This window comes from Desulfosporosinus burensis (assembly GCF_054657535.1).
The window spans coordinates 1-57671 of record NZ_BAAHYN010000019.1; the positions used below are offsets into that span (position 1 = coordinate 1).

51 protein-coding genes, 2 tRNA genes and 3 rRNA genes (1 of these 56 running past the window's edge) are annotated in these 57671 nt (G+C 44.5%); 53 read left to right on the plus strand and 3 right to left on the minus strand.

Annotated features, from left to right (window positions below; all coding sequences use genetic code 11):
* Nucleotides 1-182: 182 nt before the first annotated feature.
* The gene (locus tag ACYQ3Q_RS24840) at nucleotides 183-521 is read right to left on the minus strand and encodes a L,D-transpeptidase (RefSeq protein WP_459931131.1); all 339 of its coding nucleotides are present in this window, start codon (nucleotides 519-521) and stop codon (nucleotides 183-185) included.
* Between the two features lie 122 nt (nucleotides 522-643).
* Here ACYQ3Q_RS24840 and ACYQ3Q_RS24845 point away from each other — a divergent pair, with 122 nt between their 5' ends.
* From ACYQ3Q_RS24845 to spoVG, 6 genes are all read left to right on the plus strand, one after another.
* A complete protein-coding gene (locus ACYQ3Q_RS24845; RefSeq protein WP_459931132.1) occupies nucleotides 644-1444 on the plus strand; it encodes a cyanophycinase in 801 nt (266 codons plus the stop codon).
* A 92-nt stretch (nucleotides 1445-1536) separates the two neighbouring features.
* Nucleotides 1537-4194, plus strand: a complete 2658-nt coding sequence (gene cphA, locus ACYQ3Q_RS24850; protein WP_459931133.1) for a cyanophycin synthetase — start codon at nucleotides 1537-1539, stop codon at nucleotides 4192-4194.
* Nucleotides 4195-4503: 309 nt separating this feature from the next.
* Nucleotides 4504-5352 (plus strand): 4-(cytidine 5'-diphospho)-2-C-methyl-D-erythritol kinase, encoded by an 849-nt coding sequence (ispE, locus tag ACYQ3Q_RS24855; protein WP_459931191.1) that lies wholly within the window; start codon nucleotides 4504-4506, stop codon nucleotides 5350-5352.
* Nucleotides 5353-5381: 29 nt separating this feature from the next.
* A complete protein-coding gene (locus ACYQ3Q_RS24860) occupies nucleotides 5382-6074 on the plus strand; it encodes a GntR family transcriptional regulator (RefSeq protein ID WP_459931134.1) in 693 nt (230 codons plus the stop codon).
* A 5-nt stretch (nucleotides 6075-6079) separates the two neighbouring features.
* Nucleotides 6080-6898 (plus strand): pur operon repressor, encoded by an 819-nt coding sequence (gene purR / locus ACYQ3Q_RS24865; protein WP_459931135.1) that lies wholly within the window; start codon nucleotides 6080-6082, stop codon nucleotides 6896-6898.
* Between the two features lie 120 nt (nucleotides 6899-7018).
* The gene (spoVG, locus tag ACYQ3Q_RS24870; protein ID WP_007777981.1) at nucleotides 7019-7273 is read left to right on the plus strand and encodes a septation regulator SpoVG; all 255 of its coding nucleotides are present in this window, start codon (nucleotides 7019-7021) and stop codon (nucleotides 7271-7273) included.
* Between the two features lie 241 nt (nucleotides 7274-7514).
* Here the strand turns inward: spoVG and ACYQ3Q_RS24875 are convergent, their stop codons facing one another.
* Entirely contained in the window at nucleotides 7515-7724 is a 210-nt protein-coding gene (locus tag ACYQ3Q_RS24875) for a hypothetical protein (protein ID WP_459931136.1), read from the minus strand.
* Between the two features lie 87 nt (nucleotides 7725-7811).
* Here ACYQ3Q_RS24875 and glmU point away from each other — a divergent pair, with 87 nt between their 5' ends.
* Both glmU and ACYQ3Q_RS24885 read left to right on the plus strand, forming a co-directional pair.
* A complete protein-coding gene (gene glmU, locus ACYQ3Q_RS24880; RefSeq protein ID WP_459931137.1) occupies nucleotides 7812-9173 on the plus strand; it encodes a bifunctional UDP-N-acetylglucosamine diphosphorylase/glucosamine-1-phosphate N-acetyltransferase GlmU in 1362 nt (453 codons plus the stop codon).
* Nucleotides 9174-9188: 15 nt separating this feature from the next.
* Nucleotides 9189-10130, plus strand: a complete 942-nt coding sequence (locus tag ACYQ3Q_RS24885) for a ribose-phosphate diphosphokinase (protein ID WP_459931138.1) — start codon at nucleotides 9189-9191, stop codon at nucleotides 10128-10130.
* A 16-nt stretch (nucleotides 10131-10146) separates the two neighbouring features.
* On the opposite strand, the gene ACYQ3Q_RS24890 is transcribed toward ACYQ3Q_RS24885, so the two are convergent.
* Entirely contained in the window at nucleotides 10147-10872 is a 726-nt protein-coding gene (locus ACYQ3Q_RS24890; RefSeq protein WP_459931139.1) for a PRC-barrel domain-containing protein, read from the minus strand.
* A gap of 91 nt (nucleotides 10873-10963) precedes the next feature.
* Here ACYQ3Q_RS24890 and pth point away from each other — a divergent pair, with 91 nt between their 5' ends.
* The 45 genes from pth to ACYQ3Q_RS25115 form a co-directional block, all read left to right on the plus strand.
* Complete coding sequence (gene pth, locus ACYQ3Q_RS24895; protein WP_459931140.1) at nucleotides 10964-11563, plus strand: aminoacyl-tRNA hydrolase; 600 nt, start codon at nucleotides 10964-10966, stop codon at nucleotides 11561-11563.
* A gap of 58 nt (nucleotides 11564-11621) precedes the next feature.
* The gene (locus ACYQ3Q_RS24900; protein WP_459931141.1) at nucleotides 11622-11798 is read left to right on the plus strand and encodes a hypothetical protein; all 177 of its coding nucleotides are present in this window, start codon (nucleotides 11622-11624) and stop codon (nucleotides 11796-11798) included.
* 3 nt (nucleotides 11799-11801) lie between these two features.
* The gene (mfd, locus tag ACYQ3Q_RS24905) at nucleotides 11802-15347 is read left to right on the plus strand and encodes a transcription-repair coupling factor (RefSeq protein ID WP_459931142.1); all 3546 of its coding nucleotides are present in this window, start codon (nucleotides 11802-11804) and stop codon (nucleotides 15345-15347) included.
* Nucleotides 15348-15385: 38 nt separating this feature from the next.
* Nucleotides 15386-16327: a peptidylprolyl isomerase gene (locus tag ACYQ3Q_RS24910; RefSeq protein ID WP_459931143.1), complete on the plus strand. Its 942-nt coding sequence runs from the start codon at nucleotides 15386-15388 to the stop codon at nucleotides 16325-16327.
* A 161-nt stretch (nucleotides 16328-16488) separates the two neighbouring features.
* Nucleotides 16489-17052, plus strand: a complete 564-nt coding sequence (gene spoVT / locus ACYQ3Q_RS24915; RefSeq protein ID WP_459931144.1) for a stage V sporulation protein T — start codon at nucleotides 16489-16491, stop codon at nucleotides 17050-17052.
* 155 nt (nucleotides 17053-17207) lie between these two features.
* Nucleotides 17208-18659 (plus strand): bifunctional methyltransferase/pyrophosphohydrolase YabN, encoded by a 1452-nt coding sequence (yabN, locus tag ACYQ3Q_RS24920; RefSeq protein WP_459931145.1) that lies wholly within the window; start codon nucleotides 17208-17210, stop codon nucleotides 18657-18659.
* An 85-nt stretch (nucleotides 18660-18744) separates the two neighbouring features.
* Nucleotides 18745-19020 carry an HU family DNA-binding protein gene (locus tag ACYQ3Q_RS24925; RefSeq protein WP_034142963.1) on the plus strand — a complete coding sequence of 92 codons (276 nt, stop codon included), beginning with the start codon at nucleotides 18745-18747 and terminating at the stop codon, nucleotides 19018-19020.
* A 403-nt stretch (nucleotides 19021-19423) separates the two neighbouring features.
* The gene (locus ACYQ3Q_RS24930) at nucleotides 19424-19687 is read left to right on the plus strand and encodes an RNA-binding S4 domain-containing protein (RefSeq protein ID WP_459931146.1); all 264 of its coding nucleotides are present in this window, start codon (nucleotides 19424-19426) and stop codon (nucleotides 19685-19687) included.
* Between the two features lie 769 nt (nucleotides 19688-20456).
* Nucleotides 20457-20735, plus strand: a complete 279-nt coding sequence (gene yabP / locus ACYQ3Q_RS24935) for a sporulation protein YabP (RefSeq protein ID WP_459931147.1) — start codon at nucleotides 20457-20459, stop codon at nucleotides 20733-20735.
* A gap of 51 nt (nucleotides 20736-20786) precedes the next feature.
* The gene (gene yabQ / locus ACYQ3Q_RS24940; protein ID WP_459931148.1) at nucleotides 20787-21281 is read left to right on the plus strand and encodes a spore cortex biosynthesis protein YabQ; all 495 of its coding nucleotides are present in this window, start codon (nucleotides 20787-20789) and stop codon (nucleotides 21279-21281) included.
* Between the two features lie 147 nt (nucleotides 21282-21428).
* The gene (locus tag ACYQ3Q_RS24945; protein ID WP_034142959.1) at nucleotides 21429-21671 is read left to right on the plus strand and encodes a sigma factor-like helix-turn-helix DNA-binding protein; all 243 of its coding nucleotides are present in this window, start codon (nucleotides 21429-21431) and stop codon (nucleotides 21669-21671) included.
* The gene (locus ACYQ3Q_RS24950) at nucleotides 21646-21963 is read left to right on the plus strand and encodes an FtsB family cell division protein (RefSeq protein WP_459931149.1); all 318 of its coding nucleotides are present in this window, start codon (nucleotides 21646-21648) and stop codon (nucleotides 21961-21963) included. The genes ACYQ3Q_RS24945 and ACYQ3Q_RS24950 overlap by 26 nt, the downstream gene beginning before the upstream one ends.
* 100 nt (nucleotides 21964-22063) lie before the next feature.
* Nucleotides 22064-22453: a S1 RNA-binding domain-containing protein gene (locus tag ACYQ3Q_RS24955; RefSeq protein ID WP_014182659.1), complete on the plus strand. Its 390-nt coding sequence runs from the start codon at nucleotides 22064-22066 to the stop codon at nucleotides 22451-22453.
* Nucleotides 22454-22658: 205 nt separating this feature from the next.
* On the plus strand, nucleotides 22659-24749 hold the full coding sequence (locus tag ACYQ3Q_RS24960; RefSeq protein ID WP_459931150.1) for a SpoIIE family protein phosphatase: 2091 nt from the start codon (nucleotides 22659-22661) through the stop codon (nucleotides 24747-24749).
* Nucleotides 24750-25015: 266 nt separating this feature from the next.
* Complete coding sequence (locus tag ACYQ3Q_RS24965) at nucleotides 25016-26776, plus strand: formate--tetrahydrofolate ligase (RefSeq protein WP_459931151.1); 1761 nt, start codon at nucleotides 25016-25018, stop codon at nucleotides 26774-26776.
* 314 nt (nucleotides 26777-27090) lie between these two features.
* Nucleotides 27091-28515 carry a tRNA lysidine(34) synthetase TilS gene (tilS, locus tag ACYQ3Q_RS24970; RefSeq protein ID WP_459931152.1) on the plus strand — a complete coding sequence of 475 codons (1425 nt, stop codon included), beginning with the start codon at nucleotides 27091-27093 and terminating at the stop codon, nucleotides 28513-28515.
* Between the two features lie 77 nt (nucleotides 28516-28592).
* Nucleotides 28593-30533, plus strand: a complete 1941-nt coding sequence (ftsH, locus tag ACYQ3Q_RS24975; protein ID WP_459931153.1) for an ATP-dependent zinc metalloprotease FtsH — start codon at nucleotides 28593-28595, stop codon at nucleotides 30531-30533.
* 116 nt (nucleotides 30534-30649) lie between these two features.
* The gene (gene ndk / locus ACYQ3Q_RS24980; RefSeq protein ID WP_459931154.1) at nucleotides 30650-31099 is read left to right on the plus strand and encodes a nucleoside-diphosphate kinase; all 450 of its coding nucleotides are present in this window, start codon (nucleotides 30650-30652) and stop codon (nucleotides 31097-31099) included.
* A 183-nt stretch (nucleotides 31100-31282) separates the two neighbouring features.
* Nucleotides 31283-31993, plus strand: coding sequence for a DUF881 domain-containing protein (locus tag ACYQ3Q_RS24985; RefSeq protein ID WP_459931155.1), 711 nt, complete (start codon nucleotides 31283-31285; stop codon nucleotides 31991-31993).
* On the plus strand, nucleotides 31993-32703 hold the full coding sequence (locus ACYQ3Q_RS24990; RefSeq protein WP_459931156.1) for a DUF881 domain-containing protein: 711 nt from the start codon (nucleotides 31993-31995) through the stop codon (nucleotides 32701-32703). The genes ACYQ3Q_RS24985 and ACYQ3Q_RS24990 overlap by 1 nt, the downstream gene beginning before the upstream one ends.
* A 38-nt stretch (nucleotides 32704-32741) precedes the next feature.
* The gene (locus ACYQ3Q_RS24995; protein WP_459931192.1) at nucleotides 32742-33224 is read left to right on the plus strand and encodes an HD domain-containing protein; all 483 of its coding nucleotides are present in this window, start codon (nucleotides 32742-32744) and stop codon (nucleotides 33222-33224) included.
* Between the two features lie 14 nt (nucleotides 33225-33238).
* Complete coding sequence (gene folP / locus ACYQ3Q_RS25000; RefSeq protein WP_459931157.1) at nucleotides 33239-34453, plus strand: dihydropteroate synthase; 1215 nt, start codon at nucleotides 33239-33241, stop codon at nucleotides 34451-34453.
* Entirely contained in the window at nucleotides 34440-34817 is a 378-nt protein-coding gene (folB, locus tag ACYQ3Q_RS25005; RefSeq protein ID WP_459931158.1) for a dihydroneopterin aldolase, read from the plus strand. The genes folP and folB overlap by 14 nt, the downstream gene beginning before the upstream one ends.
* A complete protein-coding gene (gene folK, locus ACYQ3Q_RS25010) occupies nucleotides 34814-35287 on the plus strand; it encodes a 2-amino-4-hydroxy-6-hydroxymethyldihydropteridine diphosphokinase (protein WP_459931159.1) in 474 nt (157 codons plus the stop codon). The genes folB and folK overlap by 4 nt, the downstream gene beginning before the upstream one ends.
* A 585-nt stretch (nucleotides 35288-35872) precedes the next feature.
* Nucleotides 35873-36754, plus strand: coding sequence for a Rossmann-like and DUF2520 domain-containing protein (locus ACYQ3Q_RS25015; RefSeq protein ID WP_459931160.1), 882 nt, complete (start codon nucleotides 35873-35875; stop codon nucleotides 36752-36754).
* A gap of 16 nt (nucleotides 36755-36770) precedes the next feature.
* Complete coding sequence (gene panC, locus ACYQ3Q_RS25020; RefSeq protein ID WP_459931161.1) at nucleotides 36771-37628, plus strand: pantoate--beta-alanine ligase; 858 nt, start codon at nucleotides 36771-36773, stop codon at nucleotides 37626-37628.
* Entirely contained in the window at nucleotides 37621-38004 is a 384-nt protein-coding gene (gene panD, locus ACYQ3Q_RS25025) for an aspartate 1-decarboxylase (RefSeq protein ID WP_034140875.1), read from the plus strand. Before panC ends, panD begins: the two co-directional genes overlap by 8 nt.
* A 65-nt stretch (nucleotides 38005-38069) precedes the next feature.
* Nucleotides 38070-38996: a quinolinate synthase NadA gene (gene nadA, locus ACYQ3Q_RS25030; protein WP_459931162.1), complete on the plus strand. Its 927-nt coding sequence runs from the start codon at nucleotides 38070-38072 to the stop codon at nucleotides 38994-38996.
* A gap of 18 nt (nucleotides 38997-39014) precedes the next feature.
* Nucleotides 39015-40664 carry an L-aspartate oxidase gene (gene nadB, locus ACYQ3Q_RS25035; protein WP_459931163.1) on the plus strand — a complete coding sequence of 550 codons (1650 nt, stop codon included), beginning with the start codon at nucleotides 39015-39017 and terminating at the stop codon, nucleotides 40662-40664.
* Nucleotides 40630-41502 carry a carboxylating nicotinate-nucleotide diphosphorylase gene (nadC, locus tag ACYQ3Q_RS25040; RefSeq protein ID WP_459931164.1) on the plus strand — a complete coding sequence of 291 codons (873 nt, stop codon included), beginning with the start codon at nucleotides 40630-40632 and terminating at the stop codon, nucleotides 41500-41502. The genes nadB and nadC overlap by 35 nt, the downstream gene beginning before the upstream one ends.
* Nucleotides 41503-42483 carry a biotin--[acetyl-CoA-carboxylase] ligase gene (locus ACYQ3Q_RS25045; RefSeq protein WP_459931165.1) on the plus strand — a complete coding sequence of 327 codons (981 nt, stop codon included), beginning with the start codon at nucleotides 41503-41505 and terminating at the stop codon, nucleotides 42481-42483.
* Nucleotides 42484-42637: 154 nt separating this feature from the next.
* Complete coding sequence (locus ACYQ3Q_RS25050; protein WP_459931166.1) at nucleotides 42638-43183, plus strand: biotin transporter BioY; 546 nt, start codon at nucleotides 42638-42640, stop codon at nucleotides 43181-43183.
* A gap of 30 nt (nucleotides 43184-43213) precedes the next feature.
* On the plus strand, nucleotides 43214-43987 hold the full coding sequence (locus ACYQ3Q_RS25055; protein ID WP_459931167.1) for a type III pantothenate kinase: 774 nt from the start codon (nucleotides 43214-43216) through the stop codon (nucleotides 43985-43987).
* 60 nt (nucleotides 43988-44047) lie between these two features.
* On the plus strand, nucleotides 44048-45004 hold the full coding sequence (dusB, locus tag ACYQ3Q_RS25060; protein ID WP_459931168.1) for a tRNA dihydrouridine synthase DusB: 957 nt from the start codon (nucleotides 44048-44050) through the stop codon (nucleotides 45002-45004).
* Between the two features lie 231 nt (nucleotides 45005-45235).
* Entirely contained in the window at nucleotides 45236-45706 is a 471-nt protein-coding gene (greA, locus tag ACYQ3Q_RS25065; RefSeq protein ID WP_034140868.1) for a transcription elongation factor GreA, read from the plus strand.
* 238 nt (nucleotides 45707-45944) lie between these two features.
* The gene (lysS, locus tag ACYQ3Q_RS25070; protein ID WP_459931169.1) at nucleotides 45945-47435 is read left to right on the plus strand and encodes a lysine--tRNA ligase; all 1491 of its coding nucleotides are present in this window, start codon (nucleotides 45945-45947) and stop codon (nucleotides 47433-47435) included.
* Between the two features lie 656 nt (nucleotides 47436-48091).
* Nucleotides 48092-49706 (plus strand): 16S ribosomal RNA (locus tag ACYQ3Q_RS25075).
* Nucleotides 49707-49954: 248 nt separating this feature from the next.
* Nucleotides 49955-50031: transfer RNA gene (locus tag ACYQ3Q_RS25080), tRNA-Ile, on the plus strand.
* A 93-nt stretch (nucleotides 50032-50124) separates the two neighbouring features.
* Nucleotides 50125-50200, plus strand: a tRNA-Ala gene (locus ACYQ3Q_RS25085).
* A 280-nt stretch (nucleotides 50201-50480) separates the two neighbouring features.
* Nucleotides 50481-53813, plus strand: a 23S ribosomal RNA gene (locus ACYQ3Q_RS25090).
* A gap of 238 nt (nucleotides 53814-54051) precedes the next feature.
* Nucleotides 54052-54167, plus strand: a 5S ribosomal RNA gene (gene rrf, locus ACYQ3Q_RS25095).
* The 16S, 23S and 5S rRNA genes sit together here with 2 tRNA genes alongside, the layout of an rRNA operon.
* 484 nt (nucleotides 54168-54651) lie before the next feature.
* Nucleotides 54652-55320: a Crp/Fnr family transcriptional regulator gene (locus ACYQ3Q_RS25100; RefSeq protein ID WP_459931170.1), complete on the plus strand. Its 669-nt coding sequence runs from the start codon at nucleotides 54652-54654 to the stop codon at nucleotides 55318-55320.
* Nucleotides 55321-55638: 318 nt separating this feature from the next.
* Nucleotides 55639-56088, plus strand: coding sequence for a hypothetical protein (locus ACYQ3Q_RS25105; protein WP_459931171.1), 450 nt, complete (start codon nucleotides 55639-55641; stop codon nucleotides 56086-56088).
* Between the two features lie 20 nt (nucleotides 56089-56108).
* Nucleotides 56109-57047, plus strand: a complete 939-nt coding sequence (locus tag ACYQ3Q_RS25110) for a sulfite exporter TauE/SafE family protein (protein ID WP_034141657.1) — start codon at nucleotides 56109-56111, stop codon at nucleotides 57045-57047.
* 54 nt (nucleotides 57048-57101) lie between these two features.
* Nucleotides 57102-57671, plus strand: the 5' portion of a protein-coding gene (locus tag ACYQ3Q_RS25115; protein WP_459931172.1) for a DUF1847 domain-containing protein. It continues 24 nt past the right edge of the window; the window shows 570 of its 594 coding nt (coding positions 1-570); the start codon lies at nucleotides 57102-57104; its stop codon lies beyond the right edge, outside the window.

Here is a 57671-nt window from a genome sequence, read left to right on the forward strand (position 1 = left end):
AGAGACGGGGGTATCCTAGAAGTCCTTATAAAAGCAATTAGGGTAAAAAGCGGTTTTTAAAATGTTGGGGGAAATGTTGGGGGGACGGTCCTTCTAACACCGGTTATGGCGTGTTAGAAGGACCGTCCCCCCAACACAATTAGAAGGAACGTCCCCCCAACACAACACATGGGTCCATATAATTAGGGCATAATAGTAACAGGGGTACCGATTTCGACCAGTTGGAATAGGTTTTCGACGTCGTGGTTATGCATACGGATACAGCCTTTTGATACGGCCTGGCCAATGCTTGAGGGGTTATTAGTACCATGGATTCCGTAATAAGGAATTGAGAGCCCCAGCCAACGACTGCCAAAGACTCCGCCAGGATTAACTATTTTCGTGGCAATGGTATAGTGCCCTGGGGGGGTGGGGGTTGATCGTTTGCCTACTGCGATCCGATAATGACGAATTCGCTGAGTTCCTTTATATAGCTCAAGTAGTCGACGGGCGGGATAAACGACAATTCTGTAATTGAGCATACAGAAGCCTCCTATCTCTAAGGAATAAGATCTATCTCATGCTATGTTCAGGATTTCTGAATGTTCTTGCATAATTAAACCCTCTTTAGGTAGAGAATATAGCGGACAAGGAGGGATCAATTTTGACGGAACATGTAGAAGGAAAGCTTTTAATTATTGGCGGAGCGGAAGATAAAAAAGGAGAGTGCAAGATCCTAAAACGTTTTGTTCAAGAATCTGGTGGGAGGGAAAGCCGGATTACGGTTTTAACGGCTGCCACAGAATACCCACTCCAAGTAGGAGATGAGTATCATGCCCTATTTCTTAGTCTTGGGGCCCAAGAAGTACAGGTTCTGGACGTTTCAGACCGCACTCAGGCGAATAGAATAGGGATTGGCAAAGATTTTGAAAATTCAACGGGGATCTTCTTCACAGGGGGGGATCAATTACGGATTACGGGTTTGTTGGGGGGGACATTGCTCGGCCATATGCTGCAACAGTTGTACGAAAAGGGGATTATCATTGCGGGCACGAGTGCAGGGGCCTCCGTTATGTCTGATACGATGATTGTTGGAGGGGAAGCGGGAACGGCAAAGAAAAGTAATTTGTCAATGGCTCCGGGATTGGGCCTTTTACGTTCTGTGGTGATTGACCAGCATTTTGCCCAACGAGGTCGAATAGGCAGACTTTTATCGGCAATTTCTCAAAACCCCTATGTTCTTGGTGTAGGAATTGATGAAGACACCGCTATCTTAGTGCAGTCTGACGCGCGCGTTTTGGTAATTGGCAGCAATACGATCACTGTGGTAGATGCGTCTCCCTCTACTACAACGAACGTTTCAGAAACCACTCCAGGTCAACCTTTAGTGTTAAGCCCGATAATTTTGCATGTACTTTCCGATGGCTACAGTTTTGATCTAAAACGCAGGGTTTCTTTACTTTAGCCTCAGGATGGTATTTGAGGAATACCTATTGTAAAAAAGGTTTAAACTAATGGGGGAAATATCCATGCAGCTTAAGGAGGAACAACAACAAAATGGAGATTAGAGAAGTCCAAGCGATCGAGGGGGTCAATGTATATAGCCATCGCCCAATTATTCGAGCGATTGTGGATCTCCAAGAATGGACTGAGCGATTTAGTAATGAACTGGGGAACTTTCGTTTTCGGCTAGTAGAGACTCTACCCTCATTGGCAGAGCACTATTGTGCGCGAGGTAAAGTGGGTGGTTTCCTAGAACGTCTAGAAGAGGGGACCCTTATTGGGCATGTCATAGAACATGTGACTATAGAACTTTTGACGTTAGCAGGTCAAACTATTAAATACGGTAAGACTATGGCGATTTTGGAAAAACCGGGATGGTATGAAATTATCTTCAACTACGAAGCTAAAGAGGGTGCTATAGAGGGGTTTAAGCAGGGTTTTACCCTGGTTAAGAAGCTTCTAGATCAAGATTTATTTGATGTAGCACACGCGGTAGAGCAAATTAAGAAAGTGACGGCTGCCTATGAATTAGGAGTTTCAACGCAAGTCATTGTTGACGCATGTAAGGAGCGGGAAATTCCAGTCCATCGTCTCAACGAGGGAAGTCTGTTACAGTTGGGGTATGGACGTAATCAACGCCGTATTCAAGCAACGATTACAGACAAGACATCGTGCATTGCAGTGGATATTGCCTGTGATAAGGAAATGACCAAAAGGATACTGCACGAGGGCGGGGTACCTGTGCCCTTTGGGCATATTGTCAGGACGGAAGAGGAAGCTGTTCAGGCGTTCCTAGAAATGGAAACGTCCGTTGTAATCAAGCCTCTGAATGGGAACCAAGGTAAAGGGGTTACACTCCAGATCACGTGCACGGCGGAAGTAAGAGCTGCGTTTAAGGTTGCTCAGACTTACGGGGATTGGGTCGTCATTGAAGAGTACATAGAGGGGCAACATTATCGTTTGGTTGTGGTGGGAGACCGATTAATTGCCGCTGCAAAACGGATCCCAGCTCATGTGATAGGGAATGGCATATCCACGATTGCAGAATTAGTAGACCAAACTAATGCAGATCCTCAGCGTGGAGATGATCATGAGAAAGCCTTAACTAAAATTAAGATTGACTCGATAGTCCTTTTAACACTCACTCAAAAGAACTTAACCATATCCTCAGTTCCAGAGCCAGGTGAAGTGATTTATTTACGGGACAGTGCAAATATAAGTACAGGTGGAACTGCTGAGGACGTGACGGATCTCGTCCATTCAGATAATATTGATTTGGCAGTCTATGCGTCGAAACTGATTGGTTTAGACGTTATAGGTATTGACTTAGTCATTGAAGATATTGAGGCGTCCTATCGTGAAAGGGGCGGGCATATTATTGAAGTGAATGCCGCTCCGGGGATTCGCATGCACCATTTTCCAAGTGTAGGCAAAGCACGAGATGTGGGCAGAGCAATTGTCGAAAAAGTGATGCCATCGGGAAATGGACGAATCCCTATTGTTGCTATAAGTGGAACGAATGGAAAAACAACGACAACTCGCATGATTAATAAAATGCTGATAGATCAACAACTTATCGTTGGCATGGCTTCAACCGATGGGATTTACATTAATAAAAAACTGTGGACTAAAGGAGACATGACAGGACCGGAAAGCGCTAGGTCTGTTTTGAGACACCCAGATATACAAGTGGCGGTTCTAGAAACGGCTAGAGGTGGGATTCTAAGGGCTGGCTTAGGCTATGAATATGCTGATGTAGCAGTGATTACCAATGTTTCTAATGATCATTTGGGTCAGTATGGCATAGAGACCCTCGAAGATATTGCTCATGTCAAAAGTTTGGTTGCAGAGGCAGTCAGGCCTCATAGTTACGTGGTCCTAAATGCAGATGATCCTCATGTCGTACAAATGGCAGGGAGGACTAAGGGGAGAGTAATTTTTTTCAGTACTGAAAAAGAAAATATACAAATTATTAAACATTTAAGCAAAGGTGGGACCGCTGTTTTTCTGCGACGTGGCACAATTTTACTTTGCCAAGGCTCTCAAATCTTTCGAATCTGTTCAGTTAAACAGATTCCCGTGACTTGGGAAGGGAAAGCCAAGCATAATATCCATAATGCTTTAGCTGCAATCGCTGCGGGATGGGCTTTGGGATTGAGTGCGGTGGCTATTCGAAATTCTCTTCAAGAATTCTGTTCTGATGCTGAGCACAATCGGGGGCGCTTAAATCTCTATAAGTTACAAGGTGTCCAGGTATTTATTGATTATGGACATAATGCAGCAGGCATTCAAGAAGTTATTAAAACACTCGAGCATTTTAGAAAGAAATCACTGGTGGGCTGCATTACGGTCCCGGGAGATCGACCAGATGAGACAATCCGCGAAGTGGGTCGGGTAGCCGCAAGCGGTTTTCAACGCTTAATTATTCGAGAGGATGCCGATCTACGGGGGCGTAAACCCGGTGAAATTGCCCAATTGCTTTATGATGAGGCAATTCGAAGTGGTATGAATCCCCAAAAGATTAGTATTGTACTACCCGAAACAGAAGCATTTCGAATGGGATTAGATACTTGCATCCCAGGCGATGTCTTCGTGATGTTTTATGAGCACCTTGAGCCGATTGAAGAAGAAATTCGTATCAGAATGGAATTGCAAAAAGCATTATCCTATATTCCAGTAGAAAATGAATGGGTCGTTGGTGGTGAGTTTTAAAACTACGGCTATCAATCAATTGAAAATTGAGGAATTAAAGGGGCGAGGATTATCTTCGTCCCTATGTTTCTAATACATCAAAAAGTATAATTCGGGTAAGTATAAAGCAACTAAGGCTTCTGAGTGCGCCAAGGCTGACAGAATGACTAATACGTGCGAAGACAGTGTCTGCGAGAAGGCTAATTCGTGCGAAGACAGTGTCTTCGCGGGCGCCAGCCAAGTTTTCTTTAGATTTATGCTGGAACTCTAACCTAAAAATAAGTATAATGAAAGCAAATACCTTTGTAATGTTCGGAAAGGGTAATGCAAATGGAACAATCTTTTCTAACAACGTTCGCCTATGCTAAGATTAATTTAGCCTTAGCCATTCAGGGGATACGAGAAGATGGCTATCATGAACTTCAAAGCGTCATGCAATCCATCGCACTGCACGATATTGTTCGAATTCGGGAGCAAGGGAACAAGGTGGTATGCCGTTGTGGAGCATTAAGTGGTTCAGGAAATTTAGCCTATAAAGCAGCTGTGTTATTTCTAGAACGATGTGGGCAAACCGCAGGAATTGAGATTGAGATTGAGAAAAATATTCCAATCCAGGCTGGGTTAGCAGGGGGAAGCACTGATGCTGCAGCGACACTTCGATTATTGAATCAACTTTATGAAGAGCCTCTTGATAGTAATGAACTCCTAGAGCTTGCAGCTAGATGCGGTGCTGATGTCGCCTTCTGTTTACGTGGAGGTACAATGTGGGCGACTGGACGGGGTGAGCAACTCGAATTATTGCCCACAGCCCCTAAAATGGATTTTGTTTTGATTAAACCGTATGCAGGAGTGAACACTAAGGAGGCATACCATCGATTTGACTTAATTGGGCGGGGAGGACATTTAACCCGTGCAAGTTGGGAAAAGGCCTTGACTCAGGATTCGGAGCAGGTTGCAGAGTTGCTTTATAATGATTTAGAACCAGCATCCTCTCAAATAGTTCCTCAAATTTTAGACATTAAGCAGCATTTAATTGATGCGGAGTGCTACGGTGCTTTAATGTCAGGAAGCGGTTCTAGTGTGTTTGGAATTGCTAAGGGAAGACAACATGCTCTTGACGTTGCAAGACAGTTGAGAAAAAGTGGTTTTAATAATGTTTGGGTTACAACGACAGTCTGAGAAGAAATTGAATGAAAGAGGAGATAGTCATGGGAAAACGATTACTACCGGTAATACTTGATGGATATAAACCATTAAGGGAGATTGTCTTTGAGTCTATGCGTGAGGCGATTCTAAGTGGAATTCTTGAACCTGGGGAGCGATTGATGGAAATCCAGTTGGCGGAAGAAATGGGGGTTAGCCGAACCCCTGTACGTGAAGCAATCCGGAAGTTGGAACTTGAAAATTTTGTGGTTATGATTCCGCGTAAAGGGGCGTACGTAGCTGGTGTCTCGTTAAAAGATGTCGCTGATGTTTTTGAGATTCGTTCGGCGCTGGAGGGTTTAGCAGCAGGGCTTGCTGCGGAGCGCATCACGGAGGATGAATTGGAACAAATGGAACGAGCCTTATTGCATAAATCTGGTGAGGGAGAGTTGGATTTAGAGCAATTTGTGCAGTCGGATACGGATTTCCATGCCTTAGTCTATAAAGCGAGCCGCAATGAACGGTTGATTCAGATTTTAGCCAATTTACGAGAGCAGATACAGCGTTTCCGAGCGACTTCACTAGCGGTTCCCGGACGGAATAAACTTGCTGTTGAAGAACACCGAATGATTGTTGAAGCATTAAGGAGTCATAATAGCGAGGAAGCTCAATCCCTGGCGATGGCACATATTGTTACAGCCGAGAATATAATGTTTGACATTCTGAGCCTAAAGAGCGAATCGGATAAGGTGGATTAATAAGCGTGGAGAAGATGAAAAGAGCAGAACGGATGGTTGCCATCACCCAAGTGTTGATGTTAAAGCCGAATGTGCTGACTCCGTTAACCTTATTTGCAGAACGGTTTGGAACAGCTAAGTCCACCATTAGTGAGGATCTGATGGCTGTGAAGGGGAGCCTTTTGCTTTCTGGTCAGGGACATCTTGAAACAATGTCCGGGGCTGCAGGAGGGGTGCGATACATCCCGGAAATCTCCAAGGAAGAAGCGTCAATTGTGCTAAGCGAGCTTGCTGATAGGCTGAGCGACAAAGAACGCATTCTGGCAGGTGGTTTTCTCTATATGACGGATCTATTGTTTGACCCTTCGGTTTTAAGGCCATTAGGCCTAATTTTCGCTGGCGCCTTCAGAGATAAGAAGCCTGATGTAGTGGTGACCATTGAGACGAAGGGCATTCCACTGGCCCTCGTGACGGCGGAAGCTTTAGGTTTGCCCATGGTAGTCATCCGCAGTGGAAACAAAGTCACGGAGGGTTCTTCAGTAAGTATTAATTATGTCTCTGGCTCATCCCGTCGTATTCAAACAATGTCACTTTCTCGAAGAGCCCTAGAACCCCAGCGCCGTGTGCTTGTGATTGATGATTTTATGAAGGCTGGTGGAACAGCTTTAGGGATCAAGAACTTAATGGAGGAATTTGAGGCGAACGTTGTAGGGATGGGAGTTTTAGTGGAAGCTCGCATGACGGAAGAACCTAAGCTTGTTGAAGGATATTTAGCCCTTTTACAGTTGAAAGAACTGAACATAGCTACTGGAAAGACGTCAGTAGTCCCCGTGTTTAATCTTTGAGTTGTGTCGACATGTCTTTTTAGATTGTTGAAATTTTTCTATAATTAAGGCAGGATTTTTTTACCATACAGAGAATATTATTATGAATAACCCCGGAATGCGGAAGGGTGGTGATTCATAATGAATATTACCGATGTGCGGGTCAGAAAGATTAACACGGAAGGAAAGATGAAGGCAGTAGTCTCAGTGACCTTTGATAATGCTTTTGTTGTTCACGATGTCAAAGTTGTAGAAGGTATGAATGGGATATTTGTAGCAATGCCTAGCCGTAAAACACCAGAAGGGGAATTTCGTGATATCGCCCACCCCATTTCAGCAGTAGCACGAGAGGTGATTCAAACGGCTGTTTTAAAAGCTTATCAAGAAGCCATCTAAAAGTTTATATAGATCTTTTAAGACATGTTGAAGGGGACCTTAAAGCTGGGTCTCCTTTAACGTGTCTTAATAAAAGTAGGAGAATATCGGTAAATAAATAGTTATTTCATCAGTGGTGTCGCCTAGCGGCATGGGGGTCTGACTAGTATAAAAAAGGAATATCGACGCTATTTGGTGAATGAGCGACTTTTGGGGTATAATTTAGGTGTATGTATGATATAGCACTAAAATTTTAGTGCATTTATACGTTGTCAAGACTCGATAGGACGTTCGAGGTTAGAGCGCTAGCCGGATGGCCGGGTGTCCCTGTAACCATGACTCGAACAAGGACGTTCGAGATTAGAACACCGCCATGGATGGCAAGGTCGTGATAGCAGGGTGTCGTGATGGCTAGATGCCGTGATGTGAGAAAGGGACCATTGCCCGTGACGGTAAGGCGCCGTAATGGCAAGAAGGTACCCACCCGAAAGTTATAATTTATAGGTATATACTATAAGTATATGTAGAGGTTATACTTAAGCTGGAGGCGTATTAAATTATGTCTAATTTGGTTGCAGTGGTCATGGCAGCGGGGAAAGGGACAAGGATGAAATCAAAGTTGCCTAAAGTCATGCATTCATTAGCAGGGAAAACTCTGATTGAACATGTCTTAGACACACTAAAACACGCTGGAATTGAGCACCCGCTGGTCGTTGTTGGACATGGACGAGAGGGCATTGAAGCCTGTATCCAGCAACGAGCGGAGATTGTGGTTCAAGAAGAACAGCTCGGTACGGGACATGCTATAATGCAAGCTATACCCTTTTTAAAAGACGATCAGACGGTTCTAGTCTTGAGTGGAGATCAGCCGTTGCTTAAGCCCGAAACACTACTAGCTATCGTTGAAATGCACCAGGCACAAGGGGCAAGTGCCACTGTATTGACAGCCTCTATGGATCAGCCCTTTGGCTATGGCCGAATTCTTAAAGACGGTGAAAACCTAGTCAAAATAATTGAGGAAAAAGATGCAACGTCTGTTGAACGGCAAATCAAGGAAATTAATACTGGGACGTATTGTTTTAAAGGGTCTGCTCTTATAAACGCCCTAACGAAGATTACCACTCAGAATGCTCAAGGGGAATATTACTTGACGGAAGTCTTTGAGGTTTTTTCTAACCTTCAGGAAAAAATGCTCACCTATTGTACCTCGGATTCCCATGAAGCATTAGGGATCAATAGCCGAGGGCAATTGGCCGAGGCTGAAGCAATTCTTCGCAAGAACATACTGGATCATTGGATGGCAGAAGGGGTAACACTTATAGATCCAGCATCAACCTTTATCGATGCCGAAGTAGAACTCGCTCAAGATGTCACAATTTTACCGTTTACACGATTAATAGGAAAAACTCGAATTAAAGAGGATGCTGTGATTGGTCCACAAACTAGTCTAGAAAATTGTGTAGTAGGGTGTGGGGCTGAGGTTGTTTATACGGTAGCTAAAGATGCAGTAATCGGAGAACGTTGTCGCATTGGTCCATTTACCTATTTGCGACCAGGCACAAACTTAGAAGCGGAAGTAAGAATAGGGGACTTTGTAGAAATTAAGAATAGTTGGATCGGAAAGGGAGCAAAAATACCCCATTTGAGTTACATTGGAGATGCGCAAATTGGGAAATCGGCAAATATTGGAGCGGGCACGATTACATGTAACTATGATGGGGTCAATAAACATACTACCAAAATTGGTGATTATGCGTTTATCGGAAGTAATACTAACTTAGTTGCTCCGATTGAAGTGGGAGAACATGCAGTGACGGGTGCGGGGTCTACCATAACCAAGAATGTTCCTGCGGAGGGCTTGGCAGTGGAACGGAGCCATCAGGTGATCAAGGAGCATTGGCATCGCGAAAAGATGAAATAGGGGGCAATAATAGGCATGGCAGCAAAAGAATTCAAGATTTTTTGTGGGAATGCCAATCGACCGTTGGCGCAAGAAATTGTAGACTATTTAGGGGTTCCTCTAGGTGAATCGAAAATAAAACGTTTTCAAGATGGGGAGACGTGTCTGGCGATTGATGAAAGTGTTCGGGGTGCAGATATTTATGTAGTACAACCCACCTGCCATCCAACGAATGATAATATCATGGAATTATTAATTATGATTGACGCCATTCGCCGGGCGTCAGCGCGCCGGATTACGGCCGTAATGCCCTATTATGGCTATGCAAGACAAGAGCGTAAGACAAGGGCACGTGATCCGATTACTGCCAAACTAATGGCTAATCTGATTACTACAGCGGGAGCAGACCGTGTGGTAACTATGGACTTGCACGCTCCGGCGATTCAAGGATTCTTTGATATTCCGCTGGATCACTTACCCGGGGTTCCTATTCTTGCTGAGTACTTTAAGGAGAAAGGGCTTGAAAATCTCTGTGTTGTATCTCCTGATTTAGGTGGAGTGACTCGAGCTCGAGATTTTTCTGAACGGATCGGAGCTTCTCTTGCTATTATCGATAAACGTCGGCCTGAACCCAACGTTTCTGAGATTATGAATGTCATCGGTGACCTGAAAGGCAAGACTGTGATTATGATCGATGACATAATCGATACAGCTGGAACTATCACTCAGGGGGCTCAGGCCCTTCTCGAGCGGGGTGCCAAGGAAGTGTATGCCTGTTGTACTCATGCTGTATTGTCGGGACCAGCTATTGAACGCATAGGGAATTCTGTTATTCGTGAGCTTGTTGTCACGAATACGATTCCTTTGGGTAAAGAAAAGACTATACCAAGAATTAGAGCGTTGTCTGTGGCACCACTACTAGGTGAGGCTATTGTTCGCATTCACGAGGATCTTTCAGTCAGTAAACTATTTAGTTAAAAAGGCCCCTGGGGTATTATCCCAGGGGGTCTTTGGTTAGGGGTATTTCCGAGATTGTTTTACTTTCCGGGGGGATATCTTCGATTTCGTATACGTGGACGGGTGCCTTTTCTGGAGCAAGGTGCGCTGTTGTTTTAGAACGTTCCTTTTTGAAGTAGTTGCTGATCGTATGAGTCGTTTCTGAGGCTAGATGGGATGTTGAGTGAACTAGGTTTTTGAGGGTGTCGCTAAGCCCTTTATCTGACACGGTGAGTGCGTTTTCACTTTCTTTTTGAGTTACGATGACATCGTGTCCAATTGTAGTAATATACTCTGCAGCAATCCACGCTTTGCCACTTAAGAATCCTTCGATTTTTCCTCCGGAAATCTCGATTTGGGTTATTTTACCTGTCTCGGGATCGATATAATATTCGTCGGCATTACCTAGTGTTTTTCCCGTTTCTGTGACCAGCTTGGTGCCAATGATGGTCAATTTTTCTTTGACCAACTCTAATAATTCTGGAAGGTTTGATGGTTTCTCCACGTGGGACTCTTTGTCAATCGTGATTGCATCATCTCCTACACTGACGACTCTGGAATAGGGAATAATGCGCTGATCCTTAAAAAAACCCTTGGGGTCTACCACGATTGCAGCTAGGGACTTCGTACTTGCATTAAGAATCAAGCTTTTGACATACCCTATTTGATGTCCTTCTTGGAGAGAGATGATTGGCAAGGATAAGAATTTTCGACTGGGTTTCACAGGTTCACTCTCCTTTTCGGTGAAAATTCGTTGACTATTCTTAGAGAATGTATTCAGAGTATGGTATGAATATGCTTTGGAGGTGAGATGAATGAAGGTTATTGTTGGACTTGGAAATCCAGGACCTCAATATGCGGATACACGCCATAACATTGGCTTTTTGTTGGTTGATCAGCTTGCGGAAATCAATAATCTTCAGTTCCGAGTCAAGTTTCAGGGGTTATGGGCGGAGGGGAGCGTTGAGGGAGAACGCCTTCTGCTCTTAAAACCTCAAACGTTTATGAATTTAAGTGGACGGTCAGTGAGTGAACTCGCGCGTTTTTATAAAGTCAGCGGCGATGATTTACTGATCGTGCAGGATGACATGGATTTGCCGCTGGGGAAAATGCGTTTGCGTGATCAAGGAGGAGCAGGTGGTCATAACGGGATCCGATCAATTCAAGCCGAACTGGGAACGGAAAAATTCTGGAGGCTTAAATTGGGTGTGGGGCGTCCGCCTACTCGAAATTCGATATTAGATATTCGACATTCGAACCACGAACCACGAACCACGATCATCGAACATGTCCTTTCCCCCTTTGAAGAAACTGAATTTCCGAAGTTGGATGACCTGTTAGTTTGCGCAGAAAAGGCAGTAAAACTCTGGATGAAGGGCGAAGCGAGTCGAGCCATGAATTTATACCATCGCTAAAAAGGAGTATAACCTCCTATGCAAGAGGTAATTCTACTAGCATAGGGAGGTTATATGCATGAAGATATTAAAGGTCTGCCACGCTTGCGATCGAATTATTGGTGAGCTTGAGTTAGATGGTTTAACCAGTCATACTGCGGATTCAGCAGTGAATATTGCTGGAAATGTGGCCTATGTCCTTTGCCCAGGTTGTTTGAACGAAATGGAAATCAAAACAGGGAATGTTTATCATTAAAGGATGAGCGGTTTGAACACAATTTACGATTATCTTCGCAGAGGTCTCGATATTAAGGAGATTGACCAGTCGTTAAGCCATGGAGAATGGCCCCAAATGATTTACGACTTAACAGGAAGTCAAAAGGCAGCTTTTGTTGCTCAGCTTGTACAAAGGTCTAAACCAGGACCAGGTTTGATTCTGACCTATTCGGAGGAGCAGGCTCAAAAGTGGACCAGCGATTTGCGGACCTGGTGTCCGCATCAAACTATCTTGCATTTGCCTTCGACAGAATGGCTCCCTTTTGAAGTGTTAGGTAAAAGCAGGGAGACAACCTCAGAACGAATCAGCGTATTGAATCGACTGGCTCAAGATCCCAAGTGTACGGTTGTAGCTTCGGTACTTGCTTTAGAACGGCGTGTATTCCCAGTCGAACGCTTTAAAGAGTATACGTTAGTTTTCCATGTGGGGCAGGGGTACGGCTTGTCCGAGATTCTCCATACACTAACTGCCGGAGGGTACGAGCGAGTTGAAACGATTGAAGGGAAAGGGCAGTTTGCTTTACGAGGGGGAATCTTGGATATAGCTCCCTTAGATGGAGAGGCAGTGCGTATTGAGTTTTTCGATGATGAAGTTGACTCGATACGGACGATTGACCTGGGGACACAGAAATCGATTGCCTCTCAGGACAAGGTCTTTATACCCCCTGTTATGGAGTATATTGTAACGAAGGAAGAGCTAGGGAAACTTTGCTTTGCAATACGGGCAGAAGCTCGCAAAATAATGGGTCGCCATCAGCGCGCTGGAAGAAAAGAAGCGGCAGATCGTCTCCAAAACAAAGTAGATAGTCTGGTCGAAAGGCTTGAGCGAGGGATATTAGATGAAAATGTCTATCCCTTCTTAAGCTTAGTTAACACGCCGCTCGTACCCTTTTTCTCATACCTCTCAGATGCACATTGTGTTTTTCTGGATGAGCCACTCCGCTTAAAGGAGTTGTTAGAGTTTCAAGCCAACGAACGCTTATTGGAGTTCACGCAACAACTGGAACACGGTGAAGGGTTTGTTCATCCTGAAGCTCAATTTATCAACTATGAGGATATTCTAAGCTACGGAAAGAAACACCCGCTGATTGGTCTTTCAACTCTTTTGAGACAGGCACCGGGACTTTCACCCCAGCAAATTTTTAGCTTAAACGCCCGCCCATTAACGGGCTTCATGGGGAAAACCAGTATGTTGGTGGATGAAATTATACACCGCAAGGACGCAAATTATGTGGTGGCCCTGTTTGTCGGGGATGAGGCTCATGCGGAACGATTAATCCAGGGTTTGAAAGATCGTGGACTTTCAGCATCCTGCAAAGGGCTTGAGGATTCTATTGAGGCGGGTCGGGTCTATGTTTATCCGTTTTCCCTTGATCAAGGGTTTGAGTTACCGCTTGCAAAATTAGTAATTCTTACAGAAACAGAAATCTATAAAAGAGAGAGCAAGGCTGTTGCCAAGAAGCCTAAGACACCCCCCAAAAAAAATCTTTTTATTTCGGATCTTAAACCTGGCGACTTTGTAGTCCATGTACACCATGGGATTGGACAATTTACGGGGATTGACCGCTTGGAAGTTGGTGGAATTGCCAAAGATTATTTTGGGATTCGTTATGCGGGGGAAGACCGATTATATGTTCCGCTGGATCAGCTTCATCTTTTGCAAAAGTATTTAGGTAGTGCAGGAGAAACTCTGCCTAAACTTTACAAACTCGGAGGGACTGACTGGTACAAGGTAAAGAATAAGACCCGTAGTGCTGTTAAAGAAATGGCCATTGATTTAGTAAAACTTTATGCTCAGAGAGAGGCAATCCAAGGGTTTGCTTTCTCACAGGACAATGCCTGGCAAACTGAATTTGAGGAGAAGTTTCCTTATGTGGAGACTCCAGATCAACTCCAAAGTATCGAGGATGTAAAAGCGGATATGACACGCCCACGTCCCATGGATCGCTTACTTTGTGGAGATGTAGGGTATGGTAAGACAGAGGTTGCTCTCCGAGCTGCTTTCAAAGCGGTCATGGATAGCAAGCAAGTGGCGGTTCTTGTCCCCACGACTATTTTAGCCCAGCAACATTTTAATACCTTCAGAGAACGATTTATGGGGTATCCCATTAAAATTGAAATGCTAAGTCGCTTCCGTTCTCAGAAAGAGCAAAAGGAGATAATTAAAGGCATTAAAGAAGGGCAAATCGATGTCGTTGTGGGCACACATCGCCTTCTCTCCGAGGCCATCAAATTTAGTGATTTAGGGTTATTGGTGATTGATGAAGAGCAGCGCTTCGGGGTTACGCATAAGGAAAAACTGAAAACCTTAAAAGGGAACATCGATGTACTGACCTTGTCAGCAACCCCGATTCCAAGGACATTACACATGTCTTTGGTGGGAGTTCGGGATATGAGTATCATCGAAACCCCGCCGGAGGGGCGGTACCCTGTGCAAACCTATGTCACTGAGTTTCGCCCAGATGTGGTTCGAGAGGCTATACGGCGTGAAATTCATCGTGGAGGGCAAGTATTCTATGTGCACAACCGAGTAGAGGATATGGATCAAGTGATCCATTTTCTTAGTCAATTAGTGCCTGAAGCACGGTTCGGGGTTGCTCACGGTCAAATGCGTGAAACAGCCTTAGAACGAGTAATGCTGGATTTTCTAGAGCATGAAATGGATGTCTTGGTTTCTACAACAATTATCGAAACAGGACTTGATATGCCTAATGTGAATACCCTGATTATCGATGAATCCGATCGTTTTGGCTTATCCCAACTCTATCAATTGCGTGGGCGAGTGGGGCGTTCTAACCGCAAGGCCTATACCTACCTTTTATATAAACCGCAAAAGGTTCTGACAGAAATTGCTGAAAAACGTCTTGCAGCAATCCGAGAGTTTACGGAATTTGGGGCGGGATTTAAAATAGCGATGCGGGATTTGGAAATTCGTGGTGCAGGAAACCTCATTGGTGCCCAACAACATGGGCATTTATCGGCTGTAGGATTTGAAATGTACAGTCAAATGCTTAAAGAAGCTGTCCAAGAACTTCGGGGAGAGAAGGTTGAAGAGGTTGTCGAACCGAGCATTGAACTTCAAGTAGATGCCTTCTTACCGGACTCCTACGTTGTGGACCGCCAATCCAAGGCGTCTTTGTATCAACGGTTATCGATGGTTCATGATGAAGGCGAACTTAGCGAAATGGTGGACGAACTGGTGGATCGTTTTGGGACTCCGACTCGGGAAGTCGAACACTTGATTGAAATTATCCGGATTAAGTTGCTGGCAAGCTCCTTGAAAATTGAGCAAATTCAGCAGGCTAAGCAAAACGTAATTATTCGTTTCTCAGCAGATTTAGGGATAACGGGAGCACATCTGATGTCCGTGGCGTCGGCTTCACCTTACCCGTTGTCGTTTAGGACGATGCAAAATGGCAATCTTGAATGCAAAATCCGAATTCGTACGATTGATCAAGAGGCTGTGATAGAGGCTTCACGACGGGTTCTTTCGACATTTTGCGACATTGCTTCAAGGACAACTCCTTGATATACTATTCTCATGTCAAATTGAAAGGGTGTGTCTTTATGAAAAAATCCCGGGTGGGAATGATTTTTGGAGTTTTAGCATTGATGCTTGTGGCTACGGGGTGTTCCTCGTTGGTTGGCGGTAAATGGGCGGTAAAAGTGAATGAAGATCAGATCTTAGTCAAGGATTTGGAAGAACGAGTTGCTGAAGCACAAAAAACTTATGAAAAACAAGGCATGAAATTTGACACAGACCAAGGGAAACAGGCCTTATCTCAAATTAAAAGCCAGTTATTAGACCGTATGATCGAAGGTAAACTAATTGCTCAAGAAGTCAAAAAGAATTCTCTTAATCCAGAGGATGCTAAAGTTAAAGAGCAGGAAGAGATTATTAAAAAGAATATTGGGGATGAAACGATATTTCAAGATACACTTAAACAACAAGGCATGACAGTCTTGGAATTAAGAAATTTCTTGGCAGTCTATGAGAAAACGACGGGTGATATTAAATTAACTGATGCAGACATTAAAACTTTTTATGATCAAAATATAGCGAATTACTCTCAACCTGAAAGTGTAAAAGCTCGTCATATTTTGGTCAAAACGGAAGATGAGGCCAACGCAATTATTGCACAACTTAAAGCTGGGACTGATTTTGTACAGTTAGCTAAGGAGAAGTCCACTGAACCAGGAGCTAAGGATTCCGGTGGGGATCTCGGCACATTTACGAAGGGAAAAATGGTTCCTGAGTTTGAGACTGCAGCGTTTAGCCAAAAGGTAGGTACTTTCTCAACAGCCCCTGTAAAATCTGAATTTGGATATCACGTAATACTGGTTGAAGCACACACGGCCGCTGAAGCTCCAGACTATGACAAAGTAAAGGCTCGAGTGAGTGAAGACGCGCTCAACCAGGCGAAGGATTCGAAGTTCCAGACATTTTTTAACGAGCTACTGAAGAACGCGAAAATCGAATATTCTCAAGGATATAAGCCAACAAGTTAACTAATTTGGAGAAAAGAAGGCAATTAAATAATGCCTTCTTTTTTTTGCATTGGAAAAAAATGAATAATTGGCAATCTCTAGATATATACTATCATTGAATTTAAGGTTTTTAAAAGGACGCAATGAGTTTTCGAGAACGACAAAAGGAGGAATGTGCGCCTATGAAAGCAACCGGTATTGTAAGAAGAATTGATGACCTCGGTCGTGTCGTTATTCCAAAGGAAATTCGTCGGACTCTTCGTATTCGGGAAGGTGATCCGTTAGAGATTTTTGTAGACCGGGAAGGAGAAGTGATCCTGAAGAAATATTCTCCTATCCGTGAATTAGGGGAATTCGCAAGGGAATATGCGGATTCGCTATTCGAAGCAACCGGACATATTACTTGTATCGCAGACCGAGATACGATTATTGCTGTAGCTGGAGCCTCGAAAAAAGAGTATCTGAATAAAGCGATCGGACCGTCCGTTGAACAAGCTATGGAGGAAAGGAAAACTGTTCATATCGGTTTGGCAGGAGATCATGCCACGTGCAAGACTTGTCCTGAAAATGATGAGGAGGATAAATGTAAGTATACGAGCGAAGTCGTTGCTCCGATCGTTTCACAAGGAGATCCTATAGGGGCCGTGATGCTCCTATCTAAGGAGCCTGGAATAAAGATGGGAGATTTAGAGATTAAATTGGTTGAAACGGCAGCAGCCTTTTTAGCAAAGCAAATGGAACAATAGCGTTAGTGCAGAAAAATAAAGCGGTATTGCCGCTTTATTTTTTATTCGTGATTAGTTACTAAGTATAAAAACAAAAGCCTAGCTTTCAATTGCAAATCCGATGGTGTAGGACAGGATACTTTATGATAAACTATTTCAAAAGGAGGTGTTAAAACTTGTCTTCGTGTCTACATGTAATCGGCCTAGGCCCTGCAGGACTTGAACAAATAACTCTCGGTAACTATAGGCGAATACTCAGTGCCAAAAAACTGTTTGTGCGAACTTCTCAGCATCCTTGTGTTCAGGAATTACTGGGAGAGGGTATAAGCATAGAATCGTTTGACGAGATCTATGCAACGGAACCGTCCTTCGAGGCTGTGTATGAAAGGATTACGGAACAGCTGCGAAGAGAGTTACAGAAGGGTTCGGAAATTGTCTACGCAGTTCCCGGGCATCCGATGGTTGCTGAAAAGACTATACAGCTTATTGAGGAAAAACTTGCCCAGGAATATAAGGTTGTGATCCATCCAGCTATGAGCTTTGTTGATGAGCTTTTTAGAGTCCTAAAGTTTGATCCGATTAAGGGCGTACTGATACGCAATTATGATGCCCTCAAAGACATAGGACTGACTGGGCAGGAATGGCTAATAATCCCCCAAGTGTATAATAAACGGATAGCATCCGAGGTTAAATTAGATCTTATGTTGTCCTATCCGGATGAGGCAAGCGTGTATGTTACTAAAGCCCTCGGTACTCCCCTAGAACAAGTGGACAAGCTCTCGCTCTACGAGTTGGATCATGGGACTTTTGATCACTTGACCACCGTAGTTTTGCCGCCGAATACAGAGGTTATCTCCTTTTCTAAGTTGGCCAAAGTAATGAAAACTTTGCGTTCCGAAGGTGGGTGCGCATGGGACCTGGAGCAAACCCATGAATCTTTAAAGCCTTATCTCATTGAGGAAAGTTATGAAGTTATTGATGCGATCGAAAAACAAGATATGTATAATTTATGTGAAGAGTTGGGAGACTTATTATTGCAAGTTGTTTTTCATACTCAGGTTGCTTCGGATGCTAGTGAATTTGAACTCCAAGACGTACTTCAAGGGGTTATCCAAAAGCTGATTCGTCGACATCCTCATGTCTTTGGAGAGGAGACGGCCAAAACAGCGAAGGATGTAATCCAGACTTGGGATAGAATTAAACTAAAAGAGAAGACCGATAAAAATGAGGCGAACTTCTTCAGCGATCCTAAGAGCTTACCTGCACTAATGTGGGCATCTAAAACGCAATATAGAGTTGCCAAGGTGGGGTTTGATTGGAAAGATATGGAGGGTCCTTGGGGGAAAGTCCAGGAGGAACTACAGGAACTTAAGAGTGCACTTGCGAACGGAATCGGGATTCGTGAAGAATTAGGGGATTTATTATTTGCGATTGTAAATCTATCTCGTTTTTTAAAGCTTGATGCTGAAGAAGTTTTAAGGGATGCCATACATAAGTTTCAGAATCGTTTTTTGAAGATGGTTGAATTAAGTCAAGAAGAGGAACATGTTTTCGAGAAACTTTCTCTTAGTGAAATGGATATTTTTTGGGAAAAGGCAAAATCTAAAGAAAAAGCAGTAAATAAATGATATAATCTTAAAAAAGCAGGAGATTGGTCTTTTATCGCGAAATATAACCCTTGTGATAAGATCAGTTATTTAGGAGGGACTAATTTTGAATAAGGCTGAATTAGTTAGCGCGGTGGCGGAGAAAGCTGACATGTCCAAAAAAGATGCAGAGAAAGCAGTAAAAGCTGTTTTTGATGTAATCGAGGAGTCGTTGGCACAAAGTGAAAAGGTTCAACTCGTTGGTTTTGGGACATTCGAAGTAAAAGATCGTGCTGCACGGACAGGAAGAAATCCACAAACTAAAGAAGAAATTCAGATTCCTGCGGCGAAGGTACCAGGTTTTAAAGCAGGTAAGGCTCTCAAAGATGCAGTACAAAAATGAGTCTTCGGACTAACGATAAAATCAGGTTCCAGGTTTTCTGGAACCTGATTTTTATACCATTTCAGAGATAAATGTCAGGAGTGATCCCTTCTCACCATCACGACACCTTGCCATCCATGGCAGTGGTCCCTTCTCACCATCACGGCATCTAGCCATCCATGGCGATGCTCTAATCTCGAACATCCTTGTTCGAGTCATGGTTACAGGGACACTCGGCCATCCTTGGGTAGCGTTCTAATCTCGAACAACCTTGTTCGAGGCATGGCCAGCGGTCTCTTCTCGCCTCAGAGTGGTGTTTTAACCTCGAACAACCTTGTTTGAGCCTACAGATAGCCTCTTTTCGCTATTGCGGCGCCTTAGTGTGTTTATGGCTGAATCAGCCTAGTTTTCAAGGAGGGTAGTTATGCGTATTGATAAATATTTGAAGGTTTCACGCCTTATAAAGCGTCGTACAGTTGCCAAAGATGTTTGTGTGGGTGAAAAGATCAGTATTAACGGACGAACCGCTAAACCTTCAGCTGAAGTTAAGGCGGGGGACCTAATTACCATTGAGATGGGTAGCAGAATTCTAGAAGTCAGAGTTATGGCAACGCCAAACAGCATAAAGGCCAACGAAGCACAAACACTCTATGAATTAATACGGGATGAACGAAGGACAGAGTCTTAATAAAAAGACTTTGTCTTTTTTATTTATTATAGATTTAGATTCCGCAGGAATGAAGCAAGAACCATCCCATTTCCCTATTCCTCAGTTTCCTACATTTCCTGGCTAAAATGACGCGAACGTATTGCTGCAGACCACAAACAGAGCGCCACAGCACCTCAAAACATACATCTTTATCCCGTGTTAACCCAAGGAGTGTTCATAGCTTAGAGCGAGGATAGAAGAATTGAGACAAGCGCACAGTAATGGAACTGTGAGAAAGGTCTAAGACACTCCCTCCCCTCAAAGCGTATTTGGGTTAATGACGCAACAGTCCCCCCAAAGAGTTCCCGACTTTGTTCTAACCCCTCCGTCGACCCAAGTCCAGAGGAAGTTTCTTAGCTTAGAGAGCACGATTAGTGGAATTGCGTCAATGAGCGCAGTCGATAAGGCGTTAAGAAACGCAACGGTTAACATGCGCCGGCACAGGACGTGCCAAGTGTCGAATGCGCCAAGGACGGCATAGCATTCGACCAGAAAGCCCAGAGGTTTTGCGTTTTAGCTTTAGCGACAAGCGAATAGCAATGGAACACGATAGTCTCCGGTGGAGAGTATCGCCGAAGCCGTGATCCCTAAAGGAATACTTATCGGCGTAGGATGTGCGAACGGGCTAGACACTCTTCCACTGTAGCATCCACGAACCAACGAAGGAACTTCCTCCCCACCAGCTATGTCTAAAGGACGTACAACATGAATAGGGTTATAAGAGAAAAAAGAGTTAGGGGGATGGGGCATGGTGGACAAAGCTGGCAAAGGACATCGCCTTGTCATGGAAAATCGAGAACAAATTTCTTTAACAGGAGTACATAAAGTTCAGTCCTTTGACCCTAAAGAAATTATTCTTGAAACTGAGCTAGGAATATTGAGCATTAAAGGGGATCAATTAGGCATCAAATTGCTTAATCTTGAGGAGGGGTTAGTGGATCTTCAAGGGCATATTGGTGCTTTAATTTACCACAGAAATTCTAGCGGCAGTTCTCGTCGAGGCTTTTTGAACCGAGTTTTACGCTAAGAGTTAGGCCTCCAAAGTAGAGAGAAAGGAGGAAGAACAATCTCAGAATTCGTGACGTTATTTTGGGTAATCCTAGCAGGGGCGTCAGTAGGGGTAGTTTTTGATTTTTACCGCACGTTTAGACGTTGGCAAGGCTGGGGGCGAATAGTGACATTTGTAGGAGATATAGTCTTTTCTTTAGTTGCCTTGACTATTCTTTTCTGGTTTTTTAAGAAAGCAAATGCTCTAGCCTTTCGTTCGTACATTATGTGGGGAAGTTTACTGGGTCTAGTTCTTTACCTAAGATTATTGAGCCGTTTTTCAGTACGTTGCTTTTTTGGAATATATGGGATTTTGACGTACTTTGCCAGACTTATTCAGAAAGGAATTAAGATTCCGATTAGAGGACTCTTCATGATTATGCGACCACCCTACGCCATGTTGCGTTGGTTTAGCCTTCTAGTTTATAGGATCACAGAAGTGATTCTCTTTGAGCCAATCATGGGTGTGAAGAAGAGAATGAAGGCATGGTTAAATCATCTCTTGCCACCTAAGCCAAATGGATAAATTCCTTGGAGGGGTTGATTCTCAATAATTAAATGGCTATAATGGAACTATCCGCAGTCTTTTGTAAGTGGTTTGTAGGCAAAATGTAGTTGATTTGTCCACAACATATCCACACCTGTGTATAACTTTTAGCAAGGGCGTGCCACAGTGCATATTGAAATAAGGGGCTTGGAAAAACTGAGTTTTCGTGAACGCCAGGCAGTGATCCTCAAAGAAAGCGGAAAGTCTGTGGAGGATATTGCTAAGAAACTTCATCTCAGTCAAAGTTCTGTGGCAACTCTATTAACCAGAGCAAGAAGTAAAGGATATGAAATAGTTTGTATTATACCAGGCGGAGAGCTTGGTTTAGGAGGAGAGGAATTGGATGAAGAGGGCTTGTCTGAAGACTAAGACTAAGACTCAAAATCGTCAAAGGGTTCGACTTCGTCCCATTCCTATCCTGATAATTTGCATACTATTTACAGTGGTCGGAAGCTCAGTATGGCAGATATGGAAACTCCGTTCTCATGTGGAAGGGCAATTAGCTCACTTGAATCAAGAAAAGGTCTTATTGCTTCAAGAGGAAAAACGCCTCCAGGAGGAAATTGTTCGTTTAAACACCCCTAGTTACATTGAACAATTGGCAAGGGAGCAGTTAGGGCTTGTAAAACAAGGCGAAATTCTTATTTCTCCCAAGAATTAGTACCTTACAAGGGCAGTCTATGCCTTGACAGGCACGAAAACTACTGCATATAATATAGAGTAAGTATAGATAGATCATCACAAGGAGGAGTTTACTTCGTATGGCCATTGACGTTGGCAGTATTGTTGAAGGGGTCGTAACAGGGATCACGAACTTTGGAGCATTTATAGAATTGCCGGATAGAGTGACCGGACTCGTACATATCTCGGAAGTCGCTGATGCCTATGTCAAGGACGTTCGAGATTATTTGAAGGAACAGGATCACGTAAAGGTAAAGGTCATTCATGTTGATGAAAAGGGAAAAATCGGACTTTCAATCAAACAAGCAAACCCCACAGTTCGCAATGTGGGTCGTGAACGCCGTCTTCCGCCAACTGTGTCCTTTGAGGATAAATTGGCTAAGTTTATAAAAGACAGTGATGAGCGTCAGACTGAATTTCGCCGAGCTACAGATTCAAAGCGTGGAGGTAGAGGTTCAAGTAGATATTAGGATATAACCGCCGTAAGGCGGTTTTTCTTTATATAATTTTTGAAAATGTCGGCATATTTTAGAGTGCTATGGGGTTAATGCAGATCTTATTAGAGAGATTTAACTAACAACGTCGAAAGTTGTTGCGTTTGTTTGACTTGACTAGACAAGGTTTTCTATTGCGCTAAGCTATAATGTTACCAATAAATGGGTAAGAGGTGGCATTATGGCAGAATGGGCAACGTTAAAAATGGATCGGAGTCTGGGAAGTAGAATCTCAGTTGAAGGAATGCTTTTCCCTTTGGTATTAGGCGGGTTGTTGGCGAGAGGAAGTATCCTAGGCCTCCATCCCTTTGGGGTCGCGTTCGGAGCTGCTTTGATATTGAGAAGAGATAAGGGATTTCCGTTTGGTCTATTGGGAATTCTTATCGGCGTGATTTCCTTGAAAGACCTTTCCTTCGCTTTGCAGGTGGTGTTTATCTTAGGGGCTTTGCTGGTGTCATTGCCCTCCATACGCAAAAAGAAGAGTCAGGGAACGTATTTGGTTATTCTAACGGGTTTGATGGCAGCCATTATTTCAGGCTTTGCCGTAAGTCTTGTCAAACCAGGTCTTTATGCATTCCTTTCAGTCGGTCTTTATAGTGTATTATCGGGAGGATTTGCAATCATTTTCTGGTTCGCTTTGAGCCATCAGGAGGCCATTTGGAGTGGTGAATTCCAGCGTGAGCAAGGAATAGCCTGGCTATTTATTCTCATCGGACTAATAAGTGGACTTCAAGGTGTTCAATTTATGGAAATCAATATCTCCGTGGTCTTGCTAAGCTTTTTTGTTTTATTTATATCTGAACGATACGGAGCGGGCACGTCAGCGGGTGTAGGTGCCTTATTAGGGTTTTTACCTCAATTATCGTTGAGTAGTCAAACTCTGATGGATGCGGGAATTTACGGTTTAGCAGGTTTTTGCACAGGAGCATTTCGTCGGTTTGGTAAACTAGGAATTGGAACAGCTTTTATAGCAGTAATGATGATGTTGACAGTCTTCTTGCAACAAGAAGTAATATATTCCCAACTTATTTCCTCTATCCTAGGTCTATTCCTCTTTTTATTATTACCTGGAGCTACTCCAAAAAAGGACTTTTTAAAACCAAAGGCGATTCCAGAGATTGAAACGACTGTTTCTAAAGTAAAGGCCTTAGCAGAAATTTTTGACGAAATTGCTTTAAGCTATCAAGCGGCTGAGTCAGAGACGTTTGACATGCGTCCAGAAGTTTCCGAATTGATGAATGTCCTAGTAGAGCGTGTGTGTCACTCTTGTCCTACAAAGGATGCCTGTTGGAATCGAGAGTTTTACAAGACCTACCATATTTTCTTTGAACTGTTTGCTTTGGTAGAGAATCAAACCGATGTAACATTACAGCAACTACCTGTTGAGTGGAAGCGTCATTGTGGGCGTTTAAAAGAAATTCTGTTAGGGGTTCAATTTATCATGGAACAAGAAAAGAGTCAGGAGACATGGCGTCGTCGACTGGTACTGAACCAAGAGGCCTTGTCACGACAGTTTCTTAATGTCTCGCATGTCATAGGAAATTTAGCTAAAGAACTCCATACTCAGCATAACTGGGAGATCGTCAAGCCATCAAATTTAGCTCGCCGTCGCCGACATTTCCTTGATGTAGGGGTATCGACATTTACTAAAACTGGCAATTCAATGAGTGGAGACAATTATGCTTCGATAGCTTTCTCGACAAGTCAGCATGCTTTTGTTTTGAGTGATGGTATGGGTGTGGGAGAAAACGCTGCCAAGTTAAGTGCTACCGCCTTGACTCTTCTGGAGCAATTATTGACGACAGGGTTTGAACCAGAAGGAGCAATTCAGGCACTAAACTCCATTCTAGTTATGCGTTCCCCCGAGGAAAGTTTCGTAACGATTGATATGGCTATTATTGATTTGGAATCTACGAATATCAAACTAATTAAAGTGGGAGCGTCTGCCACGTATTTGATCAGTAAGGATGGGGTTAAGTCGTTTGACTCATCTAGTCTTCCTGCGGGCATATTAAATCAGATTGATACTCCGGTTATTGAGACGAAGATGGAGAATGAGGAAACTTTAATACTATTGACGGATGGGGTTCAGGATGTTTTAAAAGAAGGTACGGATTGGATTCAAGAGTTCTTAGAGAGAATTGCCTATAATAAGTCTAAGTCTCAGGAAATCGCGGAACTTATTGCCGCGGAGGCTCGCCGCATAGGTGGAGGAGCACTTGAAGATGATGGGATCATATTAGTTATCAGGAAAAGTTGTTGGAGCGATTGAGGCGTATGTTTAAGGTAAACGAGGGGATGATAATAGGAAACACGCTACACAGGTGGAGTTCTGACTCCACCTGTGTAGCGTAGAGATATGCTGGATAAATTTACTTGCTAGCAGGATAACAGAAATATGTGTCGAATCAAACTATTATGTCTTATTGGAACTACTCAGAATCCTAAGTTTAAAACCTTAGACTGAGGGTGCTGCAGAGTTTTAAATTCTGGCTAAACGTAAGTCAATCAAATTAAATTAAGGGAGCGGATTAAAAAATGGCTTGGGATGCTACAAAACTTAAGGACTGGCAGATCGCCGAAGAGGCCGAAAAAAACATGCCTACAGTTGACCAATTAATTGAAACGTTGTCACTCAGAAAAGAGGAAATAATCCCCTACGGAAAAACACCAAAAGTAGACTTTCTGAAAATGATGGAGCGCCTTGGAGATAAACCCGATGGAAAATATATTGAGGTAACAGCTATTACCCCAACTCCACTTGGTGAAGGAAAAACTACGACGACGCTGGGTCTTATCGAAGGACTCGCTAAGAGAGGCAAGAACGTTGGTGGCGCAGTTCGGCAACCGTCCGGCGGCCCTACGATGAATATTAAGGGTACTGCAGCTGGTGGTGGAAACGCTCTGTTGATTCCGATGACTGAATTTTCTTTAGGACTCACAGGGGACATTAATGACATTATGAACGCTCATAATCTTTGCATGGTTGCACTGAATGCCCGGATGCAGCATGAAGCAAACTATACGGATGAAGAGCTTGCTAAGCGTGGCTTGAAACGCTTGGACATCGATCCTAAGAATGTAGAAATGGGTTGGGTTATTGACTACGCTGCTCAAGGCCTGAGAAATATTATTATTGGTATTGGCGGTAAAAAAGATGGCTTCCAAATGACATCTAAATTCGGGATTGCTGTTGGATCAGAGTTAATGGCAATTTTGGCTGTCGCTAAAGATCTTCCGGATCTTAGAGAGCGGATTGGTAAAATTATCGTTGCTTATAGTAAAACCGGCCAACCTGTTACCTCTAAGGACTTAGAAGTCGATGGCGCAATGACCGCCTGGATGCGTAACACGATTAATCCAACAATTTGTTACACAGCTGAAGGTCAACCAGTCATGGTTCATGCTGGTCCGTTTGCTAATATTGCTATCGGGCAATCTTCCATTATTGCGGACCGCGTTGGTCTCAAAATGTTTGATTATCATGTTACGGAAAGCGGATTTGCAGCAGATATCGGATTTGAGAAATTCTGGAATGTTAAAGCTCGCTTGGGCGGCTTAAAACCGGATGTTTCCGTTCTCGTAGCAACTATCCGTGCTCTTAAAATGCATGGCGGCGGACCTGCAGTCGTACCGGGTCGTCCATTACCTGAAGAGTATACCCAAGAAAATCTCGAGCTGGTTGAAAAAGGCTGCGCTAACCTGCTTCACCATCTTGGAATTATTAAAAAATCTGGAATCGTTCCAGTTGTCTGCATTAACGGTTTCTACACAGACACCCAAGCAGAAATTGACTTGATTAAGAAAATTGTTAGGGATGCAGGAGCTCGTTGTGCTCATTCTGATCACTGGCTCAGCGGTGGAGATGGTGCTTTAGAGTTAGCAGATACAGTTATGGATGCTTGCACAGAAGAATCTCAATTCAAATGCCTCTATCCATTGGAAATGCCGTTGCGTGAACGCGTTGAGCTTATCGCTAAAGAAGTTTACGGGGCAGACGGAGTAGATTGGTCACCAGAGGCAGAAGCTAAGGCTAAGAAATTTGAATCAGATCCCTATTATGCCGATTTCTCCACTATGATGGTTAAAACCCATTTGAGCCTATCCCACGATCCCACTCTAAAAGGTGTGCCAACAGGCTGGAGATTACCGATCCGTGATATCTTAGTCTATGGTGGAGCGAAATTCCTTTGCCCGATGGCAGGTACTATCAGTTTGATGCCTGGAACAAGTTCCGATCCTGCTTACAGAAGAATTGACGTTGATACCAAGACTGGTAAAGTTAGCGGCTTGTTCTAAGATTTTGTAGAGGCAATTCCATGAATTGCCTCTACAATGGTTATTAGACCAAATATTTTTAGGGCCTTGAGAAATCGGGCCCTTTTTATTATTCTAGTTGAGGTGATTCATGACTCAACCCTACTCTTGTCAATAATCAATTTAAAGTGTTAGAATAGTTAAGGAAAATAGGTTTGAAATTTTAATTTTTCGTAGAAGCTATAGCTACAACAATATCAATAACCATAACCATAGGTTAAGCAGGCAGATGGATTTGTATTACTATGGATTTTAATCTTATAGGCTGTGCCTGTTTCGTAAAGGGGATTGAAGGTATGTACGAAAAACTACGCACTCACATATTACCTCAACTGATCGATCCCAAAACTAAAGTTATGGTCGCAGTATCGGGTGGTCCGGATTCAATGGCTCTATGTCATATTCTTTGGAGATATGTACAAGAGGATTGGGCAAAAAGAATTTCCTTAGTGTTAACACATGTTCATCATGGTGTTCGGAAAGAGTCAGATTCTGAGTTGCGCCTTGTTCAACAGATGGCAGCGAAGTGGGGAATCCCCTGTCTAATTCACCGTTTTGATGCCAAAGGATTTGCTAAAACCATGGGTCAATCATTCCAAGAAGCGGCGCGAGAATGGCGTTACGCCCGTTGGAAAGAGGATATGCTCAGAGAAGGATGCTCACTTTTGGCAACGGCGCATCATCTCGGGGATCAAGCTGAAACTATTCTTTATCGCTTACTTCGAGGAAGTGGAACTGCCGGCTTGGCTGGAATATATCCGACTAAAGACTCGATCATACGCCCGTTGCTAACGTTTACAAAAGCCGATATTCTGAATTACTGTGAGCAGGAGGCAGTGCCTTTTGAGCTCGACCGGTCAAATCAAGACCCTATTTACGTACGTAATCAAATCCGGTTGGAGTTGATACCTGAGTTGGAGAGGAATTACAACCCTCGAATTCAGGAGGCCCTTGGTCGTACAGGAGAACTTCTTCGCTGGGATGAAGACTATCTAACTCAGCAAGTTGACGTTTTCTGGGAAAAGTACCATTTCAGAGATTCCCAGGATGCGATTGGCTTAAGCCGTGAGGTCTTTGCTGAACCGCCTGCCATACTGTCTCGCCTGTTACGCAGAGCGGCCACAATGGTCGCGCATGAACCCCGAGGGTTGGGATACTCCTATGTTGCAAAAATTATGGATTCCCTGGGAAAGATCGGTTGGATGCAGGATATACCGGGTATGACGATAAAAATCACGGCTGAGGGTATTTGGTTTAAAGGACCTGCAATATCTGTACAGCAAGATGAGGTTGTGTTTCCAGAGATACCTATAGTTATGGGGCAGTGGGCAGAGATTCCCTATTTAAACATAAATATTGGATTATTGAAGGAATGGAGTCCTGAACCCGTGAAGGATGATTTACAAGGGTTGGGGAATGTAGTAGCAGTTTTTGACCACGACCGCTTAGCTCAGCTCCCGATACAACTGGTGTGTCGTACACGTTGCCAGGGAGACAAAATGTGGTTTCAGGGTATAGGGCATAAGTCCCTCAAAAAGGTTTTTCAGGAGGAGAATATTTCTGTCGAAGCAAGAAATCATATGCCACTGATTGCTTGCGGAACAGAAGTGCTATGGATTCCCGGTGTTCGTCAGAGCGACCTTTACCGCCTTGGAAAAGAAGGCAAAAAGGTTTACTGTATTTTCAAACACAAGTGCGGGTCTAATTTGAATTCATTGTAAAACCTAATACTGCATGGTATAATATGAGGAATTGCTTTGTAATGAGGCAGTTTCCTAACTAGAGAGGAGGACCATATTTGAAGGTCTTTAAGAATGCGGCAATTTATCTTCTAATAATTCTCATGGCGATTATGTTAATTAAATGGTCGACCCCTCCCGTTAGCAAAGAGATTGGAATGGATTATAACGCTTTTAAAAAGGCAGTTGTCGAGGATCAGGTTAAAAGTGTCGTCGGTGTCGTAGAAGATAATTCTACTAAGTACACAGTCACGATGAAGGACGATAAAAAGCACGAGGTAGTTGGCCTGGCCAATGATCAACAACTAGCAACAGATTTATATTCCCGCGGCATTAACTTTGTCGTTGAACCACCCCCTAAGTCTCCGTGGTGGGTCGGACTTCTAACCACAATGCTCCCCATTATCATCATTGTTGGTTTGTTCTTCTTCATGATGCAACAGAGCCAGGGTGGTGGAAACCGGGTAATGCAGTTTGGGAAAAGTAAAGCCCGTCTTGTCGGGGAAGATAAGAAAAAGGTGACATTTGCCGATGTTGCCGGAGCAGATGAGGTTAAAGAGGAGCTTGAGGAAGTCGTTGAATTCTTGAAGCAACCGAAGAAGTTTCATGAACTAGGGGCGAAGATTCCCACCGGAGTTTTATTGTTTGGCCCTCCTGGAACCGGTAAAACCCTCCTTGCTCGTGCTGTCTCTGGAGAAGCAGGCGTACCATTCTTCAGCATCAGTGGCTCGGATTTTGTGGAAATGTTCGTAGGAGTTGGAGCTTCAAGAGTTCGAGATTTGTTTGAACAAGCCAAGAAAAACGCCCCTTGTATCGTATTTATTGATGAGATTGACGCTGTTGGTCGGCAACGGGGAGCTGGTTTAGGTGGGGGACATGATGAACGGGAACAAACCCTTAATCAACTTCTTGTAGAGATGGATGGATTCAACGGGAATGATGGTGTTATTATTATCGCGGCTACGAACAGGGCAGATGTCCTTGATCCCGCGCTATTACGGCCAGGTCGTTTTGATCGCCAAGTTGTGGTGGATGTTCCAGATGTTAAAGGGCGCGAAGAGATTTTAAAAGTCCATGCCAAGGGCAAGCCAATGACAACGGATGTAGATCTTCAAGTGATTGCTCGACAAACCTCTGGTTTTACAGGCGCAGACTTGTCCAACTTGCTTAACGAGGCGGCACTTCTCTCTGCTCGTCGGAATGAAACTCAAATTAGACAGCAGGCGTTAGAAGATTCGATTGAACGAGTTATCGCAGGACCGGAGAAAAAGAGTCGAGTGATAAGTCCATTTGAACGGAAACTTGTTTCTTATCATGAGGCTGGGCATGCCTTACTCGGGGAGCTCCTCGCTCATACGGATCCCTTACACAAGGTGTCAATTATCCCGCGTGGAAGGGCAGGAGGATATACTCTTCTTCTTCCGAAAGAAGACCGCAATTATATGACCAAATCCCAACTGTTAGATCAGGTAACCATGCTGCTTGGCGGTCGAGTGTCTGAGGCTTTAGTGCTTCATGAAATCAGTACCGGTGCCTCTAATGACTTGGAGCGGGCGACAGGGATCGTTCGGAAAATGATTACAGAGCTGGGCATGTCTGAAGAACTGGGCCCTCTAACCTTCGGTCACAAAGAAGAGCAAGTCTTCTTGGGCAGAGATATTTCCCGTGATCGTAGTTATAGTGACGCAGTGGCCTATTCGATTGACAAAGAAGCTCGCCGCATTATTGATGAGTGCTACCAGAATGCTCAGAATCTCATACAGCAAAATATTGATAAATTACACGCCATTGCTGAGGCATTGATGGAGAAAGAAACACTGGATGTTAAAGATTTTGCAGCTCTGATGGAAAAGTTTGTGGTTAATGTGGAGGCAGTCGAAGGTCGCGAAGTTTCTATAAGTTTAGAAAAGGGTAGTCCGCTAGAAATCGCTGAAAAAAGTGGTTCCCAGGATTCAGACTTGCCAAGTCAAACAGTGGATATCGAGGTAAATAAAAAATAGTGAACTCGTTCAACTAAAGTCGAGAAGCAGAGTACAGTGTACCACTCCCGCTTAATAGAAGTGGGAGTCTTACTAGATAAGATTCAGGTTAGATCACTTTGAGGGGAGAATCTGAGATGGAACGTACATTCATTATGCTGAAACCAGATGCAGTTCAGAGGGGTTTAGTGGGTGAGGTGATTGCCCGTTTTGAGAAGAAGGGGTTAAAACTCGCCGGCATGAAGTTGATTCAAGTGGATCGTGCCCTTGCTGAAGCACATTATGCAGAACATCGAGGCAAGGGGTTCTTTGAACCGACGGTCAGCTATATTATGTCCTCTCCGGTCGTCGCGATGGTATGGCAAGGGAAAAACGGGGTGTTGCTGGCTCGCGAACTAATGGGATCAACAAATCCAGCGAATGCCAATCCAGGCTCTATTCGTGGGATGTATGGGATGGATATTAGTCGGAATATCATTCACGGCTCAGACTCGCTTACAAGTGCAGAACGCGAGATAGCGCTTTATTTTAAACCCGAAGAACTCCTAGATTATCAAAAAGCGGGCGACGAATGGCTGAGTGAATAAGAAAAGGGACGCCCGCATGGGTGTCCCTTTATTAAACTAAATAATAAAATTCATTTCGGGGATAAGTATCCACGTTTAAGTTTAAGACGCCCACTGTAAGTGAGTGTTCCATGTTCAGCTTTAGCTGAACGAGTTCACTTTGTGAACAAAGCGGCCGATGCTATATAGTATGGAGGTGTGAAAGTGTATTTAGATAAAAAAGAACGCACTCTATTAGGTTTGGCCTCTGTTTTACTGGGATTTCTTTTCATAATTTTGATTAAGGCACAGGGAATTGCTGGAAGTCAGGTGTCGCTTCAGGAAACGGCAGTGCCCAGTCTAATTAAAACGGAACAAGAAAATCAACAACTCTCCACTGAGAATGAGAAGATACAGCAAGAATTGTTGAAATATGCCCAGGGTCAAAGTTCCTCCGCCTTGCTAAATCAACAAGTTCAAGAAGCTAGAATGAATGCAGGGTTAGTGGCACTTACGGGTCAAGGAATCAGGATTACTCTCAATGATTCAACACGCGTTGCCACCGGAGATGAAGATCCTAATATCTATCTTATTCATGAACAATACATTCGAGAGATTTTAAACGCTCTATGGAATGGTGGGGCAGAAGCTATTGCAATCAATGGTCAACGTGTAACGACATTTACGGAAGTGTTTTGCGGAGGGGCTTTTATCCAGATCAATGGGACCCGTCAAATGCCTCCTTATGTGATTGGTGCGATTGGTGATTCATACAATTTATCGGCAGCTCTTAAGTTTTATGGTTGGGATAGACTGGGTGAGTTTCAAGAGTTATATGGAATTACCCGTAAACTAGAGGTAATAAATGACGTCACAATTCCGGCAGGAAAACTTAGAGATTATCAGTATGCTGAACCTCTTAAGGAGGGATCTTAATGAAGCGTTGGAAAAGAAACTTAGCCTTGCCTGTCACCATGGTGGCAATCGCCTTAGGTTTTTTAATATCTCTTCAGGTTCAGACTCAAAAGAATGTATCCGCTGCTGAGCAGATTAGTGCGCAACGTATGATTCAGATGAAAGCTGTGCTGTCAAATTCTCAAGAGCAAAATGCTCAACTTCAGAAAACGCATCGCGAATTATCAGAGAGATTAGACTTAGCTCGGCAACAAGTAGGAACGGATCCTCAACTTCTTGTGCATTTGAAGCAATTACAGATGCACGCTGGGACTCAAGCGGTAGAGGGGCCCGGGATACAGATAAGTATTGATGACCGGAATAAAAAGGTTTTGTTTCCGCTCAGGACAGATGACATTTCTCGGATGATTAACACCTTAAAGTTGGCTGGTGCTGAGGCAATCAGTATCAACGATCAGCGGGTCGTTGCCTCGACGGCTATCGTCCTGAGTGGTAGTTCGACGATCTTGGTTAACCAAGTACCGATTAACCGTTCTGAGGGGATTCCTTATGAATTGACCGCGATTGGGGATCAAGACACGCTTTTGGACTATTTTTCAAAACTTGAAGCTGTAACCCTCAAACAGAATGGTTTGACTGTAAGCATCGCGAGGAAAACAATACGTATACCATCCTTCAAGGGGGCGTATTCATTTCAACAAGCAAAACCATGGGATGCTCTCATTGAGTAGGTTGATGAAGTGTAGGGAGTGACAAGATTTTGCATTCAATGGCCCGCGTTAACCAAATCTTAGAAAATGCGGATTACTTGAGCTACATGGAAAAGATCGAAGATTTGGAAAAGGGGCGTCCTTATTGTAAGCACGGCTTTGACCATGGATTAAGCGTTGCTCGGATCGCTTATGCGTATCTTCTGGAAAGAGGGGAACTTACCCTCTCGAAAGAGGGGGTTTACGCTGCTGCGCTGCTCCATGATATTGGCCGTTGGGTTGAGTACCAAACGGGTGAAGATCATGCAGAGGTAAGCGCACGGCTGGCTCTCCCCTTGCTTGAAGAGAGCAACTTTAGCTCAGAGGATATACCAGTGATTCTAACAGGAATTCGAGAACATCGCAGACATCATGACGGCAATCTGACCCTTTTGGGAGAAGCCTTGGCGATAGCGGATGATTGTTCCAGAGATTGTCGTCATTGTGCCATGCATACACATTGTCATAAGTTTAAACCTGAGATGAAACTGATCGTGTATTAGGGGAGGACATACAAATGCAAACATATGGCTTACGGTGGGTTACCCTCAATAATGTGTTAGAAGCAAAAATGGCCCTAACACAAATTGGTTCTGATCCTGGGGGAATAGCTCATATGGCTGGGAAAGCAGTAGGTAGAGCCATAAAATTAGAGCAGGTTCCTTTACGTGTAGCACATATTCTTAAACAGGAAATGCTCTCGGTGGGAGGGGATGCAGCTGTACACCGTGAGGTTATTACGAATAATGTGGAGGCCACTGATGTCATGTTGCTGGGTACAACTCGGCAACTGGAGAAACTGGTGCCAAAGATATTGGCCCAACCTTTTGGGCTTAAAAAAATTGGTCATGATTTAATGCTGTTACTTAAAACTCTCGAAACTTCGAAGATCCGCAGCTTGAATTGCCGAGGCTTGGAACTGAAGCTCGGGGAGCGCACATTGGTCATGGGAATTCTAAATGTAACCCCGGATTCGTTCTCTGATGGAGGCAGATACTTTAATCTTGAAAATGCCATTGAGCAAGCGGAACGTATGATTAAAGAAGGCGTGGATATTTTAGATATCGGCGCGGAGTCGACACGTCCCGGGCATGAGGAAGTGAGTCCAGATGAAGAGTGGCGTCGCATAGAACCAATCCTTAAAACTCTTTTGGAACGTGTCTCAGTTCCCGTCTCGATTGATACTTATAAAGCAAAGGTTGCAGCTAGAGCACTTGAAGCTGGAGCTCACCTGATTAATGATGTGTGGGGCTTGCAGAAAGATCCGGACATGGCTAGAGTTGTTGGTGAGTATAAGGCTCCAGTCATTGTGATGCATAATCAAGTAGGAATAACCTATCATCATCTTATGGGTGACATGCTGAATTTTTTAAGACATAGCATTGAACTAGCTGAAGCACAAGGATTATCAGGAGATCAAATTATTGTCGATCCGGGAATTGGCTTTGGTAAAACCACAGAGCAGAATCTTGAGGTTATGGCTCGATTGGCCGAGTTCAAAACCCTCGGACATCCAGTTTTACTAGGAACCTCTCGCAAATCTATGATTGGCAAGACCTTAAACCTAACCGTCGACGAGAGGGTAGAAGGTACTCTGGCAACTAGTGTTCTAGGTGTCGTTTCAGGGGTGGATATCATCCGTGTCCATGATGTTCAGGCCAATTGCAGAGCCGTGCAAATGGCAGATGCTATAGTGAGAGGGCAGAGAGGAGTACATTATGAGGGGGCGTGACGCAATTCATTTGCGAGGCTTAGAATTTTATGCCTACCACGGGGCATTGCCTGAGGAGCAAGTGTTGGGACAGAAGTTTTTGATTGACATGGACCTTTTTCTTGATATGAGCAAGGTAGGCTCTTCAGACCAAGTTGAGGATACGATCCATTATGGGGAGGTATATCAGGTTATCAAAGCTTGCGTTACAGAGAGTAGATTTCTTTTAATCGAACGTTTGGCCGAGGAAATTGCTGGACGAGTTTTAGGGCAGTTTTCGTGCCTCTCTGTACGGGTTGAAGTGCATAAACCACAAGCTCCGATTCCAGGGATTTTTAGAGATGTTTCCGTGGAGGTTTGGCGTGAAGCTGGTGGACAAGCATGAAGGTATATTTAGGGTTAGGTAGTAATCTGGGAGATCGAGCCTATTATCTTAGAGCGGCGATTTCGGCCTTGGCAGGTCCAATGATAACGATTAGGGCAATTTCCCGCATCTATGAAACAGAACCATGGGGTGTTATGGATCAGCCTCTGTATTGGAATCAAGTTCTGGAAATTGAAACAACCCTTGAACCACTCCAGCTTCTTCATTTTTGTCAGGGGATTGAGCTTCAACTGGGACGGGAACGAAAAGTTCATTGGGGATCAAGGACCATTGACATTGATCTGCTTTTTTATGATAATATAGTCAGTGAGACTGAAGAATTAAGATTGCCACACCCACTCTTGGAAGAGCGAGAATTTGTGCTTGCCCCCTTACGAGAGATTGCACCAAACCTCGTCTTGCCGTCAGGAAGATTGATTTCTGAGGTATTCGGAGAAGGGAAAGTCTACCCTTTGGCACCTGAAAATTAATACATCAATGAGTATCAGCCACATGTAAAACAGGTACTTTGAACAAAATGTGCGAACTGATGTATAGCAGGCGATATCTAAGGAGTCGTACTGTCTGGTTAGAATAGCACATCTTATAATTGAAATTTAATAAACAACTTTATATCTCTAAAACCGCTTGGATCTAATTTGACCGAGACGGAGGGTAAAAAAGAAGTACCTTCACGTTCGTGAAGGCACTTCTTTTTTACTAGTCAGGAAGAGTGAACTCGTCCAGCTAAAGCTGAACATCGAGTCTTCGGTGACGTAAGTCTCCAGTGGAGACTTACGCCGAAGGCGCAGAGCCACTGACGAATACTTTCGCGCCGTAGGATGGACTCTACCTCCTTCGCCGCTAAGTATTCCTTTTGGGAAAGGCTGCTCGGCGATACTCTCCACCGGAGACTATCGTACCGGAGACTATCGTCACCGAAGCAAAATAAGGAACACCCACTTATAGAAGTGGGAGTCTTACGATTGGATAAAGCCAAGCGATGCTCGCCAATTTTCTTAATAGACAAGTCGGCTAGGCGGAACGTTAATCTAGAGCTTAAAAGGAGGGGCGAGATGAAATTTGGAATTATTGGAGCAGGAATCGTAGGAACAGCCTTAGCAGTGCGGCTCGAAGAGGTTGGGCATGAATGTATCGGAGTTCATACCCGCAGTGATCGTTCATATCAGCGGTTTCGAAGTTATCTTAATAAAGATCATCTTTCCTTGGAGGAGCTTGTCCCTGCGGTTGAAAGTTTGTTCATTACCACGCAGGATGGTGTAATTCGCTCGATTGCAGAAACTCTCAGTGCTAGGGCTCTGATAAAATCAGGACAAGCATGGATCCACTGTTCTGGCTCACTACCGTCAAACATTTTACGAGTAGAAGAGAGCTTACCTGTCAGTTGTTTGTCGCTACATCCACTGCAGGCCTTTGCCAGTGTCGAAAATGCCTTGGCAATTATTTCAGGAACTCACTTCGGGATCGAGGGGGACAATGAGGAACTAGGTGAGGGGATCGTCAAGGATTTAGGAGGAATCCCCCATAGAATCTTGCCAGACCAAAAGACACTTTATCATGCGGGTGCAGTCGTGGCCTCAAACTATTTGGTGGTACTTGCCTCGTTAGCAGTTGAGCTTTTCGCAGAAGCAGGAATCCAAGGGGAAGAAGCTCTAGCCTCTTTGCTACCACTGATGAGAGGGACGCTTTTCAATTTAGAGCAGGTTGGATTGCCTCAGGCGTTGACTGGGCCGATTGCGCGGGGAGATGTTCAAGTAGTACAAGGCCACTTAAATCACTTGTCACCTAGACTAGTGGAGATTTACCAAAGCTTAGGCTCTAAGGCTTTAGAGTTAGGAGAAAGCAAGAAGGCACTGCAGGGGATAACCTACCCATTAGAGGAATTTGAGTTGTTGAAGTCGTTGCTTCGAAAATCGGTGCAACTGAATGACAACTAGAAAGGCGGAATAAGTAATGAGGAGAACTTCGTCTATTCCAGAATTGCGTGATTGGATAGCCTCTGAAAAAAAACTGGGGCGTAAAATAGCCCTCGTTCCAACCATGGGTTATTTGCACAAGGGACATTTAACCTTGATTGAGCAGGCCAAACAAACCAATACCTGCGTGGTTGCGAGCATTTTTGTCAATCCCTTGCAATTTGGCCCTAATGAGGACTTGTCGCGTTACCCTAGGGATTTAGAGAGGGATGTCCGATTGCTTCGAGACGCAGGGGTTGATGCCCTATTCCATCCCACAGTTGAAGAAATGTATCCCCGCCCCATGGTCACTTATGTTGAGGTGGGTGAATTGGATAAGGTGCTCTGTGGTGCAACCCGTCCCGGCCATTTTCGTGGAGTAACAACGGTAGTCAGTAAGCTATTTCATATTGTAGAACCCGACATGGCCTTTTTTGGACAGAAGGATTATCAGCAATATCTAATCATCAAACGAATGGTCAGTGATCTGAATTTCCCAATTGAGATTTGTCCTGTCCCGATTGTTCGTGAAGAAGATGGTTTGGCCATGAGTTCCCGTAATGTGTTATTAAAGACATTAGACCGTCAGGAAGCCGTAATTCTGTCTCAAAGCCTTAATGAAGCTGAAGAACAGTTACGGGCTGGACAACGATCGGCACGGGAAATAGAGAGACAGATACGAGCAAGGATCCATCAAGAGAGTCATGGCCTTATTGACTACGTAGAAGTCAGAGCTGCAGGAGATTTATCTGAAGTAACGGAGATTAAGGGCCCAGTGCTTATTGCGTTAGCGGTTAAATTTGGGACAACGAGATTAATCGATAATAAAGTAGTGGAGGTTGAAACGATTGTTTAGAACAATGATGAAATCTAAGATTCATAAAGCCACTATTACTGAAGCAAATCTTCAATATGTAGGAAGTATTACGATTGATAGCGCATTAATGGAAGCATCCGATCTTTTGGAGAATGAGAAAGTTCAAGTAGTAAACAATAATAACGGGGCAAGATTTGAAACGTACGTGATTTCCGGAGCAAGAAATTCAGGAGTGATTTGTCTAAATGGCGCAGCTGCCCGACAAGTACAAGTCGGAGATCAAGTCATTATAATTTCTTACGCAGTATTAACCGATGAAGAAGCACATCTATACCAGCCTAAAGTAGTCTTTGTCGATGGGGAAAACCGTGAGACAAAGATTTCTTCACAAGAAATACATGGGCAAAAATCCTAAAACGTTAGATGAGTTGACTTTGTACCCGGAAATAGAGTCTGTCATCAAGAGAGGGCGAAAAATTAATGAAACATACCATTAACGAAGAGTTATTTCAGACATTAGCTAAGGAGATTGAAATTCTCAAAAGAGACCGTAAAGCAGTTATTTTGGCCCACTATTATCAAAGACCAGAGGTCCAGGATATTGCCGATTTCGTAGGAGATTCCTTGCAGTTAAGTCAAAAGGCGGCCATGACAGATGCGGAAGTTATTGTATTTTGCGGTGTCCATTTTATGGCAGAAAGTGCCGCTATTCTATCACCCGATAAAGTAGTTTTATTGCCCGAGATGAAGGCGGGTTGTCCTATGGCGGACATGGTTGATGCCGAGGGTTTACGTGCTTATAAAAAGAGGGTTCCCGGAGTTCAGGTGGTCTGTTACGTTAATACATCTGCAGAAGTTAAAGCAGAGAGCGACATCTGCTGCACCTCATCGAACGCCGTGAAAGTATTACGATCTTTAGAGGGAAAAGATATCCTATTTATTCCGGACGAAAATCTTGGCCGTTACGCTGCAAATATCCTTGAGCGTCCAATTGAGTTCTGGCCGGGGTACTGTAAAACGCATGATCGCTTGACGAAAGAAGACATCCTTAAAGCCAGAAAAGCGCATCCCTCAGCCAAGGTAATCGTGCATCCGGAATGCCGAGAAGAAATATGTCAAGAAGCCGATTATATTGGTTCTACAGCAGGTTTAATCTCCTACGCTCAGAACTCAGAGAACCAAGAATTTATTGTGGGAACAGAGTCCGGGATTTTACATCGACTCCATCAGGTTTGCCCAGATAAAGAATTCTATCTTGCTTCAGAACGCTTGGTTTGTCCAAATATGAAAATGACAACCTTAGCTCAAGTTCGAGATGCACTTCAAACCCTCTCTCCCCGTGTTACGGTGAAAGAGGAGATACGAGTCAGAGCCAAGCAGGCACTGGACAGAATGCTGGCCTTATAAGCAGCAAAAGAGTAGGGGATGGGCAGATTGAGACGGTATTTATTCCCATGGTCCAAATCAGGGGTAAAGGTCTTTGACTCGGACGTGCTTGTTTTGGGAAGCGGGATTGCTGGACTTTATACTGCAATCAAAGCGAGTAAGCATTTACAAGTTACTGTCCTTACCAAGAAAACGATTGAAGAAAGTAATACTGAGCACGCCCAAGGTGGGATTGCGGTAGCTATTGATAAAGCAGACTCTCCTACCTTGCACTTCGAGGACACGATACTAGCTGGCGCCGGGCTCTGTGATCCCTCGACAGTAAGGGTTTTGGTCGAAGAGGGCCCTACTTGTGTTGAAGAACTTATGGGTATGGGTGCTCAATTTGACCGCCAGGATGGGGAACTTGCCCTAACGCGTGAAGGCGCACATAGCCAGCGCAGAATACTGCACGCCTTGGGGGATGCTACAGGCTGGGAAATCGAGCGTGCTCTAGTTGCTAAAGCAAAAGACAGCCCTAACCTTACCGCCTTAGAAGGACGTTTTGTGGTGGATCTATTAGAGAATAATAAAGGGGATATAGTAGGAGCCCTAGTTCTTGACGAGGAAACAGGAGAGCTTGAAGGGCACTTAGCCAAAGCCGTGGTTCTGGCCACAGGAGGTTTGGGGCAAGTTTATCGCTATACCACGAATCCCAGTGTTGCAACGGGCGACGGAATGGCAGTAGCCTTGCGTGCTGGGGCAGACTTAATGGATATGGAATTTGTGCAATTTCACCCTACGGCGTTGTTAATTCCTGATGCGCCCCGTTTTCTTATTTCGGAAGCTGTGCGTGGAGAAGGTGCTCATTTGTTGAACGCCGCAGGGCTACGCTTTATGGACAATGTTTTCGGGAAGGAACTTGCACCGCGCGATATTGTCGCTCGGGCAATCTGGAAGGAAATGAACCAAGGGCTCGTTTACTTAGATTTTCGGCCAATTGGGCAGAAACGAATTCTAGAACGATTCCCTACTATTCGCCAAACTTGTTTGAAATACGGGATGGATGTTTTGACTAGACCTTTGCCAGTTGCCCCGGCTGCCCATTACATGATGGGTGGGATTGCGACAAATTCTTATGGGGAAACCAGCCTCCCAAATCTCTATGCGGCAGGGGAATGCGCTTGTAATGGAGTCCATGGCTCGAATCGGCTAGCAAGTAACTCATTGCTGGATGGATTAGTTTTCGGGGCACGCATCGTAGAGAAGATTAGAGAAAAGATTGAAGTAAAACGCCCTTCATGGGAGGGGGTTCTTAGCCCCGAAGGAAGTCTAAATCTAACCGGACCAGGAATTAATAAATCCGTACAACAATTAAAAGGTCAAGATTTGAAGAATCGGATCAAAGATTTAATGTGGGATTCTGTGGGTATTTTACGAGATGAGGCTGGCCTCAGGAAGGCCAAAGAATTATTGATGGCTTGGGAGGAAGACAACGTCCCAGCATGCTGTGTTGAAGACTTTGAAGCAGACAACATGTTGTCTGTGGGAGTGGCAATTGCTAAAGCCGCTTTCGATCGTCAGGAGAGTCGAGGCGGTCATTTCCGATCGGACTATCCGTTGCAGCTGGATGATCTTTGGCAGAAGCACTCTCTGCAAAGCAAGGAGGGATATCATGTACGCTACGTTCCAGTTTCAGGAACTGATTGATCGGGCATTGAGGGAAGACATCGGGTCGGGGGACCTTAGTACTAGGATTTTGCCAGACGACTTGACAGGGTTGGCTAAAGTTTATGCCAAACAAGAAGGGGTCGTCGCCGGTCTGTCGCTGGTTGAGCAAGTCTTTCTGAGTGTAGATCCACGGATTCAGGTTCATAGCTTGGCCAAAGATGGAGATAAAGTGAAGGTCGGGAGGGTTGTGCTAGAGCTGGTCGGCTCTTTAAGCAGTATTTTACAAGGAGAGCGGACGGCGTTAAATTTCTTACAACACCTCTCAGGAATTGCCACAGCTACAAAACTAGCAGTCGATCAGGTCGCGGGGCTGCCAGTTCAGATAGTGGATACACGTAAAACTCTGCCAGGGTGGCGTGCTTTACAGAAATATGCGGTCAGGGTCGGCGGTGGACAGAACCATCGATTTGGGCTGTATGATGCGGTGATGTTAAAAGATAATCATCTTGCCGCAGTGGGTGGATTAACGGCGGCAGTCGAACTGATACGGGCTCAAGTCGGACATATGATTAAGATTGAGGTTGAGTGTGAAAGTATTGAACAGGTGAAAGAAGCCGTGACTTGTGGTGTCGATGTGATTATGCTTGACAACATGGGGATAGAAGAAATGCGAGAAGCAGTCCTTTATATCGATCGGCGGGCAATCGTTGAAGCATCGGGTGGGATGCAGGAAGGACTGCTCCGTGAAGTTGCCGAGACAGGGGTTGACCTGATTTCGATCGGTGCTTTGACCCATTCAGTAAAGGCCATGGACTTTAGTCTAGATCTTGGGGATATTAAAGCCGCAACGAAGGCAAGTTGGGAAAGAGGAATTTAGATGGTGCGTCACGACATTCTTGATCTCCTCGCTGAACACCCAGAAGAATATGTGTCGGGTGAAAAGATTAGCCAACATTTGAAGGTTACGCGGTCAGCTATTTGGAAACAAATTAAGATTCTGAAAGAAGAAGGGTTTGAGATTGAGGCCCAGACGAAGAATGGTTACCGCTTATTGAAAACTCCCAATTCCCTTAATGAGTGGGTATTAAAGCAAGCTCTAACTACGACCTCTTTAGGGTGCACGATTGAGCTTGTAGATGTGTTGTCGTCGACGAACGATCATGCTAAAGGGCAGGCTCGTCTGGGAGCGGTTCACGGGCATGTTGTTCTAGCCAACCGTCAAAGTTCAGGACGAGGGCGCTTACAGCGGCAGTGGGAATCTCCGAGGGGAGGAATTTGGATGTCCGTAGTTCTACGGCCCAATTTATCCTTAGCGGATGCCTCAAAAATCACCCTTGCTGCGAGTGTTGCCATAGTAGATGCTTTGAGAGAATTGTTTCAGTTGCGTATCGGGATCAAGTGGCCGAATGACCTAATATACCAAGGTAAAAAATTAGCAGGAATCCTCGGAGAGGTTGTTGGGGAATGGAATGCTGTTCAAACCTTGATTGTGGGATTAGGCTTAAATGCAAATTTCCCAAGAGAAACACTAAGTGATTCATTGAGCGCTATAACTCTTCAAGAAATACTCGGCTATGAAGTAGACCTCAATCGTTTGACTGCTGGAATCCTCAAAAATTTGGAAATCGAATTGAAGTTGTTGGAAAATAAAGCGTTTGAAGAGTTAAGGCGCAAGTGGTCGGAAAGAGCAGTTGGTCTAGGCGAGGAGATAATAATCCTGCGGGGTGAGCAAGTGCTTCAAGGAGTCTTTAAGGGTATCTCAATCGATGGAGCCCTAATTTTAGAAACAGAGGATGGAGAAAAAAGTTTTTCGGCTGGAGAAATTCAACTTAGATCCAAAAAGAGCAGCTATTTCTAAGTTCGAAGGTCCTCTTGATGACCCTTTTTAGTGTAAGGGTTTTTGTACAGCCTGAATAAGGCAAGAATATTTATACTAAATTAGATTGCCAGCAGTTGAGATCTATTGTAAACTATAAACCTATAGATAAGTTTACAATAGAGGGGGATTTATAGTGAACACTAGAAAATTAGCTATGACGTCTGTGATGGCGGCACTCATGTGTTTGGCTGGAATGATGCTTCACTGGGTTTCACCGGCGTTAGTTCCGTTCAGTATTTTACCAGTTTTAGTTCTTATGTCCGGTCTTATTCTTGGGGCAGAGTATGCGGCTATGGCTATGGTGGTGTATTTAATTTTAGGGCTCTTTGGGTTGCCTGTCTTTTCTGCGCCACCCTTTGGAGGATTCGGCTACATCCTAAAGCCAACCTTTGGATTTCTCCTTGGCAATGTGGCTGCAGCCTATGTTGTGGGCCGAGTGTACCGTGAAGGAAGCCGTTGGAGTGCGATTATGGGTGTGCTAGCTGGGCTGGTAACCTTGTATTTATTTGGTTTAAGTTATCTCTACATCATTTTACATTGGGTGTTGCAGCGCCCGACAAGTATAGCCGGTGTTATAATGATTGGCTTTGTTCCCTTTATTTTGGGGGATCTAATCAAAGCAGGAATTGCCGTCTGGGTTGGGCTAGAAGTAGTTCGTCGGCGAAGTCAAACGACCTAAAGGGATTTACCTTACCAAAGGAGCGTTATTATGATTCTTTTATTTGATGTGGGCAATACAAACATCGTGTTAGGGGTTTATGATGAGAGGACAATGACCCATCATTGGAGAGTCTCTACTGATAAATCCCGCACTATGGATGAGTATGCGGTGGTTATTAAAAATTTATTCGATTTTAGCGGTTTGACATTTCAAAAAATCAGTGCTGTCGTCATTTCTTCAGTAGTTCCGCCAGTAATGCCCACGTTAGAGGCTCTGGTTCGCAAGTACTTTGGCGTTGAACCCCTAGTTATAGGGCCCGGTATTAAAACAGGGATGCCTATCGTTTATGATAACCCTAGAGAAGTCGGAGCTGACCGCATAGTAAATGCTGTGGCGGCTTATGCTAAGTATGGAGGACCGCTGATCATTGTGGATTTTGGCACGGCGACGACCTTCTGCGTAGTATCCAAACGGGGAGAGTATTTGGGAGGATCAATAGCTCCTGGAATCGGGATTTCAACAGAAGCGTTGTTTCAGAGGGCTTCGAAGTTACCTCGGATCGAAATGGTTAAACCAACAGCGGTGATTGCCAAAAATACGGTAGCTGGAATGCAATCCGGAATTTATTATGGTTTTACCGGCCAAGTTGACGGGATTGTGAAACGGATGAAAGCGGAGTTAGGTACCGACACTAAAGTAATCGCGACCGGTGGATTAGCGGAAATGATTTCTCAAGAATCTGATACGATTGAAAAGGTAGACCCATTTTTAACCCTTGAAGGGTTGGTATTGATCTATGAGCGGAACAGGAATAATAAGTGAACTAATACCCCCACTTCTAAAAGTGGGGGTATTATGAAAATCGGATAAGAGGAAAAAGACATGAAGCTTGGAGATTATGATCTTGGAGTCCCGGTGTTTTTAGCACCTTTAGCAGGTGTAACGGATAAAGCATTTCGTGAAACAGTCTGCTCAGTCGGTGGTAAGTATGTTTGGACTGAAATGATCAGTGATAAAGCCTTGACCTATCAAAACTCAAGAACTTTGAGTATGCTCGACTTACGTGGAGAGGCAGAACCTAGGATTGTACAACTTTTTGGTTCAGATCCTGAGACAATGGCTCGAGCCGCAGTATTAGCGATAGAATGTAGCGCCAATGTCATCGATATAAATATGGGTTGCCCTGCCCAAAAAATTGTAAAAAACCAGGAAGGATCGGCGCTACTAAAGGATCTTCCTCGCGCGCAAGCTATAGCTTCAGCCGTAGTGCAAGCGGTAGATGTGCCGGTGACAGTTAAAATGAGGCTGGGTTGGGATGACAACAAAATGGTGGCTCTCGAACTGGCGAAAGGGCTAGAGTCCGTTGGAGTTCAAATGCTCACGGTTCACGGACGAACTCGAGAGCAATTTTATTCAGGCTATGCTGATTGGGCTTGGATAGGACGAGTCAAGAAAGAAGTCAGCATCCCGGTTATTGGCAATGGAGATGTTTTCAAACCTGAGGATGCCAGTCGATTGATTGAACAAACAGGCTGTGACGGGGTCATGATTGGACGGGGTGCTCTAGGAAATCCGTGGCTGATCCTTAGAACTCAGCATTTTTTAAATTGTGGGGAACTATTACCGGAACCGACCAAGGAGGAACGTATCCATATTGCGTTGCAGCATTTTGACCGAGTATTGTGTTATAAAGGAGAAAGAATAGGCCTTAACGAAATGAGAAAACATGCTGTATGGTATATTAAAGGGTTTACCAAAGCTGCCCAACTCCGAGATGAGATTATGCAAACCAAGACGATTGAAGAAATGCGAACAATTTTCAGTCGTATTTTGGAATAGGAGAATAGTATTTGTAGAAATAAGAAATATTATGGGTGCAATGCTCGTTAAGGAGAAGAGCCTAATCCTTGACAATAATTTGCAAGGTCCTTATAATAACGAGTAATGTAATTGAGGAATCTTTTCAAGGAGTTCCTAGACTAAAGGGAGTACGCATACCAAAATTGGAAAAGCGCGCTAAATGAGATAAGCAGCGTAATGCGTAGGACGAGAAAAGGGAGCGAGGAAATTATGGCTGAAAAAGAAGTCATTCTAACATTAGAAGGCCTCAAAAAACTTGAGGAAGAATTGGAGCTATCTAAAACTGTGAAGCGTCGTGAAGTTGCTGGACGCATAAAGCAGGCTATTGATTTTGGAGACATTAGTGAAAACTCAGAGTACGATGATGCTAAGAACGATCAGGCCTTTATCGAAGGACGGATTATAACTCTTGAAAAAATGCTTAGAAATGCGCGGATTATCGATGAATTAGAGGGATCGGATGTCGTAGCAATTGGCGCAAAAGTACGTCTTAAAGACGTTGACTTTGGTGAGGAAGAGGAGTACTTTATTGTTGGTTCGGCTGAGGCGGATCCTGGTACCAACAAAATTTCTAACGAATCACCGGTTGGTAAAGCGCTGTTGGGTCAGAGTAAAGGGTCTGTGGTTGAAGTCAATGTTCCTGCAGGTATTTTACACTATCAGATTCTGGATATTAAATAGAATACCTTTGAGGATTAAGAGAATTACTTGATAGACATAGGTTTTAGGCAATAAGTTTATTTAGAGTGCAGTGTTTCTGTAACTGGGGCTTTACCAGGTTCAGATACTGCACTTTGTTTGTTAAACTATTGGCCACCATAATATGGCAATTTTATCTCTAGTATAGACTCTGCTTGTTTAGTCAGTACTTAGTTTGGTAAAATTGAAGGTATAAGCATAAATAATGGAGGAACAAAGAATGGATAACACCAACGACCTCTGGCGAATTCGGTTAGAAAAGCTTGAATTGCTTCGCCAAGCTGAAATTGAACCCTACGCGGATCGCTATGTTCGCACCCATAAAGCGCTTGAAGTTTTGGAGAAATTTGTGGAGTTAGAAGGCCAAGACGTCAAGATTGCGGGTCGAATTATGAGTAAACGAGATCAAGGAAAAGTCATCTTTGTTCACGTTCAGGATTTTAGTGGACGAATCCAGGCTTACATACGTAGTGATGAATTAGGGCAAACGATGTTTGACCTAATTACTAAATTTGATGTGGGAGATATTGTCGGGGTAGAAGGAAAAGTTTTTCGTACAAAGCGAGGAGAGATTTCCATCCATGCCCGTAATGTCTTGTTGCTTTCCAAGGCGATGCGTCCCCTTCCAGAGAAGTTTCATGGTCTAACGAATGTGGAAACACGTTATCGCAGACGATATTTGGATTTAGTCATGAATCCGGATGTTCGCCAAGTATTTGTCACTCGGAGTAAAATCATACGCTACATGAGAGAGTTTTTGGAGGAACGAGAATTTCTAGAAGTTGAAACACCCACACTTCATGCAATCCCCGGTGGAGCGGCAGCGCGCCCGTTTTCCACACATCATAACGCTCTTGACATTGACCTATATTTGCGGATTGCCCTTGAATTGCCTTTAAAACGTCTTATTGTGGGTGGCTTTGAGAAAGTGTTTGAAATCGGACGTACCTTCCGAAACGAAGGAATTTCAATCAAACATAATCCAGAGTTTACGATGATGGAGCTTTATCAAGCGTTTGCAAATTATGAAGATATCATGGAATTAACGGAAGAAATGATTGCGTTTATTGTTCAAAGAGTGCACGGAACGCAGGAAATCACTTATCAAGGTCAAACCCTTAACTTCGAGACTCCTTGGCGACGGCTTCCAATGTTGGACGGTATTCTAGAGTACTCGGGAGTCGACTTTAAGACGTTGGATACTGATGAACAGGCGCGCCAGGTCGCACGCGAGAAAGGCCTGCATGTAGATGCAGAGGCATCCCGCGGAAAAATCATCAACGGGTTTTTTGAGGAATTCGTTGAACCGAATCTTATCCAGCCAACCTTTATCATTGGACATCCCGTAGAAATTTCTCCGTTAGCTAAGCGTAACGCTGATCAACCGGAATATACGGATCGCTTTGAAGCATTTATGTATGGTCGCGAACTTGCTAACGCCTTTTCTGAGTTGAATGACCCTATTGATCAGCGACAGCGTTTTGAAGCACAGGCTTCCGAACGGGCTAAAGGGGATGATGAGGCTCATATTTTGGATGAAGATTTTGTACAGGCGCTTGAGTACGGGCTTCCGCCCACAGGTGGCTTAGGCGTAGGGATTGATCGGTTAGTCATGTTTTTGACGGATTCAGCATCTATACGGGATGTCATTCTTTTCCCTACAATGCGACCAAGAGATGAGAATACTCAGCTCGAAGAGGTAGAAGAGTAATATCAAAGGGAATTGCCCCATAAACAAGACTGCCCCTAATTATGGTCAGTCTTGTTTATGGGGCAATAATTATTTTGCCTAAAACTCCATCTGAACTAAGAATTCAGCTAATAATAAAATCGTATAGCATTGTTATTCAGAGCATAGAGGAGAATACACGCCGTTTACGGGTATAATATTTATATAATCGGCTCTAGAGGGACTTGAATTCTATATCAGTCTTATGGTAAAGTGTTATTTGTTCGCTTGGCAATATTGTTGAATAAAAACGTATATCTAAAGCGAGTAAAAATTTAAGGGTTATCGTTAAAAATAAGTATTGACAACTTAGGTTTGAAATGCTAAGATAATGCTCTGGCCCAAGAATAATGCGTAATCCATGGTCCTTGGTCACCTCCCGCCATCACGGTATCTTGCCATCCATGGCGATGCTCTAATCTCGAACATCCATGTTCGAGTCTTGGCTCCGGTGACGCCCAGACCAGTCGAATATAATGTCATCCTTGACATATTCGGCACTACGCACGTCCGTGTGCCTTCGTACAATGGTCTTTGAAAACTAAACAACAAGGACAGCCAATGAGAGAAACTCGAGAGAGTTTCAAAATAAATCATGAGCGAATCATCTTCTTCAATAGTAGAAGTTTGAATAACTTTTTTTGGAGAGTTTGATCCTGGCTCAGGACGAACGCTGGCGGCGTGCCTAACACATGCAAGTCGAACGCCGGAAGTCAGATGACAGAGGCCAGAAGCCAGAAGGGAAAAACCCTAATCTGGCATCCGGTTTCTGACATCTGACAACCGGAGTGGCGGACGGGTGAGTAACGCGTGGGTAACCTACCCATAAAGCCGGGACAACCCTTGGAAACGAGGGCTAATACCGGATAATCTTAGATGCTGGCATCAGCGTTTAAGGAAAGGTGGCCTCTGAGTATGCTACCGATTATGGATGGACCCGCGTCTGATTAGCTAGTTGGTGGGGTAAAGGCCTACCAAGGCGACGATCAGTAGCCGGCCTGAGAGGGTGAACGGCCACACTGGGACTGAGACACGGCCCAGACTCCTACGGGAGGCAGCAGTGGGGAATCTTCCGCAATGGACGAAAGTCTGACGGAGCAACGCCGCGTGTATGATGAAGGTCTTCGGATTGTAAAGTACTGTCTTTGGGGAAGAATGACTGATTTGAAAATATTGAGTCAGTATGACGGTACCCAAGGAGGAAGCCCCGGCTAACTACGTGCCAGCAGCCGCGGTAATACGTAGGGGGCAAGCGTTGTCCGGAATTATTGGGCGTAAAGGGCGCGTAGGCGGATCGTTAAGTCTGGTGTGAAAGATCAGGGCTCAACCCTGAGAGTGCATCGGAAACTGGGGATCTTGAGGACAGGAGAGGAAAGTGGAATTCCACGTGTAGCGGTGAAATGCGTAGATATGTGGAGGAACACCAGTGGCGAAGGCGACTTTCTGGACTGTAACTGACGCTGAGGCGCGAAAGCGTGGGGAGCAAACAGGATTAGATACCCTGGTAGTCCACGCCGTAAACGATGAGTGCTAGGTGTAGAGGGTATCGACCCCTTCTGTGCCGCAGTTAACACAATAAGCACTCCGCCTGGGGAGTACGGCCGCAAGGTTGAAACTCAAAGGAATTGACGGGGGCCCGCACAAGCGGTGGAGCATGTGGTTTAATTCGACGCAACGCGAAGAACCTTACCAGGGCTTGACATCCTACGAATCTCTAGGAAACTAGGGAGTGCCCTTCGGGGAGCGTAGAGACAGGTGGTGCATGGTTGTCGTCAGCTCGTGTCGTGAGATGTTGGGTTAAGTCCCGCAACGAGCGCAACCCCTGTGTTTAGTTGCTAACGAGTAAGGTCGAGCACTCTAGACAGACTGCCGGTGATAAACCGGAGGAAGGTGGGGATGACGTCAAATCATCATGCCCCTTATGTCCTGGGCTACACACGTGCTACAATGGCCGGTACAGACGGAAGCAAAGCCGTGAGGTGGAGCAAATCCGAGAAAGCCGGTCTCAGTTCGGATTGCAGGCTGCAACTCGCCTGCATGAAGTCGGAATCGCTAGTAATCGCAGGTCAGCATACTGCGGTGAATACGTTCCCGGGCCTTGTACACACCGCCCGTCACACCACGAAAGTCTGCAACACCCGAAGCCGGTGAGGTAACCCGCAAGGGGGCTAGCCGTCGAAGGTGGGGCCGATGATTGGGGTGAAGTCGTAACAAGGTAGCCGTATCGGAAGGTGCGGCTGGATCACCTCCTTTCTAAGGAGAACTGTTTAGAGCTTAGGCTCTAAACGACAATCCTAAGGGTCGATTCTTTCTAAAGGACGAAAGTCCGGAGAGAGATCATTAGAGTCTTAAAGACTCATGCCGAGGGATCGGCAACTCATTGGTAAGAGCTGTTGTTTAGTTTTGAGAGACCAGATAAAACGAAGTCAAATGCACGAAGCACGAGACCCGAAAGGGAACCGAAATTCGAGCATCCGGCATCGGGAATCTTGCCTCGAAGCGGGCCTGTAGCTCAGTTGGTTAGAGCGCACGACTGATAATCGTGAGGTCGATGGTTCGAATCCATCTAGGCCCACCAATTAAAGAAGTCAGAGGACAGAAGCCGGAGGTCAGAAATGACTAGCAAACCGATAATCTGAATTCTGGCATCTGGTATCCGATATCTGAAAATGGGGGTTTAGCTCAGCTGGGAGAGCACCTGCCTTGCAAGCAGGGGGTCAGCGGTTCGATCCCGCTAACCTCCACCATTATCGAGGTTCGAGGCACGAAGTTCGAGGTTCGAAAGAACGTTAGACACTAGTGCATGAACTTTGATAAAAAAACTTAGTTAATAGCACGCTGTGAACGAATGAAGTAAGAAGACGACCTGACTTAGCCGTAAGGCTAACTCAATTCGAACATCGAGCCTCGAACTTCGCGCATCGCACTTGTTCTTTGAAAACTGCATAGAGAAGAAAATCTAGTAAAAGTCGAAAGAATTCACTTTGAAACGCAAGTTTTAAATAAACCTAGAAGTAGCGATCAATAGGTCAAGCTACTAAGGGCGTACGGTGGATGCCTAGGCGCTAAGAGTCGATGAAGGGCGCGGTTAACAGCGAAATGCCACGGGGAGTCGTAAGCAGGCTTTGATCCGTGGATACCCGAATGGGGCAACCCAACTGGAGTCATATCCGGTTATCGTTAACTGAATACATAGGTTAACGAAGGCAACCCGGGGAACTGAAACATCTAAGTACCCGGAGGAAGAGAAAGAATAATCGATTCCCTGAGTAGCGGCGAGCGAAACGGGAACAGCCCAAACCGAATTCTTCGGGATTCGGGGTTGTAGGACCCTCTATTAAGAATGATTCCCTAGCTGAACAGAACTGGAAAGTTCGGGCAGAGAAGGTAACACCCCTGTAGACGAAAGGGAATCAAACTGTGAGGGAATCCTGAGTACCGCGGGACACGTGAAACCCCGTGGGAAACAGGGAGGACCACCTCCCAAGGCTAAATACTTCTTAGCGACCGATAGCGAACAAGTACCGTGAGGGAAAGGTGAAAAGCACCTCGGAAGAGGAGTGAAAGAGAACCTGAAACCGTGCGCTTACAAGCAGTTACAGTCCATTTATGGATGGTAGCGTGCCTTTTGTAGAATGAACCGGCGAGTTATGGTATGTAGCGAGGTTAAGGCGAGAAGCTGGAGCCGAAGCGAAAGCGAGTCTGAAAAGGGCGACGAGTTACATGCTGTAGACCCGAAACCGTGTGATCTACCCATGGCCAGGGTGAAGGTGGGGTAAAACCTACTGGAGGCCCGAACTCACTGTCGTTGAAAAGGCAGGGGATGAGCTGTGGGTAGGGGTGAAATGCCAATCGAACACGGAGATAGCTGGTTCTCCCCGAAATAGCTTTAGGGCTAGCCTCAATTGATGACGTATGGCGGTAGAGCACTGAATAGGCTAGGGGCCTTACCAGGTTACCGAACCTTATCAAACTCCGAATGCCATACGATTTAGATTGGGAGTCAGACTGTGGGGGATAAGCTTCATAGTCGAAAGGGAAACAGCCCAGACCATCAGCTAAGGTCCCTAAGTATACACTAAGTGGGAAAGGATGTGGAATTGCACAGACAACCAGGATGTTGGCTTAGAAGCAGCCACCATTTAAAGAGTGCGTAATAGCTCACTGGTCGAGTGGTTCTGCGCCGAAAATGTAACGGGGCTCAAGTGTATCACCGAAGCTATGGCTTCAGAGGTCAGTTGACAGAGGCCAGAAGTCGGAAAATGAGGGTAGTATGATAGAAAGTTATCGTGATCTAAGAGTGTATCAAATATCTTATGAATTGGCACTTGAAGTCCACAAACTAACCTTAAAATTCCCCGACTTTGAAAAGTACGAACTTGGTAGCCAAACAAGAAGGGCTGCAGTATCCATTCCGGTCAACATAGCCGAAGGATATGGAAAGAAAAGTTCAGTAGCAGATTTCAAAAGATATCTGCAAATGGCACAAGGGTCGAAAGACGAAACCAAGGTGTTGTTAGAACTAGCAAAAGATCTAGGTTATATCCAAGAAGTTGTATTTGCAAAATTGTTTGAACGATATGATGAACTGGGCAAACAGTTATATACTCTTCACCAAAAATGGAAATAATCTGGCTTCTGGATTCTGACAACTGACCTCTGAGGGGTAGGGGAGCGTTCTATTATCAGCGAAGTTCAACCGTAAGGTTGGGTGGAGAGAATAGAAGTGAGAATGCCGGTATGAGTATGCGAAAAGACAAGTGAGAATCTTGTCCGCCGAAAATCTAAGGTTTCCTGGGGAAGGCTCGTCCGCCCAGGGTAAGTCGGGACCTAAGCCGAGGCCGAAAGGCGTAGGTGATGGACAACTGGTTGACATTCCAGTACCAGCGAGAAGCGTTTGAGCAATGGGGTGACACAGAAGGATAGGTTAAGCGTGCCGTTGGTTGAGCACGCCCAAGCGAGTAGGATGTAGGGTAGGCAAATCCGCCCTGCGAGAAGTCTGAGACGTGACGGGGAGCGAAAATGAGTAGCGAAGTAACCGACTCCAAGCTGTCAAGAAAAACCTCTAGTGAGCTCTCTCGGTGCCCGTACCGTAAACCGACACAGGTAGATGGGGTGAGAATCCTAAGGCGCGCGAGAAAACCCTCGTTAAGGAACTCGGCAAAATAGCCCCGTAACTTCGGGAGAAGGGGCGCTCTTCGCAAGAAGAGCCGCAGAGAAATGGTCCAGGCGACTGTTTAACAAAAACACAGGTCCCTGCTAATCCGAAAGGAGATGTATAGGGGCTGACACCTGCCCGGTGCTGGAAGGTTAAGAGGAGAGGTTAGCGCAAGCGAAGCTTTGAATTGAAGCCCCAGTAAACGGCGGCCGTAACTATAACGGTCCTAAGGTAGCGAAATTCCTTGTCAGGTAAGTTCTGACCCGCACGAAAGGTGTAACGATCTGGACACTGTCTCAACGAGGGACTCGGCGAAATTGTAATACCCGTGAAGATGCGGGTTACCTGCGACAGGACAGAAAGACCCCATGGAGCTTTACTGTAGCTTGACATTGGATTTTGGTATAAAATGTACAGGATAGGTGGGAGACAGAGAAGCTAGGGCGCCAGCCTTGGTGGAGTCAACGGTGGGATACCACTCTTTTTGTACTGAAGTTCTAACTAGGTCCCCTGAAGCGGGGATTAGGACAGTATCAGGTGGGCAGTTTGACTGGGGCGGTCGCCTCCTAAAGAGTAACGGAGGCGCCCAAAGGTTCCCTCAGCGCGGTTGGAAATCGCGCGCAGAGTGTAAAGGCATAAGGGAGCTTGACTGCAAGACCAACAAGTCGAGCAGGGACGAAAGTCGGGCTTAGTGATCCGGTGGTACCGAGTGGAAGGGCCATCGCTCAACGGATAAAAGCTACCCTGGGGATAACAGGCTTATCTCCCCCAAGAGTCCATATCGACGGGGAGGTTTGGCACCTCGATGTCGGCTCATCGCATCCTGGGGCTGTAGTAGGTCCCAAGGGTTGGGCTGTTCGCCCATTAAAGCGGTACGTGAGCTGGGTTCAGAACGTCGTGAGACAGTTCGGTCCCTATCCGTCGCAGGCGCAGGAAATTTGAGAGGATCTGTCCCTAGTACGAGAGGACCGGGATGGACGAATCCCTGGTGTACCAGTTGTCTCGCCAGAGGCACAGCTGGGTAGCTATATTCGGAGCGGATAAGCGCTGAAAGCATCTAAGCGCGAAACCGACCTCAAGATGAGATTTCCCACAGCGTAAGCTGGTAAGACCCCTGAAAGATGATCAGGTTGATAGGCCAGGTGTGGAAGCGCGGTGACGTGTGGAGCTGACTGGTACTAATAGGTCGAGGGCTTGACCTAATAATCGAGGTCCGAGGTCAGAAGTCCGAGGTCCGAAAGGACGGACGGTTGAGGACGGAGGACTTCGAGATTGCTAACAAAACTAGGTAAGTGGCTCAAATTCTAACGACAATTACTAGATAATAGACTCTGTGCAGTTTTGAGAGAACAGCGGTTAAGGATAATTCCTTATCCTGTTTTCTTTAGAAAACATACAAATTCGGACTTCGGATTTCGGACATCGGACTTCGATTCCGCATCTGGTGATCATGCCGGAGGGGTTCCACCCGTTCCCATATCGAACACGGAAGTTAAGACCTCCAGGGCCGATGATACTTGGGGCATAGCCCCTGGGAAAGTAGGTCATCGCCAGGTAAACAAGCAAGATGACTATCTCTGACGAGGTAGTCATCTTGCTGTTAGTTATTTTGTGAGAACGAGGCACCGGGGTTCCACCCGTTCGGGATCCACACTGCTGAAGAGTGCGTTATATGTCGCAGTGTGGCGATAAGCTCACCTTCGCCACGGAAGTGTTCATTTTGGGTGGGTGGCCCGGCGATACTCTCCACAGGAGACTATCGTGATTATCGACCCCCAGGGCCGAAATACTTGGGGCATAGCCCCTGGGAAAGTAGGTTACTGACGAGGTAGTCCTTTCAGTGTCAGTTACGAGCATATCATATGGAGGTAGCCCTTTCGAAGTATGATAATCTTTAGACATAACGCAAAACTGTCCCTGATTTGACTGAATTATTAAATATGGTCATGAGTAACTTCAATAGCACTATAGAAAATGTAAGTGTAGTATCTTCCCTAGAATTTGTGATAAACTATAAATTGTATGGAGGGATACTCTAGAATGGAAAGTATTAATCACGAAGCACTAGCGTTGGATGACCGTGAAAAGGACCTTATCAGAGAATATGGGACAGTAGTCCATTATCCTAAAGGGCAAATAATTTTTGCCGAAGGGGATACAGCTGACCGGATATACTTGATTGAGGAAGGTTTTGTAAAAATATATCGAATAACTCCGGATGGTCGAAGAGTCACAGTTGGCAGTATGAGAACTTCGGGGCAGCTAATGGGGCTGGCTGAAACTTTATACCACGGGGAGCGAACCTGTTTTGCTGGTGCTATCAACGATGCTACTTTGGTAGTTGTTCGTAGAGCGCGTTTCGAAGAATTACTTGTGAACCATCCGTCCATTGCTATTAAGGTTGCCACAACTCTGGGTGTTAGAATGCGAGAGGCTGAAGCAATCATTCAAGAAATGGTCTGTTTCCAAGTACCCGGCAGGCTGGCAATGTTACTTCTTAAAATATCTGAACGTGCTGGGGTGGAGACAGAATTTGGGACCAAAATTAATTTTCGTTTAACCCATGAGGAAATTGCTTGTATGATTGGCACATCTAGGCAAACTGTTACCTCGTTGCTTAACATATTTAAACAGGAAAATAGTATAGCCATTGAAGAGAAAGAAGTATATATAGTGGATACTGAAAAGCTAATTAAATGGATTGTTTAAGGGAGGCTGGCATTGGATGCTGGCCTCTTTTCATTTGTGATATAGCAAAAGGAAATAACGTTGAGTATAGCAGACTGGGAATAGACAAAACAAATATGAAATAAGCGACTATATTACTGTCTGTTGGAAGACATTAATCAAGTCTTAAAAAAGACATAAATAACGTCCGTAATTGGACAAAAAGATAGTCAGTAGGTAGACATTTATTAGGTCGTGGAGTAGACATTAATTCTCATGAGACTTTGGTATATTCTTCACAAGAGGGATATTATTTAAGGGAGGTGGAATTAAAACTGGGGGCAAGGTTGGAGTTAGAAAGTGAAGAAGTTTGAAAGAGAGGCGTTAGCAATGAAAAGGATTTCAGAACTAGTGAAATTCCTTAAAGACCCCCATGCCAAAAGAGTGCAGCAACATAAAGGGCGGTATCAGGAATTGGATGATCTTTCAAATATAGCGATCGAGATTGGTGATGAAATGGCCTATAAGTCCCTGCAGTCAGAATTAAGAGAAGTATTTTTTGATTATACAACAGCAATAGTGGTAGATTCGATTTACAAATTAGTCCCTCACGTACTTATAATTTGGTTAATCAGCTTAAAATGGCCGACTATCACCGTGCCATTCGTAGACTGGAAAGTAAACATTCTTGGATTCTATCTCCTTTCGTACATGATATTTCACCTGGGGAAATTATTAGCAAAACCAATTATGACCGCGCTGTCAAAACTTAGAATATTTGGCTTTGTTAGGGCAACTAATAAAATTTAATAAATTAGGAGGAAAATGTTATGCATTTCGCAATTGCAGGCGTAGACGCTAATCCCATTAGTCTACTTCTATGGGGTATTTTTGTAGGCTATGTTTTTACAACAGTAGGAGCCGCTGGTGGTATCCTAGCAGGTGTAGGTCATATGAGTATCTTTGGTCTTAAAAGTGCCAATACAATTAAGCCCATGAATCAGTTCTTGACTTTAGTGAGCCCTATTGTCGGCACACCACTTTATCTCCGTGAGAAACGTATTATCGTACCTGTTGCTATTGCTCTAGGCTTGGGTGGTATTACAGGTGCAATGATTGGTTCCACCTTCTCGTCTTCTTTACTAAAAGATATGAAAACCTTTCAGCCCTACTTTGGTTTCTTCACATTAGCGATTGCTTTGCGTCTCGGCTACGAGTGCACCAAAGGCTTCATTGATGGCCAAAAAAGTGTGAAAAAAGCGAACGATACTTTCGCCGCGAAAGTTAAAGAACTTAAGGCTGCTGGTAGAATGAGTGAACTTAAGGAAATTGGTGTGAACTTCCAGAAGATTGGTGTTCAAAGCACGTTCACTTTTGCTGGTCAAGAATTTAAGTATAATACGATCTTTGTGTTCTTTGCAGGACTCATTGTGGCTATTATTTCAGCTTCTCTTGGTGTTGGCGGTGGTTTCCTACTGGTTCCCTTTATGACCAGTATGCTGGGTTTCCCAATGTTCATTGTGGCTGGTACTTCCGTGCTTTCCATCTTGGTTACATCGGCGACCAGTATTACCAACTACATTTCCATGGGGAGTTCAGTAGACGTCACTTTCTTAGCCTTTGAATTGACGGGTGTTGCCATTGGTACTGTATTTGCAGCCAAAGTTTCTAAATATATCAATGCCCGTTATTTGAAAATCGGCCTTACTGTTATCTTGTTCTACATTGGCTTGAAATATATGCTTCCATTAGTCGGTATTAAAATCTAACTTAAGTTTTTAGTGAACTCGTTTAACTAAACACAAAATAAGGAGGATAGAGACATGAAATGTGCATCTTGCCCAATGAAGACCAAAAATATATGTGATAAGGAAGCCTTTGATTGTACTGGGGGAAAATATTCACTCGATGAATGTTTTGAAGAAGAAAACAAACCCTTTCATCGGCTCAGTGGTTATTTCCAATCAGTACACGGTAACAATCTTAGCCGCCTCGATGAATTAATTATGTTTTCTAAGAAAATGGGTTACAAGAAACTCGGAATGGCTTTTTGTGTAGGTTTAACTGAAGAAGCAGCAATCTTAGAAAAGATTTTATCCCAACATTTTGAGGTATATTCCGCTTGTTGTAAAATAGGTGGTCTTAAAAAAGAAGATCATGAAATACCTAAAGTGAAAGAGGATAAAATTGAGGTTATTTGTGACCCTATACTTCAAGCTAAAGTGCTGGCTAATGATGAAACTGAACTTAACATAGCAGTAGGCTTATGCGTTGGTCATGATATGTTATTCAATAAGTACTCGAAAGCACCAGTCACCACCTATGCAGTTAAGGACCGTATCCTAGGTCATAATCCCTTGGCCGTCTGCTATTCAAGTTATTTACGTAAAAAA

Excerpts from the sequence above, each read along its gene's own strand:
- ACYQ3Q_RS24840 (WP_459931131.1), bottom strand. The coding sequence starts at position 521 with ATGCTCAATTACAGAATTGTCGTTTATCCCGCCCGTCGACTACTTGAG.
- tilS (WP_459931152.1), top strand. The coding sequence starts at position 27,091 with ATGTACGAAAAACTACGCACTCACATATTACCTCAACTGATCGATCCC.
- folK (WP_459931159.1), top strand. The coding sequence starts at position 34,814 with ATGAAGGTATATTTAGGGTTAGGTAGTAATCTGGGAGATCGAGCCTAT.
- lysS (WP_459931169.1), top strand. The coding sequence starts at position 45,945 with ATGGATAACACCAACGACCTCTGGCGAATTCGGTTAGAAAAGCTTGAA.
- cphA (WP_459931133.1), top strand. The coding sequence starts at position 1,537 with ATGGAGATTAGAGAAGTCCAAGCGATCGAGGGGGTCAATGTATATAGC.
- folB (WP_459931158.1), top strand. The coding sequence starts at position 34,440 with ATGAGGGGGCGTGACGCAATTCATTTGCGAGGCTTAGAATTTTATGCC.
- ACYQ3Q_RS25055 (WP_459931167.1), top strand. The coding sequence starts at position 43,214 with ATGATTCTTTTATTTGATGTGGGCAATACAAACATCGTGTTAGGGGTT.
- ACYQ3Q_RS24930 (WP_459931146.1), top strand. The coding sequence starts at position 19,424 with ATGCGTATTGATAAATATTTGAAGGTTTCACGCCTTATAAAGCGTCGT.
- ACYQ3Q_RS24885 (WP_459931138.1), top strand. The coding sequence starts at position 9,189 with ATGGCAGCAAAAGAATTCAAGATTTTTTGTGGGAATGCCAATCGACCG.
- ndk (WP_459931154.1), top strand. The coding sequence starts at position 30,650 with ATGGAACGTACATTCATTATGCTGAAACCAGATGCAGTTCAGAGGGGT.
- ACYQ3Q_RS25045 (WP_459931165.1), top strand. The coding sequence starts at position 41,503 with ATGGTGCGTCACGACATTCTTGATCTCCTCGCTGAACACCCAGAAGAA.
- pth (WP_459931140.1), top strand. The coding sequence starts at position 10,964 with ATGAAGGTTATTGTTGGACTTGGAAATCCAGGACCTCAATATGCGGAT.
- glmU (WP_459931137.1), top strand. The coding sequence starts at position 7,812 with ATGTCTAATTTGGTTGCAGTGGTCATGGCAGCGGGGAAAGGGACAAGG.
- folP (WP_459931157.1), top strand. The coding sequence starts at position 33,239 with ATGCAAACATATGGCTTACGGTGGGTTACCCTCAATAATGTGTTAGAA.
- ACYQ3Q_RS25100 (WP_459931170.1), top strand. The coding sequence starts at position 54,652 with ATGGAAAGTATTAATCACGAAGCACTAGCGTTGGATGACCGTGAAAAG.
- ACYQ3Q_RS24955 (WP_014182659.1), top strand. The coding sequence starts at position 22,064 with ATGGCCATTGACGTTGGCAGTATTGTTGAAGGGGTCGTAACAGGGATC.
- ACYQ3Q_RS24965 (WP_459931151.1), top strand. The coding sequence starts at position 25,016 with ATGGCTTGGGATGCTACAAAACTTAAGGACTGGCAGATCGCCGAAGAG.
- mfd (WP_459931142.1), top strand. The coding sequence starts at position 11,802 with ATGAGCGGTTTGAACACAATTTACGATTATCTTCGCAGAGGTCTCGAT.
- nadB (WP_459931163.1), top strand. The coding sequence starts at position 39,015 with ATGGGCAGATTGAGACGGTATTTATTCCCATGGTCCAAATCAGGGGTA.
- ACYQ3Q_RS25110 (WP_034141657.1), top strand. The coding sequence starts at position 56,109 with ATGCATTTCGCAATTGCAGGCGTAGACGCTAATCCCATTAGTCTACTT.
- ACYQ3Q_RS24900 (WP_459931141.1), top strand. The coding sequence starts at position 11,622 with ATGAAGATATTAAAGGTCTGCCACGCTTGCGATCGAATTATTGGTGAG.
- ispE (WP_459931191.1), top strand. The coding sequence starts at position 4,504 with ATGGAACAATCTTTTCTAACAACGTTCGCCTATGCTAAGATTAATTTA.
- spoVT (WP_459931144.1), top strand. The coding sequence starts at position 16,489 with ATGAAAGCAACCGGTATTGTAAGAAGAATTGATGACCTCGGTCGTGTC.
- ACYQ3Q_RS24990 (WP_459931156.1), top strand. The coding sequence starts at position 31,993 with ATGAAGCGTTGGAAAAGAAACTTAGCCTTGCCTGTCACCATGGTGGCA.
- ACYQ3Q_RS24910 (WP_459931143.1), top strand. The coding sequence starts at position 15,386 with ATGAAAAAATCCCGGGTGGGAATGATTTTTGGAGTTTTAGCATTGATG.
- panC (WP_459931161.1), top strand. The coding sequence starts at position 36,771 with ATGAGGAGAACTTCGTCTATTCCAGAATTGCGTGATTGGATAGCCTCT.
- greA (WP_034140868.1), top strand. The coding sequence starts at position 45,236 with ATGGCTGAAAAAGAAGTCATTCTAACATTAGAAGGCCTCAAAAAACTT.
- ACYQ3Q_RS24960 (WP_459931150.1), top strand. The coding sequence starts at position 22,659 with ATGGCAGAATGGGCAACGTTAAAAATGGATCGGAGTCTGGGAAGTAGA.
- yabP (WP_459931147.1), top strand. The coding sequence starts at position 20,457 with ATGGTGGACAAAGCTGGCAAAGGACATCGCCTTGTCATGGAAAATCGA.
- ACYQ3Q_RS25015 (WP_459931160.1), top strand. The coding sequence starts at position 35,873 with ATGAAATTTGGAATTATTGGAGCAGGAATCGTAGGAACAGCCTTAGCA.
- spoVG (WP_007777981.1), top strand. The coding sequence starts at position 7,019 with ATGAATATTACCGATGTGCGGGTCAGAAAGATTAACACGGAAGGAAAG.
- ACYQ3Q_RS24860 (WP_459931134.1), top strand. The coding sequence starts at position 5,382 with ATGGGAAAACGATTACTACCGGTAATACTTGATGGATATAAACCATTA.
- ACYQ3Q_RS24995 (WP_459931192.1), top strand. The coding sequence starts at position 32,742 with ATGGCCCGCGTTAACCAAATCTTAGAAAATGCGGATTACTTGAGCTAC.
- ACYQ3Q_RS24950 (WP_459931149.1), top strand. The coding sequence starts at position 21,646 with ATGAAGAGGGCTTGTCTGAAGACTAAGACTAAGACTCAAAATCGTCAA.
- dusB (WP_459931168.1), top strand. The coding sequence starts at position 44,048 with ATGAAGCTTGGAGATTATGATCTTGGAGTCCCGGTGTTTTTAGCACCT.
- nadA (WP_459931162.1), top strand. The coding sequence starts at position 38,070 with ATGAAACATACCATTAACGAAGAGTTATTTCAGACATTAGCTAAGGAG.
- nadC (WP_459931164.1), top strand. The coding sequence starts at position 40,630 with ATGTACGCTACGTTCCAGTTTCAGGAACTGATTGATCGGGCATTGAGG.